Raw genomic sequence first — 48653 nt, 5'->3', positions numbered from 1 at the left:
CGTGGGTCACGGGATGGCTTCCTGTTCTCTAGATCTCGACAATCCAGAGACTGCCTCCCGTGACCCACACCTGCGTGGAGGCTGGCCGGGTCAGGTGTCATCCCAACCCGTAATCCCTGAGCTCTAGGGCGTCAGGGAGATCAAGCTGACTCGAGGCACGCCCTCCGCATCGGGAAGCAGGGCGATGACCTGACTGTCCGGCAGCTCGAGCCGAACGGCTCGCGAGCCCGACCGGCCGTCGGCTTCCAGGGTGCCGGTGCTGAGATCGACGTCCCGGACCAGTGACGCATAGGTCTGGCAGAACGCTTCCGGGCTGCTTCGGAAATCCTCGCGTGTGAGCTCCCACATCCTCTGACAGTCGTCACGCGCCGCTGAGACGTACTCCTGCAGCACGCGTGCGTTCGCCATGAGGGTGGCGTCGTCCACCATCGTCGATGGAGGGATGCGGGGCATCGCGTAGCGGCTGTCAGCCTCGGTCGTCGTTGAGGGGCGTGGTGCCGGGGTCGGTGAGCCGTCGTCGCAACCGGCCAGTGTCAATGAGCCGGCGAGGATCGCCGACACCACGCTCAGCAGGTTCCGGTCCGTCATCGACCCGTGTACCTTTGCGGGAGATCGAGACCGTGGTTCGCGACGATGGTGCCGCGGACTGTCAGCAGGTCGGCGATCTCCTCATTGACCTCGTCAGGCATCCTCTGGGACAGCTGATCGTTGATGTGGGTCGTCTGGGCGTCGGAGATCTGCGAGAGATCGACGTTCCCGCCCTCGCCGATGATGCCGAGGTCTGCGAAGTCCGATGCGATGCTCGGGTCCCGGATGATCATGGCGTCCAGGACCTGGGCGCGGGCCACGGTTTCCAGGACGGTCGGGTCTGCCGCCTCGACGGCGAACGCTCCATAGAGGTTCGGGCTCGCTGCTTCGGGGATCGCGACAGCACTGGGGCGGATGGACTCGTTGGCGAGGAGGGTGATGACGTTCTTGAGTGGATCTGCCGCTCCGGTGGGAACCGTGCCGAGGATGCTGATGGCCATCTGTCGGTTCTTCGCCACCTGCTCGGCCGCATCGACACCCTCGCCGTACTGCACCACGATGGCGTTGCGGAGAGCAGCCGAGTTGTAGCCGAAGAGTCGTCCGTTGTCGTCGCCGTAGGTCCCCCGTTGGTGCGGCTGATCAGCCGGGTACACGTGAGCTGGGTCGAGGGTGTCCACGATGCGCTGCCGCTGGTATGCCTCGATCGCCGTGGCGAGCTTCATGGACGCACTGTTCGGATCCGGCTGTTCGCTCGTGGCGTCTCCGAGGTCGGAGTTGATGAGCATGAACATCTTGATGCGCTGTTCCTCGACGTTCGGGTCCGAGGTCGCTGTGTCGAACTGATCCAGTCGCATGCCGGTGGCCAGGGCGAGTGAGCGCATCAACTCAGGGTTGCGCTCGCCGACGGTCGGCGGCGACGCGCCGTCCTCGAGGTCGTGCCCGGTGCCCGGTCCGCTGCTCATGGCGATGAGCCGCTCGTAGACCTCCTGATTGCCGGCAATAGTGTCGTAGAGGCCGTTGAATGCCGCGTCGGCGAGCGCCTCGCTGCCCGCCGGCGGGTCGATGGTCCAGTCGGTCAGCGACGATGCCGAGCTGCCACCGTCCTGCCAAGGGTGGGTGTAGACGTTGGTGACGAAAGTGGAGTGATCGAAGTCTGCAGGGACGTGCGGCATGTCCGCCTCCGACCACCCGGGGTCCCCGCCGAGCAGGAAGGTCGTGGCCTCGTGATTGAGCGACGCGCGTTCCAGGAGACTGCCGTACAACTCCTCGTGCGCGCCGTTCGTCCACCCCATGTCGGTGCCGCCGGGGGACGGATCAAGGTCCGTGTACCGCGTGTTGAGGAGTTCGGAGGCGCTGTGGGCCAGCTGGATGGAGAGACCGTCACCCGCTGGCAGGTCACCCTGGGCGCGGTCGAGGAAGCCGGCGACGTCGACGAATCGAGGTTCCTTGCCGGTGTCGGTCCAGCTCTGTTCGAGAGACAGGTCGTACCGCATGTCCTCAGGGAGCGACTCCCAGCCGCCACCGATGTCCTCGTTGGAGGCCACGAGGTAGGAGCCGGCCCACGCCGCACGGAGCTCGTCGGCTTCGGCCTCGCTGAAGATGCTCTCCATGCGCGTGGCGGTGTACTCGCCACGGGGTGTTCCAGCGCCTGCGGTGTACTCGCGCTCGACGCCTTCGGTCAGGAGCGTCTCGATGGCGTCGCGGTGCTCCCAGGTCTGTCTGCCGAACTCTTCGCTGTAGCCCTGGGCGTCAGTGGCTCGACCGTCGAAGCGACCGTGCTCGAGGTCGATGCCGTTGCGTTGGGCCCACGGGAGCAGGACAGCCATGCCGGCGGCGATCTCGGCCGACCTGCTGAACGCGGCGGCGATCTGCTCGGGCGTGGCGCTGTCGTCGACACCGTCGAGGATGGTCTGGACGTCGGCACGCGCCGCCTCCTCGTCGGCGGCCGGAAGCGCAAGGTGGACGATCGCCTTCTGGATGTCTTCGGAGGGTTCGGCGATCTGTGTCCAGTCCTCGAGGATGCCGGGATTGTCGCGAAGGAAGGCCTGGCGTTCGGCCTCGGTCATGTCCTCGATGGCAGGGATCGTGCCGTTGGCGACCGCTGCCTGGTAGGCGTCGTAGCGATCTTGGGGGCTGACGCCGATGGAGGGCCACAGGGCGGTCAGTGCCGTGTAGGGGAGGAGGCCGGCGAGGTAGAGCTCTCGGATGTTGGCGGGTGTGGGGCCCTGCTCGAAGCGGCTGGCGGTGGCGTCGGCGTTGTCGTCGAGGGTGGCGACGGCGCGGTTGTACTCCGGCAGCAGAGCGGCGCGGGACGCGGCCCAGGTCTCGGTGTACTCGGGCGGGTCTTCGTCGTTCTCCGCGGCGGCCTGGCCGGCGAGGCGTTGGGACCAGGCGGCGTTCGTCCGCAGGCGCTGGTTGGGCTCGGCGACCTTGGTGTCGAACGCCTCGACGTAGGAGGCGAACTCGGTGAGGGCCGAGACGCCGTAGGTGCCGGCTTGGGAGAGGACGAGGGCGCTCTGCTGGACGGTCTGGGCGTTGGCGCGGGTGTCGGAGGTGATGTCGCCCTCGGTGGCGCCGGTGACGGCGTCGGCGTCGGTACCGAGCTCGGTGGCGATGTCGGCGATGACCCGCGCGTTCGCGGCCGGTTCCTCGGCGGCGGCGCGGATCTGCGCGGCGGTGACGCCGTTGTACAGATCGGCGTAGTTGTCGAAGTCGTTCAACGGCATGGACCGAACCCCCGGATTGTCGTCGATATCACGTCCCAGGTTAGAGCAGGAACGACGTAGCGTCACCACCGCGTGCAGAGGGTGGAGAGCGCCGAGGGACGCTCGCGACCTGACCGAGGACGCTCTCGGCAGCACAGTGGGCTTTCTCGGCAGCAGGGTGGGCTGAAGCCTCCTGGGGGTCGCATGACGCTATCCTCGAAGTCGAGCCGCTCAGGGGGTCCGATGGTCACGGAGTTCGAGAACTACGCCGACATCCACGGCGGAGTCACGGGGGAGTCCATCCGCGCGGCCGCCGCCGACCCGAACCTCGACGCAGACTTGATCGCAGCGCTCGCGAGCGAGCTGGAGGCCGACGACCGGCACGTCGCGGCCGACATCGAAGGCGACATCGAGGCGGGCACCAGGACGAACCCGCAGCAGGCGGCGCGGGTCGCTCGTCGGCTCGCGTTCGACGGGTACTTCGCCGTCGGCCTGCTGACGTCCTTCGCCTCCCACGTCGACACCTTCGATGCGACCGTCGAGGACCTGAACCGTCGCCTGCGGACCAGTACCGCCTCCGCTCAACGCTACGCCGGGCAGGCAGCCCAGGCCTCGGGCGAAGAGGCTCCCTCGTTCTCGGAGACGTGGAACGCGGTCAAGGCGAACCTGTGGCCGGAGTACCGACGCGCCGACGCCCTGCTGGAGGACGGTGCGGAGGAGGTCGCTCAGCGCTTCGAGCGCGGCGCCACCGTCGAGGGGATGAAGGAGCTGGTGGCCGCTGGTTTCCTGCCGCTGGCCACCGTGATGCGCTTCCCGCAGGTCACCTACTCCGACGCCGAGCTGGCGGAGCTGCGCGACCTCCTGGAGCCTGAGGGCAGGCTCGATGAGTTCTTCGCGCCCCCTCCGCTCGGAACGGCCTCCGCCGACGTCGAGCGACTCGTGGAACTGGCGCGCCGCATGGGTGTGGATCCGTCCGTCTACGCCGACGCGCTGCAGCAGATGTACGTCACCCGCGCGGCGGAGAGCGCGGGCATCGACCTGACCACGTGGGACGTCACCCGGGGCGCCACCGGTGTGGCTGACCACTACGAGCGCACCTACGAGTACTACGCGCAGCTCTACCTCGACAACCCGAACTTCCGGTGGGCGGCGATGGCCTCGATGATCGGTCCGTCGTTCGCCGCGGGGTTCGAGGACCTGGAGATGTTCCGCGACATCGCCGACGACCTCAGCAACATCCCGGATCACCTCCTGCCGCCATGGGCGCGCGGTCTGGACGACCTCGCCCAGCTCGGCGAGGACGACATCCGCTTCTACGAGGAGACGTTCCTGCAGATGCAGAAGGACATCTTCTACGACGCCTCGATGATGCACGAGGCGTACAACGCCGACGGGATGGCCGGCATCGACGAGCTGCGAGCGGCCGGTCTGCTCGGAAACGACCCGCAGCGGATCCAACAGGCCCACAACGCGTGGACCGACCTCGACACGGCGGTGCGGACCGGTGACACGGACCTGCTGAACGAGGCGAACAAGGAACTGCTGCGTCGTGAGCAGTTCTACACGATCGCAGAGCAGTACGACGACATGCGCAACCGTCCAGTCACCGGTGAGGCGATGACCTACGTGATGGGTGTCGTGGGCCAGCCGTCCATTCCGGGCACGCAGACGCTCGGGCAGCTGCACGGCCAGACCATCGAGGTGGACACAGCCCCGTTGATCCCGGGAGTGCAAGGCGGGGACGTGACGGTCAATGTCCCGCGTGGCAACATCGCCGACTTCGACACCCGGTGGAGCCTCATCGAGGAGGACACCTTCCCGGTGTTCGTCGATCTCGTCGAGAACGACCCCAACCAGGTCGAGGACATCCTGGACCGATCCGTCCGTGACCGCATCGACGAGAATCGGCTGTCCGAGCGCTGGCCGGCGGTCCTCGACTCGCTCGTCGACGGGAGAGCCAGGCTGTGGTGAGACTCCTGTGTCCGCTGCTCGCGGGTGCCCTGGCGCTGATGACGATGACAGGATGTGTGACCGTGAACGTTCCCGACCAGCCTGACGTCGAGCGGGATCCGACGGCACGCACCGTGGAGGACGGCGTCGAGACCTGGGACCTCACGGGTGAGCCGACGGCCGAGGCGCTGGGGATCCCCTCCGACCGGATGTCGGCGGACTACCGCAGCGACGAGCCGCGACGCATCGTGCTGCAGCTCGAGGGTGGGCGGTCCCTGCGGTTCGAGGCGCCGCTGCTCTCCTTCACCCGATCTCGCGGTGCCGGGGGTGATGCCTTCACGCTCGGGTCCCGTGGTGCCACGGTGGCGCCGGAGGACCTTGGCACCCAGCTGGCCGAGCTGACCGAGCAGCTCACCGGCGATCCGGACCCGGGGATCGAGTCGTTCCTGGCCGCGGTGGCGCAGGCTCCCGACGAGCAGACCGAACGGGTGCGCTACTCCTCACCGGAGCAGGTCTACGGCGATCTCACCCTCGGGGTTTCCGCTGACGTCGCGCCCATCGCCGGTGCCGGACGCTTCGTCGTCGGTGGCGCTTGGGCAGTCCCCACCTCCGAGGGCTGACGGAGGGGTGGCCGACGATCCTCGCCTCGCTCGTCGAGGTGCATCGGCGATGGCGGTGAGGTGGCTGCGTCGGTTCCTGGTTCTCTGTGCCGCCGCGATCCTGACCGGATGTGTGACCGAGAGCGAACCTTCCGAGACCACGGCACAGCCGGCAGCGCGCTGGGAGGTCGATGGCGTCGAGACGTGGGACCTCACCGGCGAGCCCAGTGAAGCGGCCCTCGGCATCGAGGAGGACAGCCGCGCCGGCATTCATGAGAGCGACGAGCCCCGAGAGGTCGTCCTCCTGCTTCCCGACGACACGCGTGTGGAGGTGACCACGAAGGTGCTCTCGTTCGAGCGGGCCAGGACCGCCGACGGCGACGACCGCTTCCGGATCGGACTGAGGGGACCGACCGTCCCGGCCGAGGAGCTGGTCGAGAAGCTGCGGGCCGTGACCGAGCAGCTGGGCGTCGCCTCGGCCGACCTGGACACCTTCGCGCAGGAGCTGGACGCGGCGCCGGCCGACCAGACCGAGCGCATCCGCTACGCATCGCCGACCGCCGAGCTGGGCGCGTTGACGATCAGCGTCTCGGCGAACCTCGCTCCGATCGCCGAGGGCGGGCGACTCGTCATCGGCGGTGCCTGGATGCGGTGAGAGCCTCACGTCGACGCGCTGTCGTCGCCGACCTCCAGGGCCGCGGTCGTCCGGGTGATGCTCCCAGGCTCGGTCAGCGCGCGTCGAACGTGGCCGCGTCGAGCTCGTCGCGGAGCTGTTCGACGACCGCGGTGAGGACCGCGTCGGGCTCGTCGAGCGGGGTGCGGGTCTGGGTGAGGGCGGCGCGGACGTCGAGGCCGTCCCAGGTGGCGTAGGCCTGGGGTCCGCCGGTGAGGCTGCCCTCGGGGCACACGAAGCCGGTGGTGTCCTCGACGTCGAGCCGGCGGGGGTCGTCGCAGGAGGTCTCGGTGGCGGCGAGGTCCCGGGCGGCCTGCCCTGAGGTGGCCTCCGGGGCGGCGCGGACGACGAGGGTGGGGGTGTCGGGCTCGGTGGGGGTGTAGCGGCACAGCAGCTGCGCGGTCCCGCCGCTGTCGGTGGACTCGTCGGAGACCTCGACCGCCGAGACGCCCAGCGACGCCGTGATCGACGCCTCGTCCACCATGCCGCAGTCGACTGCCAGCCCGGGCCGGTCGGGTGCGTCGTCGCTGGTGCAGCCCGCCGCATGGAGGGTGAGGAGGAGCCCGACGGCCGCTACAGGGATCGGATGTCGGCGCAGCCGGCGGGCCGAGGGTGCCACCGTCGGTGGGCGCGTCATCGTTCGTCGTACGACGAACGTAGGGCGTCGATGTCGTCGCGGGTGATGGTGGCCCGCAGCTCTTGGACCACGGAACGCAGTCGCACGTCGGAGTCTTCGACAGGGCCCGGGTCGGTCGTGTCGAACGGGCCGACCGTCAGGTCGACTCCGTCCCAGCTGGTCACGGCCTCGGGGTGGCGGGGGGTGAGGGCGGTGAGTGTGCAGATGAAGCCGCTGGTGTCCGGTACGTCGAGCTCGACGGCGCCTTCGCACGTGGCGCGCGCTGTCGCCATGCTCGGGGTCGTCGACGGGTTGCCTGCTCGTAGCATGATGTCCAGGCTCTGGCGCGGCTCCTCCGAGGAGTAGATGCACGCGATCGTGGTGGGATCGGTGAAGTCCCGAGCCCTGGTCGGCTCGCCCCCCAGGGCGGTCGCGAGGGTCTCATCGCTCAGCACCGAGCACGCCGGGCTGTCGCGGTCGGCGAGCGGATCCGGTTCGGTCTGCGTGGGCGAACACCCCGCCGCGCTCGCCAAGACGACCACGGGGACGACGCCCCACGCCAAGAGCCCAGGACGCGTCGTCGTGGGAAGTCCGAGTCGCGTCATCAGACCTGGCCCCTGGACCGGGTGAGGTTCCTCTTCGCGTCCTCGTGGACCCGTTCGGCAGTCGACAGGCGCTGGGACGCATCGGAATCGTGCCAGTTCTCGATCATGATGGTGATCCGCGTCAGTCGGCGAGGGCCGCGTACTCGGTGACGTTGTCGGCGACATTCTGTGCCGCGTCGCGCAGGACTTCAGGGTCGGGTGCCTCGGTGTCGGGGCGTGGGGTGACGGTGAGGACGACGGAGTAGTCCTGCAGCACGAACCCGGCCTCGGTCGTCTCGGTGGTCGAGCAGATGATTGCCGCGTCGTCGGTGGTGGTACAGCCGTCGCGACCGGCGAATCGCTCGGCGAGAGCGTTCTCGGCCTCGGCTCGTGCGTCGGCGTCGGGCAATGCGCGACCGTCGATGGCGAGCAGGCGCGTCGTGCCGTTGGTCACGGCGCAGCGAAAGCCGGTGACGGCGCGATCGGCGGCACCCTTGGCCCCTGGGTCGCCGATGGCCTGGAAGGGCTCGCCGGTCCATGTCGTCTCGCCGAGCAGTCGCGAGGTGTTGCCGTAGCGGTCGGTCCCGGTCACCTGCTCGACGATCGAACGATCGAGCAGACCGCAGGCCCGGTCCTGGACGTCGTCCTCGGGTGCCGACCCCGCTCCGCATCCAGTCGCCAGAGCGGAGAAGGTCAGCACGCCGACCCCGAAGACGGCCCACCTCTCCCGGGTACTCCTTGCGCCGTCATCACGGCGGTACCTCACCGACATGAACTGGACCCCCATGGATGTCAACCAGTCACTGGCCAGGTTAGTCCACGACGGACGTGATGATGCCCGTCGCTTCGGCCGGTCTCGAGCGGTGGTCGAGGGCCACACGCGAACGGAGACACCAGGCGGGCTGTCGATGGTCAACGCCGGCCCGGGAGCGTCGGGACCCCAGCGGCTGGACCGAGGATCGGGTCCGTCCGTCCCGTGCTTCGGGCCGCGTGCGTGCATCATCATCGACCCGCACGGAGCTCGGGATGGATGAACGAGGTGATGAACGCCTCGGACTGTGTGAGCTCGACGACACGCTCGTAGGCCCCGCTGGCGTTCGTGAAGTTGCCCCACTCCTCCTGGATCGCCTGGACCTGAGCGGCGGACAAGGTGTCGTCAGTGATGATGTAGCCATCCGTGTCGTAGAGGTCCGGCCTGATCTGAGGCGGGTCACCGACCAGCAGGACGTCGGCGATGCCGTCGAAGCTCGCCGAGCTGCCATCGAGCTCCTGCGGGCCGACGTAGCCGTTCTGGTAGAGGACGCTCATCGCACCGTAGGTCAGCTTGTCCTCGATGCTGCCGGTGGCCTGGTCGAGGTATCCATCGGTCGTGGGGGTCGCGGCGAGATTGCCCTTCAGCTCGGTGAGCAACTGAGACTTCGCGACGTCGTAGCCCATGACGAGGAGCTGCTGAGCCTCCGGCCCCAGTGCGAGCCTTCCACCGGGAACGAACCCCGCCACGACATCGAGGGAACGCGACATGATCTCTTGCTGCTGCCTCTGCAGCTCATCGCCCTCCGCGCTCACCGCGAGCCCGTAGTTGAGCAAGCTGCCCATGACGTTCCCGTGCTGAGTCTGCAACCCCTGGAACCCGGAGTTCATGAGCGAGTCGAGTGTCGGGGGACCGTCGAGATTGTCGAGGAACGCGTCGGTGCGCTGGTTGACCTCCAGCATCATCGCCGAGGTGAGTAGCGTCAAGCCATCCTTGTTGTCCGTGTGTCCGATCTCGCCGAGCACCTTGGCCATCTGCTCCGGGGTGATGGCGAGCGGATGCTCTGAGCTCGGCGGGGAGTTCCTCAGCAGGTCGTACACGTCAGGGGTGTATCCCGCTGCCATTGCCCCGAGGCTGTCCGTCATGTTCTCCCAGACGTGCCAGCCCGTGTCATGACCCGACGTGGGGTCATGTCCGGAGAGCTCGGCGATGCGGGAGAAGACGTCGGTGGTGAAGGCAGCGGCGAACTCCGGATCGCCTCCGCCGACGCTGGCGGCTTCGAGGGCTTCGCCCAGGCCGTCGCCCTCGTCACTTCCGTTCATCGCGGAGAACGTTCGAGCGGAGACGTCGTCCCCGTCCTCGACCCCGATGAGATAGTCCAGGATCGATGAGTCGATGCGCCCCTCACCGTCCTGGAAGAAGGCCTGGGCGGCCTCAGGGCTGTTGCCCATGGCAGCCAGGATGTTGGCCAGTCCATCGCCCGCCGGCCGACCAGAGAACATCCCGGTTCGCTCGTCCCAGACGACGTCCGGATCCATCAGATTCGCTGTGTCCCGTGGGCCCCAGACCGGCTCGCCGCCGAAGCTCCGTTCCCATGCGAGAACATCTGTGGCGAGTCTGTCCATGAACTGAGCATCGAAGACCCCCGCCGGCTGCTCACCGCCTTCGCGCAGCAGCAGCGTCAGCGCCGCGGACTGATGGAAGCGCTCTGGATCGCCGGTCGTGATGGCGTCGACGAAGCGATCTGCGAGGTCCGTGGGACTCGCAACGTTGGTGGAGTAGGTCGCGAGCGCGACACCCGCGGCGTTCATGAAGCCGTTGTACAGCTCGATGTCCGAGCGGCTTGACTCGTCCCCCATCATCATGATGCCGCTCGTTGCCGCTGTGCTGAGGTAGCGGATGGCGTCGGACATGTCCTCGAGCGAGACCGTCTCGTAGAGAGCCGTCGTGAAGGCCTCCTGCTCCTTGAAGAGGTCGAGCAGGCGGACCGTGTCGGCGTCGATGGATCGCGGGTCGGCGATGTCGTCGGCGACGTCACCGGCGAAGATCTCCTGCGCCTCGGGGGAGATGACGTCGGCGATGGCCGGGTCGACGTCGGCGTTGGCGCGGACCCAGGCCACCTGCTCCGCGGGGGTCATGTTGGCGACCTCGTTCTCGAGGGCCTGGCGCCGCTCGTCGGCGGTGAGGGTGAGGTTGGGCCACGTGCTGGAGGCGATCGTGTAGGGGATCAAGCCAGCGAGGACGAGGTCCTTGACGTTGGCGAGGGTGGGGCCCTGCTCGAAGCGGCTGGCGGTGGCCTCGGCGTTGTCGTCCAGGGTCGAGACGGCGCTGTTGTACTCCGGCACCAGCGATGCGCGAATCGCGGCCCAGGTCTCGGCGTACTCGGGTGGGTCGTCGTCGTTCTCCGCGGCGGCCTGGCCGGCGAGACGCTGCGCCGAGGCGACGTTCGTGCGCAGGCGCTGGTTGAGCTCGGCGACCTTGGTGTCGAACGCTTCGACGTGGCCGGCGAACTCGTCGAGGGCGGCGACGCCGTACGTGCCCGCTTGGGAGAGGGCGACGGCGCTCTGCTGGACGGTCTGGGCGTTGGCGCGGGTGCCGGAGGTGATCTCGCCCTCGGTGGCGCCGGTGACGGCGTCGGCGTCGGCGTCGAGCTCGGTGGCGATGTCGGCGATGACCCGCGCGTTGGCGGCCGGTTCCTCGGCGGCGGCGCGGATCTGGGCGGCAGTGACGCCGTTGTACAGATCGGCGTAGTTGTCGAAGTCGTTCATCGGCACGAACCGAACCCCCGGATTGTCGTCGATGTCACGTCCCAGGCTAGTGCACGAGCCACGCAGCGTCACCACCGCGCGGGTGTCGGTCGGTGCATCGTCGTTCCTCCAAGGACGATGGCGGGGCCTCGAGGGCATCGCGGGTGATGGTGGTCCGCGGCTCTTGGACCACGGCACGCAGCCGCCCGTCTGAGTCCTCGACGGGGCCCGGGGATCTTGCCCGGATCGGTCGTCTTCAGCCTGATGTCCAGGCTCTGGCCCGACTCCGCAGAGGAGTGGGTGCAGGCGAAGACTCCGCCGCGCTGACAGGGAGCATCGCTCCCACGACGCCCCACACCCGAGCCCGGGACGCGTCGTCGTCGGAAGCCCGAGTCGCGTCATCAGACCTGGCCCCCTGGACCTGGTGAGGTTCCTCTTCGCGTCCTCGTGGATCCGTTCAGCGGTCGCCAAGCGTTGCGGGACATCGGGTCCCTGCCAGTTCTCGATCGTGATGGTGATCCGGTCGTTGCCGGAGATCGTGAGTCGGACACCGGGGAGGAACATCCCTCGGGTGAACTCGCACGCGACACCTTGGCCGGCAGGCCCGTCGTACGGCTCGCATTCCTGAGAATCGGAATCGCGGTTGGACCACTCGCTGCGGAGCGACTTGAGCGTGCTCTCGGCATCGTCTTCAGCCTCCGAAGCGGCAACGCGCACGACCGGTTCCGAGGCCCCGTCTGCCCTCATGTCGCAGTATGTGGGTCCTGCGAGTCGTGAACCGTCGCTGGGCACGCCCGGCCCCGTGCCCACGAGATCGCCCTCCCCGAGGACTTCGGCGAGCAGATCGCGCTCGACCAGTCCACACCGGACCCTCCGCGGCGGACGGCTCTGCCTCGAACAACCCTCCGCTGTCGCAGCCCGCCAACAGCAGGGTCGCGGCGATGGTGCCTACCGCCGGATGCATCCAGTGCGTCATGCTGTCATCCTTTCGATCAGGCCTTCACCTGCTGTCGTCGAGCTCGCGTACGCGGTCGTCGACCTCCTTGGCCCAGGCCCTGACGTTCTCGGGCGTGACCTCGTCGAGCTGTGCGTCCTCGTAGAACGTGAACCTCACCAGTCGATCCTCCAGGGCCACGCTGGCGTCGATCTGGACGCGGTCCGCTCGCGTGCACAGGTAGCCGTCATCACCGGGTAGAGGGGTGATGTCCTCGCAGGGCCCTGCCTCCTGCTGTCCGCGCCGTGTCTCCTCGGCGTTGGTGCGCGCCTCCTCGCCGCCGATGTCGTAGGCGAGGATCCGAACGAGGTCAGTAGGTGAGCCTGTGGTGAGGACGTCGCACGACAGGTAGGAGCGCTCGTCCTGGTCGATGTGCCCGCCGGTGACGAACAGATCCTGTCCGCCGGTGATCTGCGCCAGGGATTCCGCGGAGATCAAGTCACAGCCGGCGTTCGGCTCGGATCCCTTGTCTCCGGCATCACCCTGGCAGCCTGCTAGAGCAAGGGCACCCACGGTCAACACGCCCAAGAGACCCACTTTCGTCCTCACAGCGACGGGTCCACGAAGTACTTGTGAAAGGTGCTCTGATGAGTGTGCTCGACGATTTGCGAGCACTCCGACGAACTCGTGAAATCGTGCCATTGATTCTGCATCCTCCGCACATCCTCGATCTCTCGGGGCTGCGCTGCCAGAGACTGGTGGCGACCTCGTTCTGCAGCGCCTGACGACGTTCGTCGGCGGTGAGGGTGGGGCCTTGTTCGAAGCGGCTGGCGGTGGCGTCGGCGTTGTCGTCGAGGGTGGCTAGGGCGCTGTTGTACTCCGGCACCAGAGATGCGCGAACGCTGCCCAGATCTCGGCGTACTCGGGTGGGTCGTCGTCGTTCTCCGCGGGGCCTGGCCGGCGAGACGCTGCGCGGAGGTGGCGTTGGATCGTAGGCGCTGGTTGAGGTCGGCGACCTTGGTGTCGAACGTCTCGACGTGGGCGGCGAACTCGGTCAGGGTTGCGACGCCGTAGCTGCCGGCTTGGGAGAGGGCGACGGCACTCTGCTGGGCGGTCTGGGCGTTGGCTCGGGTGCCGGAGGTGATGTCACCTTCGGTGGAGCCGGTGACGCCGTTGTACAGATCGGCGTAGTTGTCGACGTCGTTCATCGGCACGGACCGAACCCCCGGGTTGTCGTCGATGTCACCGGTCGGATAGTCCAGAGGGGCGGTGGCGTCACGACCCGTGTGATCGGCACCGGGCACTGAGGGTCGAGCTCGACCGGAGCGAGGTCCCTGCCCGGGTCGAGGGGGCGGGAGGTCTCGCAGGACGTCGGGGGATCGCGCAGGCGTAGGGGAGGATCGGTGCTTGTGGGGGCACTCCTTCTCGGGGAGCTCGCCGTGGACCTCATCGTGACCTGATCAGCCGGCCTGCCGTTTGCCGTCGGTGGCCTCTACGTCGCGTTGGGTGAGCTCGTCGGCGCACGTGCGGATCTCTTCCTCGTCCAAGGGTCGGCCGAGGTCCTCGAAGTGCCCTCGTAGATCGTCCTGGCGGCTGGCGACATCGGCGAGGGGTACGGTGGCGAAGTCGATGATGATGGGGGCGCCGTCGCGTTCGTCGGTCTTGGCCCAGGTGGGTAGGTCCTCGAGATCGAGCTCGCCGTCGGCGGTGCGCTGTCGAGCATCGGTCACCTGGCAGTAGAGGACGGAGATGCCGCGGTCGTAGGCGGCCTCGGTGTAGCCCTCGCCGGCGATGTAGTGGCACCAGTCCCGGTCGCCGCAGATGCACCGATGTCGTCGTCAGCTCCGAAGACGCCGCACCCGGCGAGCTCGCTGAGGGTCGCGACGCCGCACACGCCGGTCGGGGTGAGGGCGTCGAAGCACGGGCGACGACGCGTCGACCTCGGCCGAGCCTGCATGGGTGGGAGGGAATCGTCGCCATGACCCTGCGGCCGTAGGGCCCTCGACGGCGGTCCGAGTCCTCACGTCGAGGAGTCCCTGAAAGCGGCGAAGCCGTCGAGGAAGGCGGTGGTGAGGCGCTCTGCGATCTCCAGCTGCTCGGAGGACGGCAGCGCCGGCGGTGCGTCGGAGAGCACGACGGAGAAGGACGTGTCGTCTGCGTGCCCGTAGATGTAGGCGTCCTGACGTTCGCTACCGCCCGTCACCTGTTGACACCCGATCCCGGTCAGGGGCGCGCCGGTGTAGGCGGTGCAAGGTTCAGCGAGCGTGTCCTCGAAGTCAGGGGAGTCGAGCTGCTGGCGGATGTTCTCCTCGATGACGACCGGATCGGCGGGGTAGGACGACTTGATCGTGAGGGTGACATCGTCGCTGACGATGTCGCACAAGGCCAGGGCGCGGTCGTCGTCGGCCTCGATGCTGTCGTTCTGGGCGGTCCAGTCCTGGGTTCCGACGGCCTTGTTGACGAGGGCGTCGTCGAGGAGGGCGCATGCGCTCGGCGGAGAGGGCTCCGGGTCCTGGCCCTCGCATCCGCTCAGGCCCAGAGCGAAGATCACGGCTGCTCCACCCGCGACACTGGATCGAAGATGCCGAACCTGTGGTGCGCGCGAACGGCCGGCGCGAAGACGCTCAGTCATTCTCGGGGCTCTTGTTCAAGGTTCGGTCGAGACCATCCTTGGCGGCGTCGACATAGGCGCTCGTGTGTTCAACCGGAGCCGTTTCACCCTCTGGTGCCGAGGTCCACTGGTCCCATCCTGCGAAGATCTGGTCCACTGTGTACTCGCTGGTGGGTTCGAAGGCATCGATCCCGTCGAGGTCGTACAACTGAGGATTGAGGATCCTCGTCCCCTCGGGACCTGGGATCGTGATGCTGCGAGGGACGTCGACGATTCCGCTCGCGATCAGCTGGTTCGTCGTGTGATAACGAATGGCAGCCTCGCTGGACACTCGCTGGTCGGACTTCCACTCCGGTCCGATGGCGTCAGGGCTTGCCGAGACCGAGTCCTTGAGAGCACTCAGACCTTGAGAGGTGGCGGTGCTGTAGGCGCTCTGCGCCAGTTGCGAGGCTCCTTCGCCCAAGACGCTGCCGGCGCCGGGAATGAACCCTCCTGCGATATCGAGAGCCTTTGCGGCGATGGCGGCGCGCGCCTCGGCGATGTTCATGTCGTCCTGGTCGACGGTGATGGCGTGGTTGATGATCGTCCCGAGCACCTCCCCGTTCGTGCCGGTGCGGCCGAGGATCAGTCGGTCCAGTGTGCTCGGGTCGGCTGCGCTGATGGTCATTGCGAGTCGATGGTTGCCCTCGATCATGACAGCAGCAGACAGCGTCTCCACGCCGGACTTGTCGGGACCTCGTCCGACTTCTCCCACCACGGTGAGCAGATTCTCACGACTCACGTTGAGGTCCTGTGGCCTTTGCCCGTCGGCATTGATGATGTCGTAGACGTCGGGTGCGTAGCTGGCGGCGATGTTGCCGAGGTTGTCGGCGGTGCTCGGCCAGATGTGCCAGGCGTCGTCGAACCTGTTGCGGTCGCCGTGGCCACTGAGGTCGGCGACGCGGTTGAAGACGTCGCTGGCGAAGTCGCTGCTCCAGCGATGGGTGTCGGGGCGGTCACCATCGCGGACGGCGGCAGCTTCCAGGGCCAGCCCCAGCCCTTCGCCCTCGTCGCTGCCGCGCCGCTCGGAGAAGGTGCGCGCGTTGACGCCCTCTCCGTCCTTCGTGCCGAGCAGGTAGTCGAGCTTGTCGCTGTCGATGTGACCGTTGTCGTCGTTGGACCCGTCGTAGAAGAACTGTCGCGCGGCGTCGGGGGAGCTGGCCATGGCGCCGAGGAGATTGGCCAGACCGTCTCCGCCGGGCGATCCGCTGAAGGTGACCGAGCCATCGTCGTGGTGGTTGGCGAAGACTCCTTCGCCGAAGGGGTCGTAGACCGGCGGTTGGTTGCGTGGTTCCCACACCGGTCCGTCCTGGGCGCGCTCCCAGTCGTAGATGCGGTCGGTGAGGCCAGCGATGAAGTTCGTGTCGTACTCCGCGCTTTGACCTCCGGCCCGCAGAAGGAGCGTGAGCGCGGCAGCGTCGGGATTGACGGGGCTGCTCGTGGTGTGGTCGATGTACTCGGTGCGGGTGATCGCGTCGAACCAGGTGTCGACGAGGTCGGATGGAGGCGCGTAGGCGCCGGTGCCCTTCGTGAAGGTCGCCATCGTCACGCCTGCACCAGTCAAGAAGTCGCGATAGAGCTGTTGCTGCTCCTCACGGTTCTCGCTGAGGCCGTACGAGTACGACTGATCAGGGAAGGCGTGGGCGTTGAGGTAGGCGATGGCGTCGCCCATCTGCGCCGGGGTGACGTTGCTATACAGGGCGTGGGCGAAGGCCTCCTGCTCCTTGAAGAGGTCGAGCAGGCGGACGGTGTCGGCGTCGATGGATCGTGGGTCGGCGATGTCGTCGGCGACGTCGCCGGCGAGGATCTCCTGCGCCTCGGGGGAGATGACGTCGGCGATGGCCGGGTCGACGTCGGCGTTGGCGCGGACCCAGGCCACCTGCTCCGCGGGGGTCATGTTGGCGACCTCGTTCTCGAGGGCCTGGCGTCGTTCGTCGGCGGTGAGGGTGAGGTTGGGCCACGTGCTGGAGGCGATCGTGTAGGGGATCAAGCCAGCGAGGACGAGGTCCTTGACGTTGGCGAGGGTGGGGCCCTGCTCGAAGCGGCTGGCGGTGGCCTCGGCGTTGTCGTCCAGGGTCGAGACGGCGCGGTTGTACTCCGGCACCAGCGATGCGCGGATTGCGGCCCAGGTCTCGGCGTACTCGGGTGGGTCCTCGTCGTTCTCCGCGGCGGCCTGGCCGGCGAGGCGTTGCGCGGAGGCGACATTCGTCCTCAGGCGCTGGTTGAGCTCGGCGACGGAGGTGTCGAAGGCCTCGACGTGGGCGGCGAACTCGTGGAGGGCGGCAACGCCGTACTCGCCTGCCTGCGAGAGGGCGACGGCGCTCTGCTGGACGGTTTGGGCGTTGGTGCGGGTGCCGGCGGTGATGTCGCCCTCGGTGGATGCGGTGACGGCATCGGCGTCGGTGCCGAGGTCGGCGGCGATGTCGGTGATGATCCGGGCATTGGCCGCGGGCTCTTCGGCGGCCGCACGGATCTGGGCCGCGGTGACGCCGCCGTACAGATCGGCATAGTTGTCGAAGTCGTTCATCGGCACGGACCGAACCCCCGGGTAGTCGTCGATGTCGCACTCAAGGATAGTCCAGAGCAGAGATCCCGTCACGCGTCAGACGTGCCGACACGAACGTGCAGTGGGGCGACGGGAACTCACTGTCCCGCACGAGGTCGAACGCGCCACACCACCAGACGTCAGCGGACGACATGTCTCGACTGCGCTGCAGGAGTCAGGAGGCGCGGCGCGCGGTGAGCTCCTTCACCAGCTCACGGCACGCTGCCAGCTGACCACGGAAGTCTTCGATCCGTCGAACGTGGGCCTCCTCCAGCCGTGCGCCGGGTCTGTCGAGGGCGCGGGCCAGGGACGCCATGTCGCGGGACCCCTCGTCCAGGTCATGGGCGATGCCGCGCACCACATCGGCGCTCAACCAGCCTGACCGGGACGCGTCACCGAAGCCGTCGACCATGGTTCCCCTCCTGAGCGGTGCGTCGCGACAAGGCTATCGACCAGCCGATCGGCTGTCGTGCCTGACACAGCGACGAGACGCCAGTGGGCCCCGCCGACGACGTCGACGAGGCCCACTGCCCACGCGTGTCCACGTCACACGGGCACGTTGCCGTGGATGCGGTCCGAGATCGCCGAGTTGGCTGCTACCTCGGTCTGCAACACGTACCCGCCTTCGGTGTCCTCGTTGCGAATGGTGGAGGCGACGTTGGAGACGTTGTCGCCTGCCGCCGTCAGCTGTGAGCCGAACAGGTTCGCCGTGTCGACCACGTTGTTCGTGACGTAGGCCGTGATGGAACCGCGCACGCGAGGGTGCCCGACGGCACTGGCGCTGGACTCCAACGTCGTGCTCAACCGTCGCGCTGCGGGGCCTCCGCCACCGCTACGACGAGCGATGTTGCGACCGACACTGTGCAGGGTGTCGACGACGGCACCGACGATCCCTGATCCACTCATGGACGGACCTCAGATGCTGCGGATCGACCGGTTCGCCGACGCGCGCGCCGCGTTGATGAACTGGTCGGTCTGCTCGGACGTGCGGTTGCTCGTCCGCTCGATCCCGGTGTTGACGTCCGTCGCGTGACGGTTGGTCGAGGCGCGCTGGCGGGTCAGCTCGTCGGAGCCGACGCCTCCCTCGCGCGAGGCCACCTGCTGCGCCTGCTGGCGATCGACGTCCTCGCCGAGGCTGCGGTTGTTGCCGACGTTGGCTCGGGTGGCGTCGGTGTAGTTCTGGACGGATGCGCGGTCAACGCGTACGCGGTCGGTCATGGCAATCTCCTGGTCTCGGTGTCCGGGCTCAGACGGTCGGGTTGATCTTGGCGTGCAGGTCGAGCGCGTTCTGGTCGAGCGACGTCGACTCGGCGCGCTGCGCCTGGGCAGCCTCGTCCTCGTGCACGGCGATGTCGCGCACGTTCCGCTGCCCGCCGGCGGCGTTGGCCGTGTGCAGGAGCGCTGCGGCGCTGAGGTTGTTGGCAGCGGCCGTGGAGCCGTTGGAGGCCTGAGCGGCGAAGGCGCCGTGGTTCTGACCCTGGAGCTCGGCCGAGTGACCGTGCTGCTTCTTGGCGAGCCCCGCGACTCCCTCGCCGGAATTGGCGACGGCACGGTTGCTCTGCTGGGCTGCTTCGTAGCCCTCTGTCAGTGAGACGCGATCTGCGGACATGCGGTCCTCCCCCTGTGGAGATGCTGGAATTGCGTCGAGGCTACCAAGATCGCGCCGGAACCGCACGGGTGGTGAGACTCGGGTCACACCGTCCAGGGTGGTCGCGCGCGCGGGTCTTCCCGAGCTCTCGGGCCGAGCTCCTGCCGACCCTCGACGACGAGCGTGTCCCGCTCCGGGCGGCCGGGACAGGGCTGGCACGGAGGCTGGAGGTGCCACGCCTGGCAGACCCACCGGTACTCATCGCGGCTCCTCGTCCGGCACGACCGCCGTCTGCACGAGAGAGGCCCCGCCGTCGCGGTTGATGTACATCGCCCGCCCGACCGGCAGCCGCCGGGAGGCGTGCCCGCCGACGAGGCGTCCCTCCATCCGGTCGCCGGAGAACATGAAGCCGGGCGCGCTGAGGTCGATCAGACGCTGGATCAACGGCTCGAACACGGCCCGGCTCATGCCGCCGGTACGACGAGACAGCACGAGGTGGAAGCCGAGGTCGCGACCCTGCGGCAGCAGGTCCACCAGCCCGAGGAGCGGGTCGCCCTGCGAGGTGGCCACGAGGTCGTAGTCGTCGACGATGACGAACACCTCCAGACCCTTCCACCACGACCGCGTCCGCAGCTGCTCGGACGTGACGTCCGGCCCCGGCACACGGTCGTTGATCGCGCCCGCGACACCGGCGACGAGGGAGGCGGTCTGCTCGGCACCGGCGGCGTACCCCAACAAGTACTCCTGCGGCACGACGTCGAGCAACGAACGGCGGTAGTCGACCACCGCGAAGCCGATCTCGTCGGGGGAGTGCGACGAGATCAGGTTGTGGATCAGGAGCTTGAGCAGGTTCGTCTTGCCCGTCTCGCCGTCGCCGTAGACCTGCAGGTGCGGATCGCTGCCCCAGAGCTTGATCTCCGCCGGTCCCAGGTTGAGCTCGGACAACCCGACGAGGATCCCCTTGTCACCCAGCTCGATCGGCGGCAGGTCGGACAGCTCGACGCGGCGCGGCAGCACCTGCACGCGCTCGACGGTCCGCTCGCCCCACGCCTCGGAGATCGCGGCGACGAGCGCACGCTGGTCCGACTCCAACGACGGGAGCGCGTCGGCGTCCTCGTCGTCCTGGGAGACCTCCAGCACCGGCAGCGCGGCCTGGAAGATCATCGCCGCCTTGCGCGAGCCGGTGATGCCGCGACCGGTCGAGTCCTTGGGGAGCTGCTCGCTCACCGCCCGCTCGAACTCCGACTCGTAGGCGTCGTTCAGGCGTAGCTCCAGCCGCCCACCCATCGAGCCCTGCATGCGCATCCGCACCTGCATCGCCTGCGTCACCGTGATGACCACGTGGACGCCGAAGTTCGAGCCGCGCGCCGCGATGTCGGCGATCGTGTAGTCCAGGTCCTCCCACTCGTCGCGGAACGTGCCCCACCCGTCAACGACGAGGAAGATGTCGCCGGGCTCGGAGTCGAGCTCACCGGCGGCCCGCGCCTGCCGGTACGCCCCCATGGAGTCGAACCCCCGGTCGCGGAAGAGGGACTCGCGCCGGTCGAGCGCCGAGCGGACGTCGTTCACGGTGCGCTGGATCCGTTCGGGATCGGTCCGCGACGTCACCGACGCGACGTGCGGGACGTTCTTGAGCGACGACAGCGACCCGCCGCCGTAGTCGATGCAGTAGAAGACGACGTCGCCCGGCGCGTACCCCATCGCCATCGACAGGATCATCGTGCGCAGCAACACCGACTTGCCGGTCTGCGGCGACCCCGTGACGACGAGGTTCGCGCCACCGCCGGTGAAGTCCCACTCCAGGGGGAACTGGTCCTGGTGCTTGGGGTCGTCGACCAGGCCGAGCACGGCTCGGCACGTCGTCAGCGGACGAGTCTCGCCGACCCGTGCGAGTGATCCCAGGGCGAGCCGCTCCGGCAGGGGCTCGAGCCAGACGGGACGGACCCTCGGCGCGCCGGCCGCGGTGATCTGGTCACACAGGACGTCCAGTACGCTCACGTCCGACGTCGGGCTCACGGCGACAGCGCTCTCGGCGGCCTCCTCGGCCTCGGCCTCCGCCTGCCGTGCGAGCCACTCACCGATCCCGTTGACCGCGACGTACGGCACCACCGGGACGGCGGTCTTGGGTCCCTCCGACGGCGGCACGTAGGGCGAGGAGACGAGCGCGGCCTTGAACCGGTCGAAGACGGTGGTGTCGACCTTCAGGTAGCCCGACCCCGGCTCCGGCGGCAGGTGGAAGGCGTCCGGGACACCGATCGCGTCCCGGCTCTCCGACTCCGAGAACGTGCGCAGGCTGATCCGGTACGACAGGTGCGACTCCAGGCCGCGGATCTTGCCCATCTCCAGCTTCTGGGTCGCGAGCAGCAGGTGGACGCCGATGGATCGACCGATGCGCCCGATGGCCACGAACATCTCCGCGAAGTCCGGCTTCGCCGTCAACAGCTCGGAGAACTCGTCGACGATGACGAGCAGGTGGGGGAGGGGCTCGAGGTCTTCGCCGGCGTCGATGCGGTCCTGGTACGCCGTGACGTTGGGCAGGTTCCCGGCCTTCTTCAGGATCTCCTGGCGTCGCTGCATCTCCCCGTAGAGGGCGTCGCGCATCCGGTCGACGAGCGTCAGGTCGTCCTGGAGGTTCGTGATGGTGCCGGCCACGTGCGGGATGTGCTCCATCGACGCGAACGTGGCGCCGCCCTTGAAGTCGACCAGCATGAGCGCCAACCGGTCGGGTCCGTGGCCGATGACCAGCGAGCTCACCAGGGTGCGCAGCATCTCCGACTTGCCCGAACCGGTGGCGCCGACGACGAGCCCGTGCGGACCCATGCCGCCGTGCGCGGACTCCTTGAGGTCGAGCAGGACGCCCTGGCCGTTGGCGCCGACGCCGATCGGGACTCGCAGGAGGTCACGCAGGGCGCGCGGGCGCCACGTGCGGCCCACGTCGAGGCGCGCGGGGTCGTCGACGCCGAGGATCTCAGGCAGCCCGACGGTGTCGTTGAGCCCGTCCTCCCCGACGTCCTCGTGCGTCAGCCGCAGTGCGGAGATCTGCCGCGCCACCGCCGACTCCGTGCCCGGGGGCAGGACGTCCATGCGGAAGGAGTCGGTGCGCACCGCGCTGTGCACCTCGCCGCGCTCGTCGATCTCCAGGCGCAGGTCGACCACCTCCGGCTCCTGGCGCTGGTCATCGGTGAGGGTGATGACGTGGACGCCCAGCTCGGCGAGGGGGACCGCCGGGTCCGGTGACGAGAGCTGCTGCCCGGTGGGCAGCCCCTGGGCGTCGACGACGACCACCAGGTGATCACCCGCCGGGGTCTCGCTCCCGCGCGACCGGGACCGTCGGTCCAGCCGTGTCTCGAACTCGGCCGCGAGCATCTCCGCCATCGCCGGGACCGAGGTCGCCACCCGCCGCGCCGGGAGGTCGCCGTCGAGCTGGGCGGTCTCCTGCAGGTGGGGGAGCCACTTCGCCCAGTCCCAGTCCGGCGCCGCCTCGTCGGACCGCACGACCGCGAGGGACAGGTCGTTCGGTCCGTGCAGCACGGCCAGCTGGGTCAGCACGGTGGTCGCCATGGCACGGCGCGCCGCCGGGCGACCGCGGAGCACCAGCTGGCCGATGCTCGCCAACGGGACGACGATCGGCTGGTCGCGCAGCGTCGCGTAGCGCTGCTGCAGCTCCTGCGCCGACTGCAGGCAGACGGGGTCGAAGTCGTTGAGTGGACCGGTGTCGGCGTCGAGGGTCAGGCCCGCGGCGAGAGGCACCTCGCCGGTGCCCACCCGGACGGCCAGGAAGTCGGGATGGTGGGGGCGTCGCTCCCAGCGCCGGGCGTCGTTCCCGGCGATGTCCCACAGCTGGTCGGCGCGCGGGTGCCGCCACGCCTGCTCGGCGCGCTGGCCGGCGATCTGGTCGCGCACCGTGTGACGCAGCGACTCGATGTAGTCGAGGTAGCGCTCACGACCTTCCCGCACCTGGCGCTTGGCGCCGCTGCGTTGGGAGATCACCATGAGGGCGCCGATCGCGACCGCACCGATCAGGGCGAGGAAGGCGGCCACCGCGATGATCGGGCGGTCCTTCTGGGTGATCGCGATGGTCATGGAGCCCGTGCCGCCCATGATCGGCATCATGAGCATGCCCGCCCCGGCGATCGCCGGGGTGGACTGGCCGCGCGCCGGCGGAGGCTCGATGGCGAGCGACGTCGACGTCCGCCGCGGCGGCTCCACACGTGCCGGACGCTTGACCAAGGTCGTGGTCATGCCGTCTCCCCATCGTCGGTGTGCCGTGGCACGAGGCGGGCGTCGCGCCGTACCTGCGGCGTGCGCTGATGCAACGCTATGCTCACGACCGCTCGACCGATGCGCAAGGGCGGAGGGTCGAGCACCATCATCGGACAGGAGGGGGCCGACGTGCTGACGGCCTACAGCCGGGTCACCGTCGTGACCGACCAGCGCACGGTCGACCTCGCCCTGCCGAGTGCCTTGCCGCTGGCCGACGTCATGCCGCAGGTGATGCGGTACGCGGCTCCCGAGCGGTCCGACGGCCCACCGACGAGCTGGACGCTCGCGCGCGTCGGGGGCCCGACGATGCCGCTGGTGCAGACCCTGCAGGACGCGGGAGTGCTCGACGGCGAGGTCCTCGAGCTCCGCTCGACGCGCGACGACGCTTCGCCGGCGCTGGTGGAGGACGTGCGCGACGCCGTCGAGGACAGCGTCGACGCGGCGGGCGGCGTCTGGGTGCCGCGCACGACGGCGTCCTTCGCCGTGCTGGCGACATCTGCCCTCCTGCTCGCGTGGGCCGCCCTCGCCCTCCTGGCGCCGGTCGCACCGGCGGACCGGGAGGTCGACCTGCTCGCCGGCGTCGTCCCGGCCGTCGTCGCCGTGGCGGTCCTGCTGTTCGCGACGTGGTGGGCCTCCGTGAACGCGCGACCCGCCGACGCGCAGGTGGCTGCCGTGGTCGCCCTGGTCTGGGGCCTGCTGCTCGGGCGGTCGATCGCCGACCCCCTCTCCGTCCAGCTCGTCATCCTCACGGCCGTCGCGATGATGGCGGCCATGGCCGGCGCGGCCCGCCTGCTCACCGCCGACGCCACCGCGCACGCCGCGTTCGCGGTCGTCGCGCTGGCCGCCGTGCTCGTCGAGGCCGGCGTCACCATCGGCCTGGCGATCGACCCGATCCAGGCGGTGCGGGTCCTGCCCGTCCTCGGACTGCTGACGGTGGGCGTCCTGCCACGCATCTCGCTGTCCGTCGGCGGACTCGCGAGCGCCGACTACCGTGTCCGCCACGTCGGCCAGCTCGACCTGGCGGCGCTGCGTCGCCGCTACCGTGCGAGCAACGACATCCTGATCGGGGCCCTCCTGGGGATCGCGGGGGTCGTCGTCGTCGCCTGCGTCGTGCTGGTGCTCGGGGACGACCCGTGGGACCGGACGCTGGCCCTGGTCGTCGCCGTCGCCGCGGTGCTGCGGTCGCGGGTGTTCTCCCGCATCCAGCACGTCCTGCCGCTCAGGGTCGCCGGCCTCGTGGTGCTCGGCGTCGCCCTCGCCGCCGTCGTGCTGGCCGACGGTGACCTCGTGCCCTTCCTCGTGCCCGTCACGGCGGTCCTCGGGGCGGTGGCGCTCGGCATCGCGACGGTCCCGATCTCGGAGATCTCGCGAGCCCGGGTCAAGCGCACGTTGAACATCGCGGAGTTCCTGGTCGTGGTCACGATGCTCGTCGTGCTGGCCGGTGCGCTCGGGCTCTACGGCCAGCTGGGAGACATCTTCTGATGAGTGACGACACCTCCGAGGAGCAGGAGCGGCTCGCGGCCGAGATGCGTCGTCGACGCGAGGCCGAGGGCACGGCCGCCGACCTCGCCCGCATGGGCATCGACCCCCGCAGCCTCGGGCTGGGAGCCGACCCGCCCCCTCCCGCGGCGCCCCGGGACCCCGCCGCGCACGACGAGGGAGGTCCCGGCGACGACCGTGCGCCGGTGGTCCAGCTGCGTCCCGACGTCGATCCGGCGCCGCCGACGCTGCTCTCGCCGTCCCCGACCCTCCCCGCGTCCGGCCCGGGCCCGGCCCCAGCAGAAGCGCCGACCCCACCAGCGCACGACGGCGGGTCGAGTCGACACCCGGTGCAGGACCTGCTGGCTCGCAGCACCCCCCCGGCACCGACCGGAGGCTCGCGCCGCTGGATGGTGCGGGCCGTCGCCCGCGGACTGTCCACGGCCGACGCCGCCGAGTCGGTCGCCGCCGACCGCGAGGTCGTCGAGGCGGTTCGCCGTCGCCAGAGCGACCGGCGCGTCGTGGCCTTCGTGGCAGGAAAGGGCGGTGTCGGGTGCACGAGCGTCGCGCTCGGGGTCGCCTCCTGCTTCATGGCGCTGCGCGAGGACCGCACGGCGCTGCTCGACGTCCAGCAGGGCACCGTTCCCTTGTCGGCACTGCTCTCCATGAGCGACCGCGTCGACCTCGCGGGCGCCGGCGCGCTCGAGGTCGACGAACCGGTGCCGGCCGCCGCGTCCGGACTCGGGGTCGTCGACGCCGTCGAGTGGGGACTGCGCCCGAGCCGACGCGACCTCGCGCAGGCGCTCGAGCGGGTCGGGGCCGACCACACGTTCGCGCTGCTCGACGCGGGCGCGAGCGCCGGCGAGGCCGCGCACGCCTCGGTGGCCCGGGCGGACCAGGTGGTCGTGGTGACCGGCCCCGGTGGGCTGGGCGCGCTGGCCCACGCCGCGGCCATGGAGCGCGTCCTCGAGGTCAACCCGGCAGCGGCGGAGCAGGCGATCCACGTCGTCGTCTGCGCCCACGAGGAGTCGTACGGTCGGGTCCAGCGGGAAGCGGTCTCCCGGCTGCGTGGTGCCGGTGCCGCGGCGGTCGTCGCCGTCCCGCCGGACCCGCACCTCGCCACGGGAGCGCCCTACGACCCGGCGCTCGTCGCAGCACCCACCCGAGAGGCACTGGTCCGCCTGTCCGCCGCCATCGCCCTGGGCGGACGTCGATGAACGCGGCCGACGACGAGCGGGACGCACCACCCACCAAGCCGCCACCGACGCTGGCGCTGCAGAACACGCCGAACGCCGAGCGCTACGTCCTCGAGGCCGACGCCATGCGCCGCCGGCAGATGCGTTCTGCGTTGCTGCACGGCAGCCGCCGCACCTGGCGCGAGCACCAGCGCATCTGGCCCGCGATCGTCGTCGGCGTCATCGTCATCGCCGTCATCGTCGCCGGGTTCGCCGTGCGCGACGCCTTCCGCATCACGCAGGAGAACCAGCGAGAGCGCGAGCAGCAGCAGGCGCCGGCCACGGCGCCCGTGGAGCCGGGGGAGCAGCCGGCCGACCCGGAGCCGACGGGCACTCCCTGACGACGTCGACCGGCGGATCGATGGCGGGTGAGCATCCTGCGACGGGCCGGTCCCTCGCCGTGTACGGTAGCGCCGACATCGTTCCGGGGGAGGGGCCCGTGTTCCCTCGACCGTCCAGGAGAGGTTGAGTCGATGGCCAAGGAGCAGACGCGGACGCAGGTCTCCCGTCTTCCGTCCACGCGCGAGTCACGCCCGGCGCTCATCGCGCTCGCGGTCGTGCTGATCGTCGGAGGCGCGCTCGCGTCCGGCTTCCTCGCACTCCAGTCGGGCAACCGTGCCTTCTACGTCCAGGTGACCTCCGAGGTCGCCCAGGGTGCGCAGATCACCGAGAACGACCTGGGCCGGGTGAGCCTCCCGGAGGACTTCGGCTCGGGCATCCCAGCCGACCAGGTGGACGACGTCGTCGGCCAGTCGGCCACGACGCGGCTGCTGCCCGGCACGGTCCTCACCCCCGAGATGGTCTCCGACGATGTCGGGATCGCCGCGGGACAGACCCAGCTCACGCTGTCGGTCGACTCCTCGCCGTTCGTGCAGCGGCTCCAGCCCGGCGCCCAGCTGGCGCTCAACGTCGGCGGCGGCGACGCAGGCCGCCAGGCGGTCGCGGCCGAGCTGGTCTCCGTCGGGGACGCCAGTGACGGCGGCCTCGGCAGCGTGAGCGGCAACGAGATCCCCATCGTCGTCGCGATCGACCTATCCTGCCTCAACGTCGTGGCGCAGGGCATCGAGGACAACGCGGTCACGCCGGCGCTCATCGGTGGCGACGCGGGCCAGCGCGTCCCGGCCACCTGCGGGAGCTGACGATGGCGCTGCTGACCCTCGCCTCGGCCAAGGGCTCGCCGGGCGTCACCACGACGGCGATGCTCGTGGGCGCGCTGTGGCCGCGTGACAGCCTCGTCGTGGAGGCCGACCCGTCCGGTGGGGACGTCGCGCTGCGCATGCCGGGCGTCGACGGCACCCCGCTCGATCCGGGCGTGGGACTGTCGAGCCTGGTCGCGGCCGGCCGCAAGTCCCTGCACCACGGCCTGGTGGGCCAGCACGGCCAGCTCATGGTCGGCGGCCAGCGGGTCATCGCCGGCGTCACGTCGCCCGAGCAGGCCCGCGGAGTCACCCAGTGGGAGGCGCTCGCGGAGTTCTTCGCCGACCTGCCGGGCACCGACACGATCGCCGACCTCGGACGCATCGGGGGGTCCACGCCGCAGAACGCACTGCTCGCGCGCTCCGCGGCATGCGTCCTGATCACCGACACGCTCCCCAGCAACGTCATCCACCTGCGGGGGCGCATCGCCAGGTTGCAGGAGTCCTTCGGCCGGGTGTCCGGGCCGGCCCTGCACGTGGCCGTCGTCGCCGAGCCGAAGCGCACCCGGGCGGTGCGCGAGGTGGGTGAGGCGATCGAGAAGGCCGAGCTCGAGGTCGCCGGCGTGCACCACGTCGCGCACGACCGCAAGGGTGCGGCGTTCTTCCTCGGCCAGATCACCGGCAGTCCCACCCGCACCCAGCTCGTACGCTCCGCCCAGCCGATCGTCGACGCGCTGGCCAGGTCGATGCCCGAGCCCGCCCCGGTGCCCACGGACGTCACCGGCGAGGCCCGCGACAGCGCGACCGTCGGCGGGACCGACGTCAGGGAGGAGCCCGAGTGATCGACCACGACCTCGTCCGCACGCTGCGCGTCCAGGTGGCCGACCGTCTGAACGAGCAGCGTCGTCGCGACCAGATGAACGGCGTCACGCCGATGTCGGCCGAGGACGAGCGCGAGTACGCCCGCTCGCTCATCGTCCAGGTGCTGGAGGACCACGCCCGCTACGAGGTGGCCGAGGGCCGCCGCCCGCTCTCCCCGGAGGACGAGCGTGACGTCGCCACCGCGATCCACTCCGCGCTGTTCGGCGTGGGGCGACTCCAGCCGCTGCTGGAGGACCCCGAGGTCGAGAACATCGACATCAACGGCCACGACCACGTGTTCGTGCAGTACGGCGACGGCCGGGAGGAGCGTCACCCGCAGGTGGCCGAGAGCGACGAGGAGCTCGTCGAGCTCATCCAGGTCCTCGCCGCCCACACCGGGCTCTCCAGCCGTCCCTTCGACTCCGCCAATCCCCAGCTCGACCTCCGCCTGCCCGATGGGTCGCGCCTCTCGGCGGTCATGAACGTCTGCGCCCGCCCGTCGATCTCGGTCCGCAAGGCGCGGCTCGGCCGCGTCGTGCTCGACGACCTCATCGCCAACGGCACCGTCTCCAAGCCGATCGGCTCGTTCCTCAAGGCCGCCGTCGCGGCGCGCAAGAACATCATGATCGCCGGCGCCACGAACGCCGGCAAGACGACGATGCTGCGCGCCCTGGCCAACGAGATCAAGCCGTCCGAGCGCCTCATCACCGTCGAGCGTGCGCTCGAGCTGGGGTTGGGGGAGGACGCCGAGCTGCACCCCAACGTCGTGAGCTTCGAGGAGCGGCTGCCGAACTCCGAGGGCCTGGGTGGGGTCTCGATGGCCGACCTCGTGCGGCGCTCCCTGCGCATGAACCCCTCGCGCGTCATCGTCGGCGAGGTGCTGGGCGACGAGATCGTGACGATGCTGAACGCCATGAGCCAGGGCAACGACGGCTCGCTGTCGACGATCCACGCGAACTCCTCGCTGGAGGTCTTCAACCGCATCGGGACCTACGCGATCCAGAGCCGTGAACGTCTTCCGCTGGAGGCGACGACGATGCTGATCGCCGGCGCCCTGGACTTCGTGGTGTTCCTGCGCAAGCACAACGACCACGACGCCGGCGGCGGTCAGGCGCGCGTCGTCGAGAGCATCCGCGAGGTCGTCGGCCACGACGGACAGGTGCTCTCCAGCGAGGTGTTCGCTCCCGGACCGGACGGACGCGCCGCGGCACACGCCCCCATCTCCTGCATCGACGAGCTGCGCCCCTTCGGCTACGACCCGGAGGTGCACGGGGAATGGGCCTGATCGTCGAGAGCCTGCGACTGCCGCTGGCCATCACGGCCGGGGCCGTCGCCGGGCTCGGCGCAGCGATGCTGCTGCTCGTCCTGTCCGGCGTGACGCTGCGGTCCGAACGCGGACTCGCGGGCACCCGGCGCGCGACGATCGTGCCCACGGCCAGGCGCGGCCGTCGCCTGCTGATCGGGCTCGCCGTGCTGATCGTCGTGCTCGTCGTGACGCGGTGGATCGTCCTCGCCGTCGTCCTCGGTGCGCTCGTGGCCTTCTGGGACCGCTTGTTCGGCGGCGTGCGCGAGGAGCGGGCGGCCATCCAGCGCGCCGAGGGACTCGCGTCGTGGATCGAGTCCCTGCGCGACACGATCGCCGGCGCCGTCGGGCTCGAGCAGGCCATCCCCGCCACGGCTGTGAACGCCGCGCCCTCGATCCGCCCTGCCCTCAACCTCCTCGTCGACCGGCTGCGGGTCCGCGAGCCGCTGCCGGACTCGCTCATGAAGTTCGCCGACGACCTCGACGACGCGTCCGCCGACCTCGTCGTCGCGGCGCTCGTGCTCAACTCCCGGCTGAGGGGGCCCGGCCTGCGCGACGTCCTCACCGCGCTCGCGACGTCCGCGCGCGACGAGCTCGACGTGCGCCGCCGGGTCGAGTCGAGCCGGCGCAGCACACGACGCAGCGTCCAGGTCGTGACCGGTGTCATCGTCGCCGTCGCCGGTGCCCTCGTGGTCTTCAACCAGGCGTACATGGCGCCCTACGGCACATTCGTCGGCCAGGTCGTCCTCGCGGTCGTCCTCGCCGTCTTCGGCCTCGCCGTCTTCTGGCTGCGACGGCTCTCCGGCGTCGAGGAGCCGCAGCGGTTCCTCGTCTCCACGTCAGGGCGCCTCGTCTCGACGAGCCCGAGGGGCCAGGCATGATCGCCGAGCTGGCCGCCGGCGCAATGCTCGGCGCCGGGGTCGCGCTGCTCGTCTCGCTCCTCGCGCAGCCCCGCCCAGGCATCGCGGCCACCGTCGCCCGACTCGAGCGCAGCGGTCGCCGTACCGCGCTGACCCGAAGCGCCGCCGGCGCGGCAGCGGACGGCCGGCTCGACCGCGCCCGTCAGACCATCGGTGCCCGGCTGGAGTCCGAGGCGACGTTGCGCGGGTGGCAGCTGCGACGCACCCGCACCGACCTCGCGGTCATGAACCGCACCCTGGCCCACCACCTGGGCACCAAGGCCCTGCTGGGGCTCGCCGCCTTCATCTGGTTCCCGTCGGTCGTCACGCTCCTCGGCTACGCGAGCGGGCCAGGCGTCCCCGTCGTCGTCGCGGCGGTCGCCGGGCTCGCCGGGTTCATGCTGCCGGACCTGCAGCTGCGGCGTGACGCCGAGCAGCGACGCCGAGACTTCCGGCACGTCGTCGGCTCCTTCCTCGACCTCGTCGCGATGAACCTCGCCGGCGGTCGCGGTCTGCCCGAGGCGCTCATGGCGGCGTCCTCCTTCGGCGACCACTGGGCGATGGTGCGGCTGCGCCAGGCGTTGTCCAACGCCCGGATCATGGGCTGGACGCCCTGGGAGAGCATCGCGCGCCTCGGGGAGGACCTGGGGGTCGCCGAGCTCCGCGACCTCGCGTCGGCCCTCGCGCTGGCCGGCGACGAGGGCGCCCGCATCCGCAGCTCCCTCATGGCCCGCGCCGAGAGCATGCGTCGCAAGGAGCTCGTCGACGTCGAGGGCGCGGCGGGGGAGTCGTCGCAGTCGATGCTCCTGGCACAGCTGCTGATGTGCATCGCGTTCTTGGTATTCTTGTCCTATCCTGCGGTCAGTCAGCTCGGTTCCTGACCTCCTGACCGTCGACCGCTCATCACCCTAGGGGGAACGTCGTGGCGCCCGAGCTCTTCTACGCCAAGGCCATCATCATGTTCGTGCGAGCCCGTGCCGACGAGGCGCGGCGTCAGGGCCGCAACGAGCTCGGCGCCTCGGCGATCGAGTGGGCGATCATCTCCGGCGTCGTGGTCGTGCTGGCGCTCCTGCTGGGGCGCATCATCCAGGGCGTCGTCGAGAGCAACGCCTCCAAGATCGAGTCCGGCAGCAACTGATCGACGTCCATGCCGTTCTTCCGGGGGATGCGGCCGCGCGGCACCGACCGTGAGCGCGGGACCAGCGCGATCGAGTTCTCGATCATCGCCCCGGTCTTCCTGCTGCTGATCTTCACGATCATCCAGGCCGGCCTGTACTTCCACGCCCGCAACACCGCGCAGTCCGCTGCCCGCGAGGGCGTCTCCTACCTCCGCCTCGCCGGCACGAACGCCGACCCGGAGTCCTTCCGCAGCGCGGCGGAGACCCTCTCGACCGGCTACGCCGAGAAGCTCGGCCGGCTCAACGACGTCGAGGCCTACGGGACGATCGACGTGTCGACGGGCCGCGTCTCGATGATCGTCATCGGCACCGTCGTCCTGCCTCTCGGTGGCAACGTGGAGGTGCAGCAGTCCTCGACGGCGACGCTCGAGCAGTTCCGCGGCGACCTGCGGGGATCCCCGTGAGGTCGCGGTCGACCGCGCGCCGCCAGCGGGGCACGGCGAGCCTCGAGCTGGTGATCATCGCGCCGTTCCTGCTGGCCCTGATGATGCTCACGATCGCGTTCGGACGCTACGCCCAGACCGAGAACCTCGTCGACCAGGCGGCGCGCGACGCCACCCGTGCCGCGACGGCCCAGAACTCCCGCGCCGCGGTGCCCGACGTCACGAACCGTGTCGCCACCCAGGTGATGCGCGAGGCGCCCTCGTCCTGCCGCGGGTCCGCGAGCGTCGACCCGGTCCGGATGACCAACGGGGCGTTCTCGCTGCCCGACCCGAACAACCCCCTCGCGATCGACTCGGTCTCGGTCACGGTGCGCTGCACCCTCGACCTGAGCGACCTCGCGGCGCTGCCGCTGCGGTCCGTGGAGATCGAGCGCACCTTCACCAGCCCGCTCGACCGGTACCGGGGGTACCGATGAGCGCCCAGCGGACGAGCACCCCGCGGACGAGGGGGCGGCGCCGGAACGAGCGCGGGTCGATCACCCCGTTCGTGGTGATCGTGTCGCTGGGGATCATCCTGCTCGCCGGTCTCGTCGTCGACGGAGGTCGTCAGCTCAACGGCAAGGGACGGGCGATCGCGTACGCGCAGGAGGCCGCCCGGGCGGGGGCGCAAGCCGTCGACGTCACCGACCCCTCCCTCGATCTCGACCCCGGCCTGGCGCTGCGAGCGGCCCGCGACTACTGCGAGACGGCGCGCGCCGCCGACTCCCAGCTCACGCGGTGCGCCGCGAACCTGGAGACGATGAACGACTCCACAGGTTCCTACCTCGTGGTCTCGGTGACCGCCCAGGTGGAGATGGACGCCATCTTGCTCGGGATGATCGGGCGGACGTCGCTCACGTCGACCGGCACGGCCCTGGCCCGACCGCTCAGCGGGATCAGCGAGGCCAACAGCGGGCAGCTCTCCACCCTCGGCCCACCCTCGGTGGCACCGCCGGGCGACGGACCGCCCCCGACCGCCGGCCCCGTCCCGGACCCGATCGAGACCGTCGAGCCCTGCATCCCGCGCTCCGAGGCCGAGGAGGACGAGGAGGAGGACGAGGAGGACCCGCCGGAGGACGATCCCGGCGATCCCGACGAGGAGGAGCTCGAGGTCTGCCCCGACCCGCCGCCCGGCGACCGGTGAACGGACCGCCGGGTCGGGAGGGCGCCCGGTGGACAGGGACTCGGCAGGCGGGGGTCCGAGCCGGTACCATGCTGTCGTCCTGACCACTGTCTTCTGGGGGAACACATGCGTGGACACTGGCGAACCGGCGTCGTCGCGGGGCTGAGCGCCCTGCTGCTGACGATCGCCGGCTGCACCGGCGGTGGCGACACCGAGCCGACGCCAGAGCCCGAGCCCACCGAGACCACGCCCACCGGCCCGCCCCCGCAGCCCGAGGGCGCCGACGGCGTCACGTGGGAGATCCAGAACTGGGACGAGTACGCCGAGGACGAGGCCGTGCTCGCGTACAAGGAGTGGAGCGAGGCCATCTCGGCGTCCGTCAACACCGGAGAGCTGCTGCCTCGAGCGCGCGAATTGGCCTCCAGGGAGGTGCTGGACGTCTACCTCGACCAGCTCAGGTTCGCCGAGGACAACGACCTGCGTTCCCAGGCGCGAACCCTCGTGCGGATCGCGCGGTCGGAGTCCGAGGCGGGCACCTCCACTGTCGTCGCTTGCATATGGAGCAAGTCGGCTGAGCTGGTGACAGCAGACGGCGACTACTTCAGCGACGAAGAACCTCGATGGGCCCGTCAGGTCGCGAAGGTCGAGACCGATGCAGAGGCACCTGTTCTGACTGAGGTCGACTTCGACGGGAACTGCCGCGGCGAGGAGCCGCCGTCATGAGGCCGTCCGTCAAGGTCGCGGTACTGGCGAGCGCCTTCGTCCTTGCGGTCACGGTCTTCTTCGGTACGCACACCCCGCCCGCAGCCGCGTGTCTGCTGGGCAACTGTGACAGCGGAGGCGGCACCCCCGCCCCGCCCCCCGACGACGGCGTCAGCAGCTCCCCGACCCGCGTGGAGCGCGTGACGACCCCGGCCCGCACGTGCTCGGTGTACGCCAACGGCGGCGGCATGGGCTCGTACTGCGTGTCCCTCGGCGGTGGCGACGCGTTGACGCTGCGTGAGCGCTTCGGCGGGCAGCCGCTGCAGCGGTGCCGCTACAGCGAGATCCCGGCGGGCATCCAGCAGCCCTTCAACTCCCGGCCTGACGAGGGCCGCTACATGCTGATGCGCTGCCTGGGCAACATCGACTTCGACACCGTCTCCGGCGGTCGTGACCGCACGCTCGACATCTCCATCGTCTTCGTGCCGAACGGGACCGACACCGAGGACCAGCGCAACGGCATCACCGACTTCCTGTGGCGCCAGGTCGAGAGCAGCACCCAGATGCCGGTGCCGGTCATGCAGCCGCGGCCCAACCCGACCCCGCTCGTCGGCACGCCCACGTACTTCACCTTCCAGTGGGTCGACCCGTCCTCCAACGACGTCGTCGCCCAGGGCCCGTACTCCGGTCGGTCCCAGGGTGGTCCGTTCCGCCGGATCGAGACCAACGGGTTCGTCATGGAGGCCCAGGCGAGCTCCATCCGCATCGACCCCAACCAGGAGGGCATCGGCGCCGTCGAGTGCTCCCCGGACACCCCCTACACCGAGGGCGCGCGCCCGGCGGCCCAGCCGGCCGACGCGTGCACCATCACGTTCCCGCGCTCGTCGGCCTCGGCCCGCGAGCTGGCCACCGAGCCCATCCCGTCGAACATCCGCGAGGCGTTCTACGCCGACGTGGAGGTCCGCTGGGACGTCCGCTACGGCGAGGCCGGCGGCGAGATGCGTCCGCTCGGCGACGGGTTCGTCATGCGGATGAAGCAGGTCATCCCCGTCCAAGAGGTCCAAGCCGCCAACCAGCCCCCGATCGTCGTCTTCTGACGACCACGAGGTGAGACGAATGAGCATCACCACCGGTCCCGGCTCCACCAGCCGCCTGCCCACCGTCACCAAGGTGCCGAGGCGCGGTGCCGAGGTGGCCAAGGGTCTCGCCGCACTCGTCGGCACGATCGTCATCGTCGTCGGTGTCCCGGTCGCGCTGCTCGCGGGCTTCGGCGCGCCGTGGCCGAGCGAGGCCCCGTCGCTGGAGTGGCTGACCCGACCCACCACCATGGAGGCCACGCTCAGCATCCTCGCGGCCGTCGTGTGGCTGGCGTGGGCGCACTTCGTCGTCTGCCTCCTGGTCGAGGCGGTCGCCGAACGTCGTCGACGCGGCCTCGCGCCCCAGGTCCCGGGGGGTGGCATCGGCACGCAGGCACTGGCACGCCGGCTCGTCGCCACGATCGTCCTGATGGCGGGCACCGCGTCCGTCTCCATGAGCACGGCGACCGCGGCCACGGCGCCAGCAGCGGAGCAGAGCTCGTACAGCGCGTCCGTGCTGCCCGAGGCGGCCGCCTTCGGCGAGACGCCGACCGAGCAGCAGGTGGGCGTCGGCTCGGCCACCCTCCCCGAGCTCGCGGACCTGCAGGACGCGACCACCGCGGACGTCGAGGCCGGCGCCACCACCTACTACGACGTCAAGCCGCCCGAGGGCCGCCACTACGACACGCTGTGGGACATCGCCGACCGCTACCTCGGCGACGGCCTGCGCTACAAGGAGATCTGGGAGCTCAACAAGGGCGTCGAGCAGCCCGACGGTCGCGTGCTCGCCAACGCCGACCTCATCCATCCCGGCTGGGTCATGAAGATGCCGTCCGACGCCCGCGGGCCGGGACTCAAGGTCGTCGAGCACGTCGCTCCCGCGCCGGACGTCGATCCGACGGCGGCGACCGCCGAGGCAGGCACGGCCGACACCGCCGGCGACGTCGGCGCGGGCGAGTCGACGCCAGCCGGCGCCGGAGGTGGAGCCGGTCAGGCCGGTGGCGGCTCGATCATCGGGGAGCGCTGGCAGCCGTTCTTCGGCGTCGGAGCCGGACTCGCCCTCGCCGGCGCGTTCCTCGGGCTGCGTCGCCACCGGGCGACGTCCTCCGCGGCCTCCCGGTGGAGTCGACGTGGCGAGCGTCCCGACCCCACCGACCCGACCCCGACGCCACCGCCGCCGGGCGGTCGGCTGCGCGAGGAGGCCGACGTCGACGCCGTCACGTGGCTCGACAACGCCTTCCGCTCCTGGAACGACGGTCACGACGTGCCGGCGCCGGCACGTGCGTCCTACAGCGAGTCCGGACTGGTCGTCGGCTTCGAGCAGGCACCGACGCGCCCGGTCCCGGCGGGCTGGTCCGCGCCGCGTCCCACGACCTGGACAGCCGACACCGGGACGGACTTCACCCTCGGCGGGCCGGCGCCGCTGCCCGGCCTGGTCACGCTCGGTCGCCGTGACGACGGCAGCCTGCTGATGGTCGACCTCGAGTCCCAGAGCGGTCCCGTGGCCGTCGACGGCGACGCCTCCGTCGCACGGGGCATCGCGCTCAGCTGGGCGCTCGACGCCGCCACCCACCCGTGGGCCGACGACCGGCGCGTGACGCTGGTCGGCTTCGCCGACGACCTCTCGCGCGTCGCTCCCGGGGTCGTTCGCCGCACCGACGACGTCGGCCGGGTGCTGGAGTCCTTGGAGAACCTGGCCCGGCTGCACCGCCGTCGCTGTCGCGAGACCGGCCGCGAGGACGTGCGCAGCGCCCGGGCCGCGAGCCCGGACGCGGACTGGACGTTCCACCTCGTCGTGTGCTCGGGCCTGCCACGTGAGGACGAGATGGCCCAGCTCCGGGCGTTGGCCGCCGACCCCGCCGTCTCCCTCGGCGTGGTCGTCGTGGGCTCCGACCGGGAAGCGGCCCTGTCGCTGCACGCCCGCGCCGACGGTCGGATCAGCGCCCCGCACCACGGCATCGACGTCACCGCGCAGGTGCTCACCCGCGACGCCGCCCGCGCCCTCGACGTGCTCTTCGAGCCGGTCGAGGCCGGACGTCGTCCCTCGCTCGAGACCCTCGTCGACGCGCTCGAGTCCGAGGGCGAGGTGAGCCAGGCCGCCGCCGAGGCCGTCGCCACGGTCGACGTCCTCGGCCCACTGCGCATCGGCACCCAGGGTCAGGTCGATCCCGAGCGGGAGCCGCAGCTGAGCGAGCTGCTCGTCCTGCTCGCCCTGCACCCGCAGGGGGTGCACGTGAACCGACTCACCGCCGCCCTGTGGCCGCGCGGCGTCGAGCCGAGCCTGCGCGACGGAGTGATCGCTCAGCTGGGCGACTGGCTGGGGTCGACCACCGACGGCGAACCTGTCCTGCGCGAGAGCAGCGGCGTGTGGACGCTCGCGCCCGGGGCCGTCCGCCTCGACTGGGACGCGTTCCGCGAGCACCTCAACCGCGCCGCCACCGACGGCCGGCAGCGCGAGACGCACCTGCGCACGGCCCTCGAGCTGGTCCGCGGGACCGCGTTCGACGGCGCCCCCGCCGGGCGATACGCCTGGTTGGAGTCCACGACCGTCGAGTCCGACATCGCCCTCGCGATCGAGCTCACCGTGCAGGCGCTCGCTGAGGCCGCGACGTCCCGAGCGGACCTCGCGGCGGCCGAGGCCGCGCTGCGGCGAGGTCTGGAGCTGCTTCCGGCCAACGAGGAGCTCTGGCGCTCGCGCCTGTGGCTCGCGGAGTCCGAGGGCTCGGACGTCGAGGGCATCGTCGACGCCATGTACGCGGCGATCGCCGAGCACGGCTCGCCGGTCGGTGCCTCTGCGGCGACGGACGCGCTCGTCGACGAGCTCGTGCCCGGCTACCGCTCCAGCGTCGCCTGAGGGTGCCAGCGGGGTCGCGGGCGGACGTCTCGGCCGTGCCCACGCCGTCGTTGCCGGGCAGGACTACGCTGGTGCGGTCATGAACGATGCTCCCGATCGCGTCTACCTCGACCACGCGGCCACCACGCCGATGCTGGCCGAGGCGCGTGACGTGCTCACCGAGCAGCTGGGGCGCACGGGCAACGCCTCGAGCCTGCACGCCTCCGGCCGCGCCGCACGACGCACGGTCGAGGAGTCGCGCGAGATCATCGCCGAGCACCTCGGGGCCCGACCCAGCGAGATCGTCTTCTGCTCCGGCGGCACCGAGGCCAACAACCTCGCCATCAAGGGCCTGGTCTGGTCCCAGCGCAGCGCGGATCCGCGACGCACGCGGGTCGTGTTCAGCTCCATCGAGCACCACGCCCTGCTCGACCCGGTCACCTGGTTGGCCGCCCACGAGGGCGCCCGCATCGACACCACGCCCGTCGACCGTCAGGGACGCATCGACCTCGACGCGCTGCGCGAGTCCGTCGATCGCGACCCCACGGACGTCGGTGTCGTCACCACGATGTGGGCCAACAACGAGATGGGCACCGTCCAGCCGATCGACGACGTGGTCGCGATCGCCCATCGGCACGGGTTGCCGGTCCACAGCGACGCCGTGCAGGCGGCCGGGTACCTCCCGCTCGACTTCGCCGGCTCCGGCCTCGACGCGATGACGCTCACGGCACACAAGCTCGGCGGACCCGTCGGCATCGGCGCCCTGGTCCTGCGCCGCGAGGTCGAGCCCACCCCGCTGCTGCACGGAGGCGGACAGGAGCGCGACGTCCGCTCCGGCACCGTCGGCGTCGCGCTGATCGCCGCGTTCGCCAAGGCCGTCGAGGTGAACGCCGCACGTCGCCGGGAGACCGGCGAGCGACTGGAGGCACTGCGGGCGCGCCTCGTCGAGGGCATCGCCGCACGGATCCCCGACGCCGTCGTCAACGGCGATCCCGAGTCCGGCGACGACCACCGCCTGCCCAACATCGCGCACGTCACGTTCCCCGGCTGCGAGGGAGACGCGATGTTGATGCTGCTCGACGCCCAAGGCGTGGAGGTCTCCACCGGGTCGGCGTGTGCCGCGGGGGTGCCGCAACCGAGCCACGTGCTCCTCGCCATGGGCTTCGACGACCGCGCTGCACGTGGCTCGCTGCGTCTCAGCCTCGGTCACACGAGCACCGACGCCGACGTCGACCGGCTCCTCGAGGTCCTGCCCGCCGTCCACGAGCGGGCCCGCGCCGCGTCCCTCGTGCGCAGCCGATGAGCGCCCCGCTGCGCCTCGTCGCCGCGATGTCCGGGGGCGTGGACTCCGCCGTCGCCGCCGCGCGCGCCGTCGACGCCGGCCACGACGTCACCGGCGTGCACCTCGCCCTGAGCCGCAACCCACGCTCCTACCGCTCGGGAGCGCGCGGCTGCTGCTCCATCGAGGACTCCTCCGACGCCCGGCGCGCGGCCGACGTCCTCGGCATCCCGTTCTGGGTGTGGGACATGAGCGAGGAGTTCGCCGACGAGGTGGTCGACGACTTCGTCGCCGAGTACGCCGCCGGTCGCACCCCCAACCCGTGCCTGCGGTGCAACGAGAAGATCAAGTTCGCCGCCGTGCTCGACCGTGCCCTCGCGCTCGGCTTCGACGGCGTCGTCACCGGCCACTACGCGCAGCTGCGCGAGGGGCCCGACGGCCTGGAGCTGCACCGTGCGGTCGACGCCGGCAAGGACCAGTCCTACGTCCTCGGCGTGCTCACCGCCGAGCAGCTCGCACACTCGCACTTCCCGCTCGGCGGGTCCGTGAAGACCGACGTCCGCGCCGAGGCCGAGCGTCGGGGGCTGCAGGTGGCGCACAAGCCCGACAGCCACGACATCTGCTTCGTCGCCGACGGTGACAACGCCGGCTGGCTCGCCGACAAGCTCGGACGCAGGCCGGGCACGATCGTCGACGAGGACGGCACGGTGCTGCGCGAGCACGACGGTGCCTATGCGTTCACCATCGGCCAGCGCCGCGGGCTGCGGCTCGGCGTGCCCGCCGACGACGGCAAGCCGCGCTTCGTGCTCGACATCGAGCCGGTCTCCGGCACCGTCACGGTCGGCCCGCGTGAGCACCTGGCCGTCGGGGCCCTGCGCGCCGTCCGACCGCTGTGGTGCGGCGAGCCACCCGCCGACGAGCTCGACTGCACCGTCCAGCTGCGCGCACACGGCAGCGAGCACCGGGCGCGGGTCCGCCCTGTCGATGGCCCCGTCGATGGCGCCGTCGCCGATGCCGTGGAGGTCGACCTCCTGGACCCCGCCGAGGGCATCGCCCCCGGCCAGGCCGTCGTGGTCTACGACGGGACGCGCGTCGTCGGCTCCGCGACGATCACGACCACCGAGTCCGCCCGCGCCGACCGGGCCGGCACCCGGTGAGGGCCACCGGCGTCGGGTCGATGCCGGGCACGGACCTCGAGGCCAGCCTCGGCGTCGTCGCCCGCGAGCTGCACGACCTGCGCTTCGTGCCGGAGCTGCCGGCCCGTGGCGTCCAGGCCGGCATGATCGGCCGCTCCCTGACGGTGCTCGATGGACTGAGCGCCGACCTGCAGCCCGCCGCCTGGCGCCTCACCGACGCCCCCGGCGTCGACCTGCGCCGCGCCCGGTCCCTCCTGGCCCAGGACCTCGACCTCGTCGAGGAGCAGTGGAACGACCACCGCGGACTGCTCAAGCAGCAGGTCGCCGGCCCCCTCACCCTGGCCGCCACGGTCGAGCTGCCGCGCGGTGAGCGCGTGCTGTCCGACCACGGAGCCCGCCGCGACCTCGCCGAGTCGCTCGCGATCGGCATCGGCGAGCACGTCGCCGGCCTGCGTCGCCGCGTCCCGGGCGCCGAGATCGTCGTGCAGGTCGACGAGCCGATGCTGCCGGCGGTGCTCTCCGCGCAGGTCCCCACGGCGAGCGGGTTCGGCAAGTATCGAACCGTCCACCCGCCCGAGGCCGATGCACTCCTGCGCCGTGTCGTCGACGCCATCGCGGGCGCAGGGGCTCGACCGGTCGTGCACTGCTGCGCCGCGGACGTGCCCGTCGCCCTGCTCGCCGGCGCCGGGTTCGCGGCGATCGCCTTCGACGTCGGCGTCGTGTCACCGGGCGACCCGTGGGCGGAGGCGTTCGAGGCGGGCACCGACCTGTGGCCGGGCGTCCTCCCGACGCTCGAGCCGACGGGGGAGAAGGCCGTGCGCGAGCGCCTCGACGCGTTCATGGGGCGGCTCGGCTTCGACGTGCAGCAGCACGCCGAACGCCTCGTCGTCACCCCCACCTGCGGGCTCGCGGGGTCCGACGATGAGTGGTCCCGCCGTGGTCTCGCGCTGCTCGCCCGGATGGCCGCGGACCTCTCCGCCTGACGGACCCCGGCGGTCGGTGCAGGGGGCAGCTCGGACCTACGGGGTCGAGCGGCGACGCCGCGTGCCCCGCAGGCCGTAGCGGACGGCGACGATCCCGACCACGGCCAGAGCCGCGCTGCCGAGGTGCGAGGGGCGCAGCCCGGTGAGGCCGTCGGTGACGACGAACACGGCGACGCCCGCCACCACGAGCGCGACGCCGACGACGATGGTGACGATCCGGCCGGGGGAGGTCGAGGAGGTCATCCCCCCATCCTCCCAACCGTCGCCGACGTCGCAGGTCGGGCCGGTGAGCGGTGTCCGCGGGCGCCGATATCGTCGAGCCCATGGCGAAGGACGAACCCGGATCGATCGATCTCGATCTCGACCTCGACGAGGCGCGCGACGAGGCTGCCGAGCTGGCCGAGCGGATCGAGCACGCCCGGGAGGCGTACTACGGTCAGGACGCCTCGGTCGTCGACGACGCCACGTACGACGGCTGGATGCAGCGGCTGGAGTCCATCGAGCGCCGTCACCCCGAGCTGCAGGGCCAGGACTCGCCGACCTTGAGCGTCGGCGCGGCCACGAGCACCGACCTCGCGCCGGTCACGCACGCGGAGCGGATGCTGAGCCTGGACAACGTCTTCGACGCCGACGAGCTGCGCGCCTGGTGCACCAAGGCCACGGCCGCCGCGGGTCGCCCGGTCCGCTGGCTGACGGAGGCCAAGATCGACGGGCTCGCCATCTCGCTGCGCTACGAGCACGGCCGACTCGTCTCGGCCGCCACGCGCGGCGACGGGCGCATCGGGGAGGACGTCACCTTCAACGCGGTGCGCCTCGACGGCATCTCGCACGAGCTCGCCGGCGAGGGACACCCGCCGCTGGTCGAGGTCCGCGGAGAGGTGTTCATCGCCGTCGAGAAGTTTCGCCGGCTGAATGCGTTGCAGGCCGAGCTCCGCGAGCGAGTGGTCGCCGAGGCCACCGCCCGCGGCGTCACTGCCGAGCGGGCCGAGGCCAGCGCCGCCCGCCGCTTCCCGGCGTTCGCCAACCCGCGCAACGCCGCCGCCGGCGGTCTGCGCCAGCTCCTGTCCAAGAAGGACGGGCTCGAGCTGGAGGCCGGCACCGCGCGTCTGGAGTCCCTCGCGCTGTACGTGCACGGCATCGGCGCGTGGGACGACCCCCCGGTGGATGCGCAGAGCGAGGTCTACGAGCTGCTCGCGTCGTGGGGTCTGCCGGTCAGTCCGCACAGCCGGGTCTTCGACGACGTCGAGGACGTCGTGGAGCGGATCGAGCAGCTCGGCACCGGTCGCGCCGACATCGAGCACGAGATCGACGGCGTCGTCGTCAAGATCGACGAGCTCGCCCTGCACGCCGAGCTCGGCGAGACCAGCCGCGCACCCCGCTGGGCCATCGCCTACAAGTACCCGCCCGAGGAGGTGCACACCCGCCTGCTCGACATCGTCGTCTCGGTCGGGCGCACCGGCCGGGCCACTCCGTTCGCGATGATGGAGCCGGTGCACGTCGCCGGCAGCGTCGTGCGCCAGGCCACCTTGCACAACAAGGACGTCGTGCGCGAGAAGGGCGTGCTCATCGGCGACACCGTCGTGCTGCGCAAGGCCGGTGACGTCATCCCCGAGGTCCTCGGCCCGGTCGCCGAGCTGCGCGACGGCTCCGAGGTCGAGTTCGTCATGCCCACCGAGTGCCCCGAGTGCGGCACCACCCTGCGGCCCATGAAGGAGGGCGACATCGACCTGCGGTGTCCCAACGCCCGCACGTGCCCGGCGCAGGTGCGCGGCCGCGTGGAGCACGTCGGGTCCCGCGGCGCCCTCGACATCGAGGCGCTCGGCGAGGTCACCGCGGCCGCGCTCACCCAGCCGGAGGTCCCGGCCGAGCCGCCCCTGTCGACCGAGGCGGCGCTGTTCGACCTCGACGTCGACACCCTCGTGCCCATCGAGGTGGTCGTGCGTGATGCCGAGACCGGCCAGCCGCGCGTCGACCCCGAGACCGGCGAGTCCGTGCGGCGCCGGCCCTTCCAGCGCACCGAGGTCACCTACCCACCAGGGTTCGAGGACGCGAGTCCGGCCGAGCGCCGGGCCGCTGGGGTCCGCAAGGATCACCGACGGGTGCTGCCCTCGGCCCAGGCCGTCACGCTGCTGGAGGAGCTCGACAAGGCCCGTACCAAGGAGCTGTGGCGTTTCCTCGTGGCGCTCAGCATCCGTCACGTCGGTCCGGTCGCGGCGCGCGCGCTCGCCCAGCACTTCGGCTCCATGGCCGCGATCGAAGCCGCCACCGAGGAGGAGCTCGCGGTCGTCGACGGGGTCGGCCCCACGATCGCCCGGTCGATGAAGGAGTGGCTCGACGTCGACTGGCACGTGGAGATCCTGCGCCGGTGGGAGTCCGCGGGCGTCCGGCTCGCCATCCCCGACCACCCCGGCCCCGGTGCCGCCGACGCCGAGCCCGGTCCCCTGACGGGTCTGACGATCGTCGTCACCGGCTCCCTGGAGGGCTACAGCCGCGACGGCGTCAAGGACGCCATCATGAGCCGCGGAGGCAAGGCCGCCGGCTCGGTGAGCAAGAAGACCGACTACGTCGTCGTCGGGGCGAACGCCGGGTCCAAGGCCGACAAGGCCGAACAGCTCGGCGTCCCCATCCTCGACGAGGCCGGGTTCGAGAGGCTGCTCGCCGAGGGACCCCCGAAGGACGACGAGGACGCGGCGGGCGACGACTGACCGCCGTCGCGGGTCAGTCCACCGCGTCGTCGTCGGGGTCGAAGAGGTCGGCGGCGGCCCCCACGACCAGCGGGTCGGGCGTGCGGACGACGTCGTGGTCCTTGCCCGGGTAGTCGAAGCGGTGCAGCACGTGGCGCATCGCCTCCAGGCGCGCCCGCTTCTTGTCGTTGCTCTTGACCACCGTCCACGGCGACGCCTTGGTGCCGGTGCGACGGAACATCGCCTCCTTGGCGCCGGTGTAGGCGTCCCACGTGTCGAGCGAGGCGAGGTCCATCGGCGAGAGCTTCCACTGCCGCACCGGGTCGATCTGCCGGATCGTGAACCGGGTGAGCTGCTCGGACAGCGACACCGAGAACCAGAACGTGACGACGTGGATGCCGTCGTTGACCAGCATCTTCTCGAACACCGGGGCCTGCTCGAGGAACTCGGTGTACTGCTCCGGCGTGCAGAAGCCGATCACCCGCTCGACGCCGGCGGAGCCGGGGTCGGCGCCCTCACTAGGATGGGCCGGTACCGCCCACCCCCTGACTCCAGGAGACGCATGCCGTCGCCCCTCTCGCGCGAGGACGTCGCCCACTTGGCGAACCTCGCGCGCATCGACCTCAGCGAGGCCGAGCTCGAGCGCCTCGGTGCCGAGCTGCCGCAGATCCTCGACCACGTCGCCGCCGTCCAGGAGGCGGCCGCGGCCGACGTCGAGGCGATGAGCCACCCGCAGCCGATCAGCAACGTCTTCCGCGAGGACGTCGTCACGCCCGGGCTGACCCCCGACGAGGCGCTGTCGGGGGCGCCGGAGTCGGAGGAGCAGCGCTTCTCCGTGCCGCGGATCCTGGGGGAGGAGTGAGCATGCACGAGCTCAGCGCAGCCGCCCTCGCCGAGAGGCTGGTGAACGGCGAGACCACCTCCGTGGAGGTCACCCAGGCCAGCCTCGACCGCATCGACGCCGTCGACGGCGCCGTCCACGCCTTCCTGCACGTCGACGCCGAGGGCGCACTCGCGGCGGCCGCCGACGTCGACGCGCGTCGCGCTGCGGGGGAGAACCTGCCGACGCTGGCCGGCATCCCGGTCGCCGTCAAGGACGTGCTGACGACCATCGGCCAGCCCACCACGTGCGGCTCGCGGATGCTCGAGGGCTGGGTGCCGCCGTACGACGCGACCGTCGTCGCCCGGCTGCGTGCCGCAGGCCTGCCGATCCTCGGAAAGACCAACATGGACGAGTTCGCGATGGGCTCGTCCACCGAGCACTCCGCGTACGGCGCCACCCGCAACCCGTGGGACACCACGCGCATCCCCGGTGGTTCGGGTGGCGGGTCCGCCGCGGCCGTCGCCGCCTTCGAGACGCCGCTGGCGGTCGGCACCGACACTGGGGGCTCGATCCGCCAGCCCGGCGCCATGACCGGCACCGTCGGCGTCAAGCCCACCTACGGCGGCGTGAGCCGCTACGGCCTCGTCGCCATGGCCAGCAGCCTCGACCAGGCTGGACCGGTCACCCGCACCGTCCTCGACGCCGCGCTGCTGCACGAGGTCATCGCCGGTCACGACCCGCGCGACTCCACGAGCCTGAAGGCGGCGGTGCCTCCGGTGGTCGAGGCTGCGCGGACCGGCGACGTGTCGGGCCTGCGCATCGGCATCGTCACCGAGCTCGGTGGGGAGGGCTTCCAGCCCGAGGTCCGCGCCCGGTTCGACGAGGCCGTCGAGCTGCTCACCGGTGCCGGCGCCGAGGTCGTCGAGGTCTCCTGCCCGAGCTTCGTGCACGGCGTCGCCGCCTACTACCTCGTGATGCCGAGCGAGGTGTCCTCGAACCTCGCCAAGTTCGACGCCATGCGCTACGGACTGCGCGTCGCCCCCGACGGCGTCGAGGCCCCCAGCGCCGAGCAGGTCATGGCCGCCTCCCGCGACGCCGGCTTCGGCGACGAGGTCAAGCGACGCATCGTGCTCGGCACCTACGCGCTCTCCAGCGGCTACTACGACGCGTACTACGGCTCGGCGCAGAAGGTCCGCACCCTCATCGCGCGCGACTTCGCCGCTGCGTTCGAGCAGGTCGACGTCCTCGTCTCGCCCACGGCGCCCACCACGGCGTGGCCCCTGGGCGAGAAGCTCGACGACCCACTCGCCATGTACCTGGCCGACGTCGCCACGATCCCGGCGAACCTCGCCGGGGTCCCGGGCCTGTCACTGCCGGTCGGTCTCGCCGACGGACTGCCGGCCGGCTTCCAGGTGCTCGCCCCGGCCCTCGCCGACGACCGCCTGTACACCGTCGGTGCCGCCCTCGAGCGACTGCTCGAGCAGCGGTGGGGCGGCCCGTTCTCCCAGCACGCCCCCGACCTGACGGAGGTGGCCCGATGAGCCGCGTGACCCTGGTGCCCTTCGCGGAGGCCCTCACCCGCTACGAGCCGGTCATGGGCCTGGAGGTCCACGTCGAGCTCGGCACCGCCACCAAGATGTTCTGCGGCTGCCCCACGGAGTTCGGCGCCGAGCCGAACACCCAGGTCTGCCCGGTCTGCCTCGGCCTGCCAGGCGCGCTGCCGGTCGTCAACGCCAAGGCCGTCGAGTCGGCGATGCGCATCGGTCTGGCGCTCAACTGCGAGATCGCCGAGTGGTCGCGGTTCGCGCGCAAGAACTACTTCTACCCGGACATGCCGAAGAACTTCCAGACGTCGCAGTACGACGAGCCGATCGCCCACGACGGGTGGATCGACGTCGAGGTCGCGCCCGAGGAGGGGGAGGTGCAGACCTTCCGCATCGAGATCGAGCGCGCCCACATGGAGGAGGACACCGGCAAGTCGCTGCACGTCGGCGGTGCCACCGGACGCATTCACGGAGCCGACCACTCGCTGCTCGACTACAACCGCGCCGGCATCCCGCTCATCGAGATCGTCACCCGCCCCATCGAGGTGCCCGGAGAGCTCGCACCGCTCGTCGCGCGCGCCTACGTCAACCAGCTGCGCGACCTCATGGTGGCGCTCGGCGTCTCCGACGCCCGCATGGACCAGGGCTCGTTGCGTGCCGACGTCAACCTCTCGCTCAAGCCCAGCGGATCGAGCGTGCTCGGCACCCGCAGCGAGACCAAGAACGTCAACTCCTTCCGCTCGGTCGAGCGCGCGGTCCGCTACGAGGTCTCGCGGCACGCCGCCATCCTCGACGCGGGGGAGAAGGTCGTGCAGGAGACGAGGCACTTCCACGAGTCCGACGGCTCGACGTCCGCCGGTCGCGAGAAGTCCGACGCCGAGGACTACCGGTACTTCCCCGAGCCCGACCTCGCGCCCGTCGCGCCGTCGCGCGAGTGGGTCGAGGAGCTGCGGGGGACGCTGCCCGAGCCGCCCGTGGAGCGGCGCAAGCGTCTGCAGGACGAGTGGGGCTTCAGCGACCTCGACATGCGCGACACCCTCGGTGCCGGTGCCCTCGAGCTCGTCGCCGCCACGATCGAGGCCGGTGCCGCCCCGCAGGCTGCCCGCAAGTGGTGGCTCGGGGAGCTCGCCCGCCGAGCGAAGGAGTCCGGTGCCGCCCTCGCGGACCTGCCCGTGACGCCGGAGCAGGTGGCCGGCGTGCAGGCGCTCGTCGACGAGGGCCGTGTCAACGACAAGCTCGCCCGCCAGGTGCTCGACGGCGTCCTCGCCGGCGAAGGCACACCGGAGGAGGTCGTCGTGGCGCGGGGGCTGGAGGTCGTCTCCGACGACGGCGCCCTGGGCGCGGCGGTCGATGCGGCCATCGCGGCCAACCCCGACGTGGCCGAGAAGATCCGCGGCGGCAAGGTCCAGGCCGCCGGTGCGCTCATCGGCGCGGTCATGAAGGAGATGAAGGGTCAGGCCGACGCCGGCCGGGTCCGGGAGCTGATCCTCGAACGCCTGAGCTGAGCAGGTCGCTCAGCAGCGGTCGATGAGGGCGAGGAGCTCGTCCAGCACGGTCTGCGGCTGCTCGAGCGGGATGAAGTGCGATGCGTCGAGCTGCAGGAAGCGCGAGCCGGCGACCCGCTCCGCGGCGGTCCGCATGGCCGCCGATCCGGTGAGGAGGTCGCGTCGCCCCGCGATGAACGTCGTGGGCACCGAGATGCCGCTGAGCGAGACGCGCTCGTGCTCGGAGACCCCGAGGGCGAGACGGGCGTACCAGGCGGGGTGGGTGGAGAAGAACTCCGCGACCATCGCCTGGACCTCGGCGGTGTCCGCCCCCCGGCCGATCGCGCCGGTCGCCTGCAGCAGACGTGTCGTCGTGTGGGTCCACGGGATGCGGCGCGTGACGGGCGCCTCGAGGTGACCGACGACGGTGGTCGCGCGGGCCAGCGAGACCATGAAGGGCTTGGCGACGAAGGGCGGGACGCGCCACGGCGCGAGCATCGTGGAGAAGGTGTTGCCCGGAACCCCCGCCACGGCGAGGATCCCATCGACCCGTTCGGGGAACCGGTAGGCCAGCTCGAAGGCGATGGTGACCCCGGCGGACCAGGACGCCACGACAGCCGACTCGAGGCCCGCGTCGTCCATGACGGCGACGGCGTCCTCCACGAAGGCGTCGAGGTCGACCCTGCCGTCGGCGGGACGGTCGGACCCGCCGACACCGCGGTGGTTCCACGACGTGACGTTGACGCCGCAGTCCGGACTCGTCAGGGACGGCCACGACTGCGGGTTGGTCCCGAGTCCGTTGGACAGCAGCACCGCGGGACCGTCCGCGTCGTTGGTCCAGGCGCGCAACCGGGTGCCGTCGGCGGAGCGGACGTCGCGGAAGCGCACGCGGTGAGCAGTCGTCACGAGGCCACATCCTGCCACGTCGCGGGCTGCTCGGCCGGCCCGTCTGGTCTGCGTGGCCCCGGTTGCCTAGAGCTTCCGGAGCACGGGTCGGGGTGACAGGTCGGCGTCTCTGAGTCGCCTGGTTTGGTTGTCAGGCGGCAGTCTGCCGGATTCGACGTCGTAGCTGCTTCTTGACCTGGACCGGGGTGCGGCCGGCCATGTAGTCGCCGTGGTTGGGTCGGTGGTGGTTGTAGTCGACCAGCCAGGCTTGCAGGGATCGGTCGAGCAGGTCGATGTTCTCGACGCGGCCGCGGTGGAAGTGGGGCCTGTAGAACTCGCGCAGCACGGTGCCGTGGAACCGTTCGCAGACCGAGTTGTGGTTCGGCGAGCGGGGCGGGATCCGGTGATGAACCAGACCCAGGTCCTCGACGCGGGTCCTGAACGCCTTGCCGGTG

At 70.8% G+C, this 48653-nt stretch carries 44 protein-coding genes and 1 pseudogene; 25 read left to right on the top strand and 20 right to left on the bottom strand.

All coding sequences use genetic code 11. The annotated features are described in order from the left end of the window. Positions 1-123 precede the first annotated feature (123 nt). On the bottom strand, positions 124-588 hold the full coding sequence (locus ABD213_RS14350) for a hypothetical protein (protein ID WP_344330040.1): 465 nt from the start codon (positions 586-588) through the stop codon (positions 124-126). After that, positions 585-3254, bottom strand: coding sequence for a TPR repeat domain-containing protein (locus ABD213_RS14345; RefSeq protein ID WP_344330038.1), 2670 nt, complete (start codon positions 3252-3254; stop codon positions 585-587). Before ABD213_RS14345 ends, ABD213_RS14350 begins: the two co-directional genes overlap by 4 nt. A 222-nt stretch (positions 3255-3476) precedes the next feature. On the opposite strand from ABD213_RS14345, the gene ABD213_RS14340 reads away from it, so the two are divergent. The 3 genes from ABD213_RS14340 (at position 3477) to ABD213_RS14330 (ending at position 6437) form a co-directional block, all read left to right on the top strand. Continuing rightward, a complete protein-coding gene (locus ABD213_RS14340) occupies positions 3477-5204 on the top strand; it encodes a hypothetical protein (RefSeq protein WP_344330036.1) in 1728 nt (575 codons plus the stop codon). A 62-nt stretch (positions 5205-5266) separates the two neighbouring features. Next, complete coding sequence (locus tag ABD213_RS14335) at positions 5267-5803, top strand: hypothetical protein (protein ID WP_344330034.1); 537 nt, start codon at positions 5267-5269, stop codon at positions 5801-5803. 112 nt (positions 5804-5915) lie between these two features. Then, positions 5916-6437, top strand: a complete 522-nt coding sequence (locus ABD213_RS14330; RefSeq protein ID WP_344330031.1) for a hypothetical protein — start codon at positions 5916-5918, stop codon at positions 6435-6437. Positions 6438-6510: 73 nt separating this feature from the next. Here ABD213_RS14330 and ABD213_RS14325 read toward each other — a convergent pair whose 3' ends face one another. From ABD213_RS14325 to eccCa, 14 genes are all read right to left on the bottom strand, one after another. Further along, on the bottom strand, positions 6511-7092 hold the full coding sequence (locus tag ABD213_RS14325) for a hypothetical protein (RefSeq protein ID WP_344330028.1): 582 nt from the start codon (positions 7090-7092) through the stop codon (positions 6511-6513). After that, entirely contained in the window at positions 7089-7676 is a 588-nt protein-coding gene (locus ABD213_RS14320) for a hypothetical protein (RefSeq protein WP_344330026.1), read from the bottom strand. Before ABD213_RS14320 ends, ABD213_RS14325 begins: the two co-directional genes overlap by 4 nt. Before the next feature lie 121 nt (positions 7677-7797). Beyond that, the gene (locus tag ABD213_RS14315; RefSeq protein WP_344330024.1) at positions 7798-8442 is read right to left on the bottom strand and encodes a hypothetical protein; all 645 of its coding nucleotides are present in this window, start codon (positions 8440-8442) and stop codon (positions 7798-7800) included. 215 nt (positions 8443-8657) lie between these two features. Further along, a complete protein-coding gene (locus ABD213_RS14310) occupies positions 8658-11174 on the bottom strand; it encodes a hypothetical protein (protein WP_344330022.1) in 2517 nt (838 codons plus the stop codon). Positions 11175-12153: 979 nt separating this feature from the next. After that, positions 12154-12585 (bottom strand): hypothetical protein, encoded by a 432-nt coding sequence (locus ABD213_RS14305; RefSeq protein ID WP_344330020.1) that lies wholly within the window; start codon positions 12583-12585, stop codon positions 12154-12156. A gap of 107 nt (positions 12586-12692) precedes the next feature. Beyond that, the gene (locus tag ABD213_RS14300) at positions 12693-13295 is read right to left on the bottom strand and encodes a hypothetical protein (protein WP_344330018.1); all 603 of its coding nucleotides are present in this window, start codon (positions 13293-13295) and stop codon (positions 12693-12695) included. A gap of 252 nt (positions 13296-13547) precedes the next feature. After that, the gene (locus ABD213_RS14295) at positions 13548-13817 is read right to left on the bottom strand and encodes a hypothetical protein (RefSeq protein WP_344330015.1); all 270 of its coding nucleotides are present in this window, start codon (positions 13815-13817) and stop codon (positions 13548-13550) included. A 290-nt stretch (positions 13818-14107) separates the two neighbouring features. Beyond that, the gene (locus tag ABD213_RS14290) at positions 14108-14638 is read right to left on the bottom strand and encodes a hypothetical protein (protein ID WP_344330012.1); all 531 of its coding nucleotides are present in this window, start codon (positions 14636-14638) and stop codon (positions 14108-14110) included. 73 nt (positions 14639-14711) lie between these two features. Beyond that, the gene (locus ABD213_RS14285) at positions 14712-17264 is read right to left on the bottom strand and encodes a hypothetical protein (protein ID WP_344330009.1); all 2553 of its coding nucleotides are present in this window, start codon (positions 17262-17264) and stop codon (positions 14712-14714) included. Positions 17265-17457: 193 nt separating this feature from the next. Continuing rightward, entirely contained in the window at positions 17458-17694 is a 237-nt protein-coding gene (locus ABD213_RS14280; protein WP_344330006.1) for a hypothetical protein, read from the bottom strand. Between the two features lie 134 nt (positions 17695-17828). Continuing rightward, positions 17829-18188, bottom strand: a complete 360-nt coding sequence (locus ABD213_RS14275; protein WP_344330004.1) for a hypothetical protein — start codon at positions 18186-18188, stop codon at positions 17829-17831. Between the two features lie 9 nt (positions 18189-18197). Further along, positions 18198-18500, bottom strand: coding sequence for a hypothetical protein (locus ABD213_RS14270; protein ID WP_344330002.1), 303 nt, complete (start codon positions 18498-18500; stop codon positions 18198-18200). A gap of 28 nt (positions 18501-18528) precedes the next feature. Beyond that, positions 18529-18891 carry a hypothetical protein gene (locus ABD213_RS14265; protein ID WP_344330000.1) on the bottom strand — a complete coding sequence of 121 codons (363 nt, stop codon included), beginning with the start codon at positions 18889-18891 and terminating at the stop codon, positions 18529-18531. A gap of 237 nt (positions 18892-19128) precedes the next feature. Then, the gene (eccCa, locus tag ABD213_RS14260) at positions 19129-23112 is read right to left on the bottom strand and encodes a type VII secretion protein EccCa (protein ID WP_344329998.1); all 3984 of its coding nucleotides are present in this window, start codon (positions 23110-23112) and stop codon (positions 19129-19131) included. Positions 23113-23190: 78 nt separating this feature from the next. Here eccCa and eccD point away from each other — a divergent pair, with 78 nt between their 5' ends. The 18 genes from eccD (at position 23191) to ABD213_RS14170 (ending at position 40778) form a co-directional block, all read left to right on the top strand. Further along, positions 23191-24615 carry a type VII secretion integral membrane protein EccD gene (eccD, locus tag ABD213_RS14255; RefSeq protein WP_344329996.1) on the top strand — a complete coding sequence of 475 codons (1425 nt, stop codon included), beginning with the start codon at positions 23191-23193 and terminating at the stop codon, positions 24613-24615. Continuing rightward, positions 24615-25829 (top strand): MinD/ParA family ATP-binding protein, encoded by a 1215-nt coding sequence (locus ABD213_RS14250; protein WP_344329994.1) that lies wholly within the window; start codon positions 24615-24617, stop codon positions 25827-25829. The genes eccD and ABD213_RS14250 overlap by 1 nt, the downstream gene beginning before the upstream one ends. Further along, positions 25826-26188, top strand: coding sequence for a hypothetical protein (locus ABD213_RS14245; protein ID WP_344329992.1), 363 nt, complete (start codon positions 25826-25828; stop codon positions 26186-26188). The genes ABD213_RS14250 and ABD213_RS14245 overlap by 4 nt, the downstream gene beginning before the upstream one ends. Positions 26189-26320: 132 nt before the next feature. After that, entirely contained in the window at positions 26321-26986 is a 666-nt protein-coding gene (locus tag ABD213_RS14240) for an SAF domain-containing protein (protein WP_344329990.1), read from the top strand. A 2-nt stretch (positions 26987-26988) separates the two neighbouring features. Then, positions 26989-27825, top strand: coding sequence for a hypothetical protein (locus ABD213_RS14235; protein ID WP_344329988.1), 837 nt, complete (start codon positions 26989-26991; stop codon positions 27823-27825). After that, positions 27822-29129 carry a TadA family conjugal transfer-associated ATPase gene (locus ABD213_RS14230; protein WP_344329986.1) on the top strand — a complete coding sequence of 436 codons (1308 nt, stop codon included), beginning with the start codon at positions 27822-27824 and terminating at the stop codon, positions 29127-29129. The genes ABD213_RS14235 and ABD213_RS14230 overlap by 4 nt, the downstream gene beginning before the upstream one ends. Then, complete coding sequence (locus ABD213_RS14225; protein WP_344329985.1) at positions 29120-30028, top strand: type II secretion system F family protein; 909 nt, start codon at positions 29120-29122, stop codon at positions 30026-30028. The genes ABD213_RS14230 and ABD213_RS14225 overlap by 10 nt, the downstream gene beginning before the upstream one ends. After that, positions 30025-30927 carry a type II secretion system F family protein gene (locus ABD213_RS14220; protein ID WP_344329983.1) on the top strand — a complete coding sequence of 301 codons (903 nt, stop codon included), beginning with the start codon at positions 30025-30027 and terminating at the stop codon, positions 30925-30927. Before ABD213_RS14225 ends, ABD213_RS14220 begins: the two co-directional genes overlap by 4 nt. Before the next feature lie 41 nt (positions 30928-30968). Further along, positions 30969-31184, top strand: a complete 216-nt coding sequence (locus tag ABD213_RS14215; protein WP_344329982.1) for a hypothetical protein — start codon at positions 30969-30971, stop codon at positions 31182-31184. A gap of 9 nt (positions 31185-31193) precedes the next feature. Further along, complete coding sequence (locus ABD213_RS14210) at positions 31194-31628, top strand: TadE family protein (protein WP_344329981.1); 435 nt, start codon at positions 31194-31196, stop codon at positions 31626-31628. Next, positions 31625-32083, top strand: a complete 459-nt coding sequence (locus tag ABD213_RS14205; protein WP_344329980.1) for a TadE family protein — start codon at positions 31625-31627, stop codon at positions 32081-32083. The genes ABD213_RS14210 and ABD213_RS14205 overlap by 4 nt, the downstream gene beginning before the upstream one ends. After that, the gene (locus ABD213_RS14200) at positions 32080-32790 is read left to right on the top strand and encodes a Tad domain-containing protein (RefSeq protein WP_344329977.1); all 711 of its coding nucleotides are present in this window, start codon (positions 32080-32082) and stop codon (positions 32788-32790) included. The genes ABD213_RS14205 and ABD213_RS14200 overlap by 4 nt, the downstream gene beginning before the upstream one ends. A gap of 105 nt (positions 32791-32895) precedes the next feature. Beyond that, complete coding sequence (locus ABD213_RS14195; protein ID WP_344329974.1) at positions 32896-33492, top strand: hypothetical protein; 597 nt, start codon at positions 32896-32898, stop codon at positions 33490-33492. Further along, complete coding sequence (locus tag ABD213_RS14190) at positions 33489-34568, top strand: hypothetical protein (protein ID WP_344329972.1); 1080 nt, start codon at positions 33489-33491, stop codon at positions 34566-34568. The genes ABD213_RS14195 and ABD213_RS14190 overlap by 4 nt, the downstream gene beginning before the upstream one ends. Before the next feature lie 19 nt (positions 34569-34587). After that, positions 34588-37401, top strand: a complete 2814-nt coding sequence (locus tag ABD213_RS14185) for an AfsR/SARP family transcriptional regulator (RefSeq protein ID WP_344329969.1) — start codon at positions 34588-34590, stop codon at positions 37399-37401. 79 nt (positions 37402-37480) lie between these two features. Beyond that, on the top strand, positions 37481-38683 hold the full coding sequence (locus ABD213_RS14180; RefSeq protein WP_344329968.1) for a cysteine desulfurase family protein: 1203 nt from the start codon (positions 37481-37483) through the stop codon (positions 38681-38683). Positions 38684-38691: 8 nt separating this feature from the next. Next, the gene (mnmA, locus tag ABD213_RS14175) at positions 38692-39816 is read left to right on the top strand and encodes a tRNA 2-thiouridine(34) synthase MnmA (RefSeq protein WP_344330042.1); all 1125 of its coding nucleotides are present in this window, start codon (positions 38692-38694) and stop codon (positions 39814-39816) included. A 20-nt stretch (positions 39817-39836) separates the two neighbouring features. After that, positions 39837-40778 (top strand): uroporphyrinogen decarboxylase/cobalamine-independent methonine synthase family protein, encoded by a 942-nt coding sequence (locus tag ABD213_RS14170; protein WP_344329964.1) that lies wholly within the window; start codon positions 39837-39839, stop codon positions 40776-40778. A gap of 36 nt (positions 40779-40814) precedes the next feature. On the opposite strand, the gene ABD213_RS14165 is transcribed toward ABD213_RS14170, so the two are convergent. Further along, positions 40815-41021: a hypothetical protein gene (locus ABD213_RS14165; protein WP_344329961.1), complete on the bottom strand. Its 207-nt coding sequence runs from the start codon at positions 41019-41021 to the stop codon at positions 40815-40817. Between the two features lie 80 nt (positions 41022-41101). On the opposite strand from ABD213_RS14165, the gene ligA reads away from it, so the two are divergent. Next, positions 41102-43483 carry an NAD-dependent DNA ligase LigA gene (ligA, locus tag ABD213_RS14160; protein ID WP_344329956.1) on the top strand — a complete coding sequence of 794 codons (2382 nt, stop codon included), beginning with the start codon at positions 41102-41104 and terminating at the stop codon, positions 43481-43483. A 13-nt stretch (positions 43484-43496) separates the two neighbouring features. Here ligA and ABD213_RS14155 read toward each other — a convergent pair. Beyond that, positions 43497-43955: pseudogene (locus ABD213_RS14155) on the bottom strand (polyphosphate kinase 2 family protein); the annotation flags it as partial. 69 nt (positions 43956-44024) lie between these two features. On the opposite strand from ABD213_RS14155, the gene gatC reads away from it, so the two are divergent. The 3 genes from gatC to gatB are packed head-to-tail and all read left to right on the top strand — an operon-like array spanning position 44025 to position 47334. Continuing rightward, entirely contained in the window at positions 44025-44324 is a 300-nt protein-coding gene (gene gatC, locus ABD213_RS14150) for an Asp-tRNA(Asn)/Glu-tRNA(Gln) amidotransferase subunit GatC (RefSeq protein WP_344329951.1), read from the top strand. A gap of 2 nt (positions 44325-44326) precedes the next feature. Further along, complete coding sequence (gatA, locus tag ABD213_RS14145) at positions 44327-45826, top strand: Asp-tRNA(Asn)/Glu-tRNA(Gln) amidotransferase subunit GatA (RefSeq protein WP_344329948.1); 1500 nt, start codon at positions 44327-44329, stop codon at positions 45824-45826. Next, a complete protein-coding gene (gatB, locus tag ABD213_RS14140) occupies positions 45823-47334 on the top strand; it encodes an Asp-tRNA(Asn)/Glu-tRNA(Gln) amidotransferase subunit GatB (RefSeq protein ID WP_344329944.1) in 1512 nt (503 codons plus the stop codon). The genes gatA and gatB overlap by 4 nt, the downstream gene beginning before the upstream one ends. Positions 47335-47343: 9 nt before the next feature. Here the strand turns inward: gatB and ABD213_RS14135 are convergent, their stop codons facing one another. Next, the gene (locus ABD213_RS14135; protein ID WP_344329941.1) at positions 47344-48219 is read right to left on the bottom strand and encodes an alpha/beta fold hydrolase; all 876 of its coding nucleotides are present in this window, start codon (positions 48217-48219) and stop codon (positions 47344-47346) included. Positions 48220-48349: 130 nt separating this feature from the next. Next, the coding region (locus ABD213_RS14130) for an integrase core domain-containing protein (RefSeq protein ID WP_344329938.1) at positions 48350-48653 on the bottom strand (304 nt) is incomplete at its 5' end.

Origin of the sequence: Aeromicrobium halocynthiae, assembly GCF_039531385.1 — a bacterium.
Classification (GTDB): Bacteria; Actinomycetota; Actinomycetes; order Propionibacteriales; family Nocardioidaceae; genus Aeromicrobium; species Aeromicrobium halocynthiae.
Note: the sequence above shows the minus strand (reverse complement) of the source record. Positions and strands in the feature narration are given on the sequence as shown.

What these genes read in the sequence shown, in the direction of transcription:
- ABD213_RS14350 (WP_344330040.1), bottom strand. Translation starts at nt 588, where the DNA reads ATGACGGACCGGAACCTGCTGAGCGTGGTGTCGGCGATCCTCGCCGGC.
- ABD213_RS14345 (WP_344330038.1), bottom strand. Translation starts at nt 3,254, where the DNA reads ATGCCGTTGAACGACTTCGACAACTACGCCGATCTGTACAACGGCGTC.
- ABD213_RS14340 (WP_344330036.1), top strand. Translation starts at nt 3,477, where the DNA reads ATGGTCACGGAGTTCGAGAACTACGCCGACATCCACGGCGGAGTCACG.
- ABD213_RS14325 (WP_344330028.1), bottom strand. Translation starts at nt 7,092, where the DNA reads ATGACGCGCCCACCGACGGTGGCACCCTCGGCCCGCCGGCTGCGCCGA.
- ABD213_RS14320 (WP_344330026.1), bottom strand. Translation starts at nt 7,676, where the DNA reads ATGACGCGACTCGGACTTCCCACGACGACGCGTCCTGGGCTCTTGGCG.
- ABD213_RS14315 (WP_344330024.1), bottom strand. Translation starts at nt 8,442, where the DNA reads ATGGGGGTCCAGTTCATGTCGGTGAGGTACCGCCGTGATGACGGCGCA.
- ABD213_RS14310 (WP_344330022.1), bottom strand. Translation starts at nt 11,174, where the DNA reads ATGAACGACTTCGACAACTACGCCGATCTGTACAACGGCGTCACTGCC.
- ABD213_RS14300 (WP_344330018.1), bottom strand. Translation starts at nt 13,295, where the DNA reads ATGAACGACGTCGACAACTACGCCGATCTGTACAACGGCGTCACCGGC.
- ABD213_RS14285 (WP_344330009.1), bottom strand. Translation starts at nt 17,264, where the DNA reads ATGAACGACTTCGACAACTATGCCGATCTGTACGGCGGCGTCACCGCG.
- ABD213_RS14280 (WP_344330006.1), bottom strand. Translation starts at nt 17,694, where the DNA reads ATGGTCGACGGCTTCGGTGACGCGTCCCGGTCAGGCTGGTTGAGCGCC.
- ABD213_RS14275 (WP_344330004.1), bottom strand. Translation starts at nt 18,188, where the DNA reads ATGAGTGGATCAGGGATCGTCGGTGCCGTCGTCGACACCCTGCACAGT.
- ABD213_RS14270 (WP_344330002.1), bottom strand. Translation starts at nt 18,500, where the DNA reads ATGACCGACCGCGTACGCGTTGACCGCGCATCCGTCCAGAACTACACC.
- ABD213_RS14265 (WP_344330000.1), bottom strand. Translation starts at nt 18,891, where the DNA reads ATGTCCGCAGATCGCGTCTCACTGACAGAGGGCTACGAAGCAGCCCAG.
- eccCa (WP_344329998.1), bottom strand. Translation starts at nt 23,112, where the DNA reads ATGACCACGACCTTGGTCAAGCGTCCGGCACGTGTGGAGCCGCCGCGG.
- eccD (WP_344329996.1), top strand. Translation starts at nt 23,191, where the DNA reads ATGCTCACGACCGCTCGACCGATGCGCAAGGGCGGAGGGTCGAGCACC.
- ABD213_RS14250 (WP_344329994.1), top strand. Translation starts at nt 24,615, where the DNA reads ATGAGTGACGACACCTCCGAGGAGCAGGAGCGGCTCGCGGCCGAGATG.
- ABD213_RS14245 (WP_344329992.1), top strand. Translation starts at nt 25,826, where the DNA reads ATGAACGCGGCCGACGACGAGCGGGACGCACCACCCACCAAGCCGCCA.
- ABD213_RS14240 (WP_344329990.1), top strand. Translation starts at nt 26,321, where the DNA reads ATGGCCAAGGAGCAGACGCGGACGCAGGTCTCCCGTCTTCCGTCCACG.
- ABD213_RS14235 (WP_344329988.1), top strand. Translation starts at nt 26,989, where the DNA reads ATGGCGCTGCTGACCCTCGCCTCGGCCAAGGGCTCGCCGGGCGTCACC.
- ABD213_RS14225 (WP_344329985.1), top strand. Translation starts at nt 29,120, where the DNA reads ATGGGCCTGATCGTCGAGAGCCTGCGACTGCCGCTGGCCATCACGGCC.
- ABD213_RS14220 (WP_344329983.1), top strand. Translation starts at nt 30,025, where the DNA reads ATGATCGCCGAGCTGGCCGCCGGCGCAATGCTCGGCGCCGGGGTCGCG.
- ABD213_RS14210 (WP_344329981.1), top strand. Translation starts at nt 31,194, where the DNA reads ATGCCGTTCTTCCGGGGGATGCGGCCGCGCGGCACCGACCGTGAGCGC.
- ABD213_RS14200 (WP_344329977.1), top strand. Translation starts at nt 32,080, where the DNA reads ATGAGCGCCCAGCGGACGAGCACCCCGCGGACGAGGGGGCGGCGCCGG.
- ABD213_RS14195 (WP_344329974.1), top strand. Translation starts at nt 32,896, where the DNA reads ATGCGTGGACACTGGCGAACCGGCGTCGTCGCGGGGCTGAGCGCCCTG.
- ABD213_RS14190 (WP_344329972.1), top strand. Translation starts at nt 33,489, where the DNA reads ATGAGGCCGTCCGTCAAGGTCGCGGTACTGGCGAGCGCCTTCGTCCTT.
- ABD213_RS14185 (WP_344329969.1), top strand. Translation starts at nt 34,588, where the DNA reads ATGAGCATCACCACCGGTCCCGGCTCCACCAGCCGCCTGCCCACCGTC.
- ABD213_RS14180 (WP_344329968.1), top strand. Translation starts at nt 37,481, where the DNA reads ATGAACGATGCTCCCGATCGCGTCTACCTCGACCACGCGGCCACCACG.
- ABD213_RS14170 (WP_344329964.1), top strand. Translation starts at nt 39,837, where the DNA reads ATGCCGGGCACGGACCTCGAGGCCAGCCTCGGCGTCGTCGCCCGCGAG.
- ABD213_RS14165 (WP_344329961.1), bottom strand. Translation starts at nt 41,021, where the DNA reads ATGACCTCCTCGACCTCCCCCGGCCGGATCGTCACCATCGTCGTCGGC.
- ligA (WP_344329956.1), top strand. Translation starts at nt 41,102, where the DNA reads ATGGCGAAGGACGAACCCGGATCGATCGATCTCGATCTCGACCTCGAC.
- gatC (WP_344329951.1), top strand. Translation starts at nt 44,025, where the DNA reads ATGCCGTCGCCCCTCTCGCGCGAGGACGTCGCCCACTTGGCGAACCTC.
- gatA (WP_344329948.1), top strand. Translation starts at nt 44,327, where the DNA reads ATGCACGAGCTCAGCGCAGCCGCCCTCGCCGAGAGGCTGGTGAACGGC.
- gatB (WP_344329944.1), top strand. Translation starts at nt 45,823, where the DNA reads ATGAGCCGCGTGACCCTGGTGCCCTTCGCGGAGGCCCTCACCCGCTAC.